This window comes from Cellvibrio sp. UBA7671 (assembly GCA_002483145.1).
GTDB classification, from domain to species: Bacteria; Pseudomonadota; Gammaproteobacteria; order Pseudomonadales; family Cellvibrionaceae; genus Cellvibrio; species Cellvibrio fibrivorans.
Genome location: DLHJ01000002.1, coordinates 1 through 57671 on the forward strand (window position 1 = coordinate 1; position 57671 = coordinate 57671).

General features: G+C 47.6%; 53 protein-coding genes and 1 pseudogene (1 of these 54 running past the window's edge). 33 read left to right on the forward strand and 21 right to left on the reverse strand.

Features of this window, described 5'->3' with window-relative positions:
- Window positions 1-330: class I SAM-dependent methyltransferase (locus B4E62_RS00545; protein WP_331350669.1), on the forward strand; the 330-nt coding region annotated here is incomplete at its 5' end.
- A gap of 278 nt (window positions 331-608) precedes the next feature.
- Window positions 609-797: an AbrB/MazE/SpoVT family DNA-binding domain-containing protein gene (locus B4E62_RS21350; protein WP_374725265.1), complete on the forward strand. Its 189-nt coding sequence runs from the start codon at window positions 609-611 to the stop codon at window positions 795-797.
- A gap of 232 nt (window positions 798-1029) precedes the next feature.
- On the opposite strand, the gene B4E62_RS00550 is transcribed toward B4E62_RS21350, so the two are convergent.
- Together B4E62_RS00550 and B4E62_RS21355 are read right to left on the reverse strand one after the other, a co-directional pair.
- Window positions 1030-1221, reverse strand: a complete 192-nt coding sequence (locus B4E62_RS00550) for a hypothetical protein (protein ID WP_310071548.1) — start codon at window positions 1219-1221, stop codon at window positions 1030-1032.
- Window positions 1222-1477: 256 nt separating this feature from the next.
- Window positions 1478-1666: a carbon storage regulator gene (locus B4E62_RS21355; RefSeq protein ID WP_374725266.1), complete on the reverse strand. Its 189-nt coding sequence runs from the start codon at window positions 1664-1666 to the stop codon at window positions 1478-1480.
- A gap of 917 nt (window positions 1667-2583) precedes the next feature.
- Between B4E62_RS21355 and B4E62_RS00555 the strand changes: the two genes are divergently transcribed.
- The 3 genes from B4E62_RS00555 (at window position 2584) to radA (ending at window position 7417) form a co-directional block, all read left to right on the forward strand.
- On the forward strand, window positions 2584-4950 hold the full coding sequence (locus B4E62_RS00555) for a hypothetical protein (protein ID WP_331350670.1): 2367 nt from the start codon (window positions 2584-2586) through the stop codon (window positions 4948-4950).
- Window positions 4951-5106: 156 nt separating this feature from the next.
- Window positions 5107-6027, forward strand: coding sequence for a hypothetical protein (locus tag B4E62_RS00560; protein WP_310071550.1), 921 nt, complete (start codon window positions 5107-5109; stop codon window positions 6025-6027).
- Window positions 6028-6046: 19 nt separating this feature from the next.
- Window positions 6047-7417, forward strand: coding sequence for a DNA repair protein RadA (gene radA / locus B4E62_RS00565; protein ID WP_310071552.1), 1371 nt, complete (start codon window positions 6047-6049; stop codon window positions 7415-7417).
- Window positions 7418-7424: 7 nt separating this feature from the next.
- Here radA and B4E62_RS00570 read toward each other — a convergent pair whose 3' ends face one another.
- The 3 genes from B4E62_RS00570 to B4E62_RS00580 all read right to left on the reverse strand — a co-directional run bounded on the left by B4E62_RS00570 (window position 7425) and on the right by B4E62_RS00580 (window position 9106).
- Entirely contained in the window at window positions 7425-8189 is a 765-nt protein-coding gene (locus tag B4E62_RS00570; protein WP_310071555.1) for a transporter substrate-binding domain-containing protein, read from the reverse strand.
- Window positions 8190-8279: 90 nt separating this feature from the next.
- The gene (locus tag B4E62_RS00575) at window positions 8280-8651 is read right to left on the reverse strand and encodes a PilZ domain-containing protein (RefSeq protein ID WP_331350671.1); all 372 of its coding nucleotides are present in this window, start codon (window positions 8649-8651) and stop codon (window positions 8280-8282) included.
- Window positions 8652-8719: 68 nt separating this feature from the next.
- The gene (locus B4E62_RS00580) at window positions 8720-9106 is read right to left on the reverse strand and encodes a PilZ domain-containing protein (protein ID WP_310071561.1); all 387 of its coding nucleotides are present in this window, start codon (window positions 9104-9106) and stop codon (window positions 8720-8722) included.
- 189 nt (window positions 9107-9295) lie between these two features.
- Between B4E62_RS00580 and B4E62_RS00585 the strand changes: the two genes are divergently transcribed.
- The 7 genes from B4E62_RS00585 (at window position 9296) to B4E62_RS00615 (ending at window position 15839) form a co-directional block, all read left to right on the forward strand.
- Window positions 9296-10204: an ROK family protein gene (locus tag B4E62_RS00585; protein WP_331350672.1), complete on the forward strand. Its 909-nt coding sequence runs from the start codon at window positions 9296-9298 to the stop codon at window positions 10202-10204.
- Between the two features lies 1 nt (window position 10205).
- On the forward strand, window positions 10206-11069 hold the full coding sequence (locus B4E62_RS00590; RefSeq protein WP_331350673.1) for an ABC transporter substrate-binding protein: 864 nt from the start codon (window positions 10206-10208) through the stop codon (window positions 11067-11069).
- Window positions 11070-11087: 18 nt separating this feature from the next.
- Window positions 11088-12089, forward strand: coding sequence for an iron ABC transporter permease (locus B4E62_RS00595; RefSeq protein WP_331350674.1), 1002 nt, complete (start codon window positions 11088-11090; stop codon window positions 12087-12089).
- Window positions 12086-12883 (forward strand): ABC transporter ATP-binding protein, encoded by a 798-nt coding sequence (locus B4E62_RS00600; RefSeq protein WP_331350675.1) that lies wholly within the window; start codon window positions 12086-12088, stop codon window positions 12881-12883. The genes B4E62_RS00595 and B4E62_RS00600 overlap by 4 nt, the downstream gene beginning before the upstream one ends.
- An 84-nt stretch (window positions 12884-12967) precedes the next feature.
- Window positions 12968-13426, forward strand: coding sequence for a DUF4442 domain-containing protein (locus B4E62_RS00605; protein WP_310071575.1), 459 nt, complete (start codon window positions 12968-12970; stop codon window positions 13424-13426).
- A gap of 38 nt (window positions 13427-13464) precedes the next feature.
- Complete coding sequence (locus B4E62_RS00610) at window positions 13465-14502, forward strand: Gfo/Idh/MocA family oxidoreductase (protein WP_310071579.1); 1038 nt, start codon at window positions 13465-13467, stop codon at window positions 14500-14502.
- 50 nt (window positions 14503-14552) lie between these two features.
- Entirely contained in the window at window positions 14553-15839 is a 1287-nt protein-coding gene (locus tag B4E62_RS00615; protein ID WP_310071581.1) for an MFS transporter, read from the forward strand.
- Window positions 15840-15876: 37 nt separating this feature from the next.
- Here B4E62_RS00615 and B4E62_RS00620 read toward each other — a convergent pair whose 3' ends face one another.
- A complete protein-coding gene (locus B4E62_RS00620; RefSeq protein WP_310071584.1) occupies window positions 15877-16422 on the reverse strand; it encodes a glycine zipper 2TM domain-containing protein in 546 nt (181 codons plus the stop codon).
- 123 nt (window positions 16423-16545) lie between these two features.
- Window positions 16546-17295, reverse strand: a complete 750-nt coding sequence (locus B4E62_RS00625) for a DUF1461 domain-containing protein (protein WP_310071587.1) — start codon at window positions 17293-17295, stop codon at window positions 16546-16548.
- 301 nt (window positions 17296-17596) lie between these two features.
- Between B4E62_RS00625 and B4E62_RS00630 the strand changes: the two genes are divergently transcribed.
- Both B4E62_RS00630 and B4E62_RS00635 read left to right on the forward strand, forming a co-directional pair.
- On the forward strand, window positions 17597-18187 hold the full coding sequence (locus tag B4E62_RS00630; protein WP_310071589.1) for a hypothetical protein: 591 nt from the start codon (window positions 17597-17599) through the stop codon (window positions 18185-18187).
- A gap of 185 nt (window positions 18188-18372) precedes the next feature.
- On the forward strand, window positions 18373-19011 hold the full coding sequence (locus B4E62_RS00635) for a class I SAM-dependent methyltransferase (protein WP_310071590.1): 639 nt from the start codon (window positions 18373-18375) through the stop codon (window positions 19009-19011).
- A gap of 412 nt (window positions 19012-19423) precedes the next feature.
- On the opposite strand, the gene B4E62_RS21360 is transcribed toward B4E62_RS00635, so the two are convergent.
- The 5 genes and pseudogenes from B4E62_RS21360 to B4E62_RS00655 all read right to left on the reverse strand — a co-directional run bounded on the left by B4E62_RS21360 (window position 19424) and on the right by B4E62_RS00655 (window position 23733).
- Window positions 19424-19483 (reverse strand): hypothetical protein, encoded by a 60-nt coding sequence (locus tag B4E62_RS21360; RefSeq protein ID WP_374725272.1) that lies wholly within the window; start codon window positions 19481-19483, stop codon window positions 19424-19426.
- 859 nt (window positions 19484-20342) lie between these two features.
- Window positions 20343-20852: pseudogene (locus B4E62_RS21365) on the reverse strand (FAD-binding oxidoreductase); the annotation flags it as partial.
- Window positions 20853-21301: 449 nt separating this feature from the next.
- Window positions 21302-22441, reverse strand: a complete 1140-nt coding sequence (gene dapE, locus B4E62_RS00645) for a succinyl-diaminopimelate desuccinylase (protein WP_331350677.1) — start codon at window positions 22439-22441, stop codon at window positions 21302-21304.
- Between the two features lie 148 nt (window positions 22442-22589).
- Window positions 22590-23159 carry an Hsp20/alpha crystallin family protein gene (locus B4E62_RS00650; RefSeq protein ID WP_331350678.1) on the reverse strand — a complete coding sequence of 190 codons (570 nt, stop codon included), beginning with the start codon at window positions 23157-23159 and terminating at the stop codon, window positions 22590-22592.
- Window positions 23160-23262: 103 nt separating this feature from the next.
- On the reverse strand, window positions 23263-23733 hold the full coding sequence (locus B4E62_RS00655) for an Hsp20 family protein (RefSeq protein ID WP_310071600.1): 471 nt from the start codon (window positions 23731-23733) through the stop codon (window positions 23263-23265).
- Between the two features lie 469 nt (window positions 23734-24202).
- Here B4E62_RS00655 and B4E62_RS00660 point away from each other — a divergent pair, with 469 nt between their 5' ends.
- Genes B4E62_RS00660 through B4E62_RS00670 form a run of 3 tightly spaced genes read left to right on the forward strand, consistent with a single transcriptional unit; the run spans window position 24203 to window position 29133 of the window.
- A complete protein-coding gene (locus B4E62_RS00660; protein WP_331350679.1) occupies window positions 24203-25186 on the forward strand; it encodes an ABC transporter ATP-binding protein in 984 nt (327 codons plus the stop codon).
- Window positions 25176-28052 (forward strand): Gldg family protein, encoded by a 2877-nt coding sequence (locus tag B4E62_RS00665; protein WP_331350680.1) that lies wholly within the window; start codon window positions 25176-25178, stop codon window positions 28050-28052. Before B4E62_RS00660 ends, B4E62_RS00665 begins: the two co-directional genes overlap by 11 nt.
- 34 nt (window positions 28053-28086) lie before the next feature.
- Window positions 28087-29133: a DUF4340 domain-containing protein gene (locus tag B4E62_RS00670; protein WP_331350681.1), complete on the forward strand. Its 1047-nt coding sequence runs from the start codon at window positions 28087-28089 to the stop codon at window positions 29131-29133.
- Window positions 29134-29221: 88 nt separating this feature from the next.
- Here B4E62_RS00670 and B4E62_RS00675 read toward each other — a convergent pair whose 3' ends face one another.
- From B4E62_RS00675 to uxuA, 8 genes are all read right to left on the reverse strand, one after another.
- The gene (locus tag B4E62_RS00675; RefSeq protein WP_331350682.1) at window positions 29222-29923 is read right to left on the reverse strand and encodes a YebC/PmpR family DNA-binding transcriptional regulator; all 702 of its coding nucleotides are present in this window, start codon (window positions 29921-29923) and stop codon (window positions 29222-29224) included.
- A gap of 130 nt (window positions 29924-30053) precedes the next feature.
- Window positions 30054-31085 (reverse strand): 2,3,4,5-tetrahydropyridine-2,6-dicarboxylate N-succinyltransferase, encoded by a 1032-nt coding sequence (dapD, locus tag B4E62_RS00680; RefSeq protein WP_331350683.1) that lies wholly within the window; start codon window positions 31083-31085, stop codon window positions 30054-30056.
- Window positions 31086-31112: 27 nt separating this feature from the next.
- A complete protein-coding gene (locus B4E62_RS00685) occupies window positions 31113-31457 on the reverse strand; it encodes an ArsC family reductase (RefSeq protein WP_310071615.1) in 345 nt (114 codons plus the stop codon).
- A gap of 4 nt (window positions 31458-31461) precedes the next feature.
- The gene (gene nth / locus B4E62_RS00690) at window positions 31462-32133 is read right to left on the reverse strand and encodes an endonuclease III (RefSeq protein ID WP_331350684.1); all 672 of its coding nucleotides are present in this window, start codon (window positions 32131-32133) and stop codon (window positions 31462-31464) included.
- Window positions 32130-33329: a succinyldiaminopimelate transaminase gene (gene dapC / locus B4E62_RS00695; protein WP_331350685.1), complete on the reverse strand. Its 1200-nt coding sequence runs from the start codon at window positions 33327-33329 to the stop codon at window positions 32130-32132. Before dapC ends, nth begins: the two co-directional genes overlap by 4 nt.
- 19 nt (window positions 33330-33348) lie before the next feature.
- The gene (locus tag B4E62_RS00700) at window positions 33349-36039 is read right to left on the reverse strand and encodes a [protein-PII] uridylyltransferase (protein WP_331350686.1); all 2691 of its coding nucleotides are present in this window, start codon (window positions 36037-36039) and stop codon (window positions 33349-33351) included.
- 99 nt (window positions 36040-36138) lie between these two features.
- Window positions 36139-36909, reverse strand: coding sequence for a type I methionyl aminopeptidase (map, locus tag B4E62_RS00705; protein ID WP_331350687.1), 771 nt, complete (start codon window positions 36907-36909; stop codon window positions 36139-36141).
- Between the two features lie 165 nt (window positions 36910-37074).
- Entirely contained in the window at window positions 37075-38268 is a 1194-nt protein-coding gene (uxuA, locus tag B4E62_RS00710; protein ID WP_331350688.1) for a mannonate dehydratase, read from the reverse strand.
- A gap of 330 nt (window positions 38269-38598) precedes the next feature.
- Here uxuA and rpsB point away from each other — a divergent pair, with 330 nt between their 5' ends.
- Together rpsB and tsf are read left to right on the forward strand one after the other, a co-directional pair.
- Entirely contained in the window at window positions 38599-39336 is a 738-nt protein-coding gene (gene rpsB / locus B4E62_RS00715; RefSeq protein ID WP_310071629.1) for a 30S ribosomal protein S2, read from the forward strand.
- 127 nt (window positions 39337-39463) lie between these two features.
- The gene (tsf, locus tag B4E62_RS00720; protein ID WP_310071632.1) at window positions 39464-40333 is read left to right on the forward strand and encodes a translation elongation factor Ts; all 870 of its coding nucleotides are present in this window, start codon (window positions 39464-39466) and stop codon (window positions 40331-40333) included.
- Between the two features lie 84 nt (window positions 40334-40417).
- On the opposite strand, the gene B4E62_RS00725 is transcribed toward tsf, so the two are convergent.
- Window positions 40418-41737 (reverse strand): GGDEF domain-containing protein, encoded by a 1320-nt coding sequence (locus B4E62_RS00725; RefSeq protein ID WP_331350689.1) that lies wholly within the window; start codon window positions 41735-41737, stop codon window positions 40418-40420.
- A gap of 227 nt (window positions 41738-41964) precedes the next feature.
- On the opposite strand from B4E62_RS00725, the gene pyrH reads away from it, so the two are divergent.
- The 14 genes from pyrH to dnaE form a co-directional block, all read left to right on the forward strand.
- Entirely contained in the window at window positions 41965-42699 is a 735-nt protein-coding gene (gene pyrH / locus B4E62_RS00730; protein ID WP_133683125.1) for a UMP kinase, read from the forward strand.
- Window positions 42696-43253: a ribosome recycling factor gene (gene frr / locus B4E62_RS00735; protein ID WP_310071639.1), complete on the forward strand. Its 558-nt coding sequence runs from the start codon at window positions 42696-42698 to the stop codon at window positions 43251-43253. The genes pyrH and frr overlap by 4 nt, the downstream gene beginning before the upstream one ends.
- A gap of 142 nt (window positions 43254-43395) precedes the next feature.
- Window positions 43396-44130, forward strand: a complete 735-nt coding sequence (gene uppS, locus B4E62_RS00740) for a polyprenyl diphosphate synthase (protein WP_310071643.1) — start codon at window positions 43396-43398, stop codon at window positions 44128-44130.
- The gene (locus tag B4E62_RS00745) at window positions 44123-44977 is read left to right on the forward strand and encodes a phosphatidate cytidylyltransferase (protein ID WP_331350690.1); all 855 of its coding nucleotides are present in this window, start codon (window positions 44123-44125) and stop codon (window positions 44975-44977) included. Before uppS ends, B4E62_RS00745 begins: the two co-directional genes overlap by 8 nt.
- The gene (gene ispC / locus B4E62_RS00750; RefSeq protein ID WP_310071648.1) at window positions 44978-46177 is read left to right on the forward strand and encodes a 1-deoxy-D-xylulose-5-phosphate reductoisomerase; all 1200 of its coding nucleotides are present in this window, start codon (window positions 44978-44980) and stop codon (window positions 46175-46177) included.
- 22 nt (window positions 46178-46199) lie between these two features.
- Window positions 46200-47552 carry a sigma E protease regulator RseP gene (gene rseP / locus B4E62_RS00755; RefSeq protein WP_310071650.1) on the forward strand — a complete coding sequence of 451 codons (1353 nt, stop codon included), beginning with the start codon at window positions 46200-46202 and terminating at the stop codon, window positions 47550-47552.
- Between the two features lie 72 nt (window positions 47553-47624).
- Window positions 47625-50285, forward strand: a complete 2661-nt coding sequence (gene bamA / locus B4E62_RS00760; RefSeq protein ID WP_414633246.1) for an outer membrane protein assembly factor BamA — start codon at window positions 47625-47627, stop codon at window positions 50283-50285.
- A gap of 37 nt (window positions 50286-50322) precedes the next feature.
- Complete coding sequence (locus B4E62_RS00765) at window positions 50323-50835, forward strand: OmpH family outer membrane protein (protein ID WP_310071654.1); 513 nt, start codon at window positions 50323-50325, stop codon at window positions 50833-50835.
- Between the two features lie 17 nt (window positions 50836-50852).
- On the forward strand, window positions 50853-51878 hold the full coding sequence (lpxD, locus tag B4E62_RS00770) for a UDP-3-O-(3-hydroxymyristoyl)glucosamine N-acyltransferase (protein ID WP_331350692.1): 1026 nt from the start codon (window positions 50853-50855) through the stop codon (window positions 51876-51878).
- 30 nt (window positions 51879-51908) lie between these two features.
- Window positions 51909-52346, forward strand: coding sequence for a 3-hydroxyacyl-ACP dehydratase FabZ (gene fabZ / locus B4E62_RS00775; RefSeq protein WP_310071660.1), 438 nt, complete (start codon window positions 51909-51911; stop codon window positions 52344-52346).
- 33 nt (window positions 52347-52379) lie between these two features.
- Window positions 52380-53150, forward strand: coding sequence for an acyl-ACP--UDP-N-acetylglucosamine O-acyltransferase (gene lpxA, locus B4E62_RS00780; RefSeq protein WP_310071663.1), 771 nt, complete (start codon window positions 52380-52382; stop codon window positions 53148-53150).
- 94 nt (window positions 53151-53244) lie between these two features.
- On the forward strand, window positions 53245-54390 hold the full coding sequence (lpxB, locus tag B4E62_RS00785) for a lipid-A-disaccharide synthase (RefSeq protein WP_310071666.1): 1146 nt from the start codon (window positions 53245-53247) through the stop codon (window positions 54388-54390).
- 17 nt (window positions 54391-54407) lie between these two features.
- Window positions 54408-55016, forward strand: a complete 609-nt coding sequence (gene rnhB, locus B4E62_RS00790) for a ribonuclease HII (RefSeq protein ID WP_310071668.1) — start codon at window positions 54408-54410, stop codon at window positions 55014-55016.
- Window positions 55017-55043: 27 nt separating this feature from the next.
- Window positions 55044-57671 carry the 5' portion of a DNA polymerase III subunit alpha gene (gene dnaE, locus B4E62_RS00795; protein WP_331350693.1) on the forward strand. 906 nt of this gene lie beyond the right edge of the window, so the window shows 2628 of its 3534 coding nt (coding positions 1-2628); its start codon is at window positions 55044-55046; the stop codon falls past the right edge of the window.

The following is a 57671-nucleotide window of genomic DNA, read 5'->3' on the forward strand; positions in this document are numbered from 1 at the left end:
TGCTTAAATCCACATGATGAAATGTTTGATTTTGTTTTAATTGAAGGGGTTTGGCATCATCTCAATGAGGAAGAACGAGCAGTTTCAATAGCGTGCCTTTCGTCAATTATTAAACCGGGAGGTCGATGCGCAATTTCATTAAGAAATGGTCCACCAGGAATGGGTACAAGAGTTTATCCTACCGACGTATCTTCTACCATTAACGCATTTGCAAGTTTTGGGTTTGAAGCTGCCTTTTATGTTGAAAACCAGCCAAGTATTTTTGATTTCAAAGAAAATGTAAAATGGGCACGCATTGTATTACAAAAACGTTTTGGAAAGCCGTCATAACAACATAATTTCTAACGTTAGTTGGCCTGACGATGAATCCAATGGCTATAACAGAGGCAAATTACGAAAGCGGAATTTCAGGCTGGGTTTTAAGAATGATTTGAAGGTTGACCGCTGGAGATATCAATGTCCGAAATTGGCCGAACTGCGATAAGAGGAGCGGATTCAGTTATCTGTTTTTTCCGTAAATAAAGTGTTACATATGTTTTACCTTATATCAAAAATCTTGCTCTTTAATTTCGGATTCGATGAGTGAGCCAGTATTTAAAGAGGTGCTTATGTCAAAAGTAAGTTCCAAAAGACAAGTCACATTGCCTATCGATTTGTGTCTCTTAGCTGGCATTGAGCCGGGGGATGAGGTATCAGTCTTCGTAGATCGGCCAGGAATTATTTCTGTTGTTAAAAAAACCGTTGGTTCCTCCAAAGGTTTTTTTAAGAGACGTACGGGCGACGAAGAACATGAGTGATGAAAATTCACTTGAGAGTGTTATAAATTCATCGCGCTAGCTACTGACACATCTCCTGGTTTAAGATGATTTTGTAGTTGAAATCTGTATGTCTATTCTTGGCCGACATGGGGCTTTGAATGTTTCTTAATGCTCACTGAAAAGGGTGGCAGTTTTTTATTGTCCGCCTTTTTTGCAGGGCTAGGGGAAAAATTACGTCAGTGACCTGCTCAAGAGGATACTCTGCTAAAGGTTACGATTTCTTACTGGGAGGGTTAGTCGGCTTGGGGTCGGGCTGAGCATCAAGCCTAACGAAATTGTCTGGTGAGTATGTAACAGATAAATCCAATGGATCGGCAGAGAAAAAAGCCTCGCCTGCTTTGCGGGTATTTGGAGAACGAATACGTGCTAGCAGAGCATCAAGTTGGTCTTTCATATCGGACACAGGTTTCACCTTAAGGATAGGGATATCAGAATGAACCGCATTCCAGACTTCAATAGCTGATTATCTCAACACTGACACGTTGAATAACAAATCCCTTTTTCCATGAAATGTAAACGCTCCATTCCTGAGAGAGCACCCAAGCATGGGCGGCTCTACAGATATGGATCATCCTCCCGAGCAACAGCCAAAGTCAAAGATCGAAATGTTGATTTCGATATCAACCAGCGAGAGCGCGATACGCGAGATCGAGCGTCCATTATAGCTTAATCTGAGACGGATCCAGAATGTCAATCTCGGCTCGAACAATATCAATAGAATCTGGGGCATTTATGCCCAAACGAACCAATCGCGATTGGGGGCTGACGCTGGTCACCTTAATTCTTACCAACCCCTCATTTGTGTGCAAATGAATCTCCTCCGCTTCGTATCGAGCCAAAATCAGCACAGTTTGAATCTCCTTTTCATTTGTTTAAAAACGTGACGTTAACACATTGAATTCAATCAACAAAGTCGACGGTTTCTTATCACCCTGTAGCAAAATGCTGATAATCGACTGCCGGCAATGTCCAATCAATTCAGGTTGTTTGAAAACTCTTTTGGATTACCCATAAGTCAACTAGCGTTTTAACACGAGTTAAATTTCACAATATTTGCACTGTACAATCAGATTGCATTTTCCTACATAGGATTATAGGGAATAAAGACCTGGTTATTCGGAAGGGACTTGATGGTAAATTTAGGAGCTCAGATATGCCTCATATCGTTTAATGAGTTGCCGGATTTAATTGATCAATTATGATCAATATAAATTGGCAATTAGTATTAAAACCACAAATCCATATGATGAACCTACAACTCATCCCTAGCAGGCGTCATTAAGTTGGCTCTTGTCTGGGACGTAAAAACCGCCTTCGGGCGGTTTTTTCATTTGTAGTCCACGGAAAAGATTATGAAAACAATATGTTACGTTGATGGATATAACTTGTACTTCGGGTGCTTAAAGCATAGCAGTGCCTATTTTCTCTTTTTTGCTGCGGCAGTTGAGATTTGGTGATTTAGAATCGCGGCATGGAATTTTTTATAAACTATTCCTATAAATTTGTAGCGAAGCAATTCCTATAAATCGTCCATAACCTAGATAGTTCCGCGCCGGGTTTATAAACTTATCCCATAATCCGCATCTAAAAGGCACTGTCTTTACTGTTCTGAAAAGGCAAACCAGAAGTGGTTTGCTTTTTTTGTTTGTGGGTTTGGATAAGATCCCGCCTGCAAGGATAATTCTGTACATTACAAACTCGCGCCTTGTAAAAATCTGGCTACACTTTCTACATAATTCCCATAACGTCTGCCCAGGAAGTCACCATGAAAAATAAGTCGAACCAGCTCCTATTATCGTCCCTCACGGTTTCATTATTGGCCTTGCACGGTTGTGGCGGCGGCAGCGATACCGAGAAAGCGCCGGTACCTTCCGGCCCTGATGCTTACGTAGCGGGGACTCATCCGCGTTTTGATCCGGTCATTTCCGATATCCCTTTCAACACTGACATAGTGTTTGCGACACCAACAGGTACACCGCTAGGTAGTATTGATGGAACTGCTGATGTTGGCGTAGCGACTGATCCTGTCCGTGCAACTTTGAATCAGCTCGATGGCTTCTCCACCTCTGCCTTTTTTGATGTGTTGTTGAATGCCAGCGTCAATCCCGCGTCGGTTATTGCATCCAAAACTGTTTTCCTCGTTGAGTTAAATACCGGTGGTAAAGACGCTCTCGATCCCAAAAATATCGTAGGTGTAACTGGGTTGGCCAATTTTGATGCCGTTGTGGTTTCACAAGATGGAGGCACTAATAATGTTATTAGGGTCCGTCCAACCAAACCGCTCAAACCCAAAACTAAGTATTTGGTAATTCTAACAACTGATCTCAAAGATGCGGCAGGCGCATCCTTGACTCGATCCTGGACTTATAATGCCCTGCGCGATCCCAGTTATGAAACTCTCAGTAAGCTGATTCCTGTGCGTAACGCGATTGTCGGCTGGGAAACTCTTGCCAGTGGATTTTTGTCTGCAGTGAGCGGTGGCCAACTAACAGCGGCGGCGGCAAAAGAAAAGTTGGTGCTGACCTATACATTCACCACAACCGACCCGGTCACCGGTTTGGTCGCTATGGCATCGCCGCGTGCGGCCGTTGCCAGCACCCAAATCACAGCGGGAGTTGCGCCAGCCACAGCAGTTGCCAATGCTATGGGTCTAGATTCGGCAGGGCTGCTATCCACCCCGAAAAAACGTGATCTGGGTGTATCAGGGCTTACCGGTATCGATTTCAATACCTTTAGCCCTGCGCTTGCTGCCAATGTTGGCAAGCTTTATACCGGTTATATCAAGCTTCCTTACTACCAAACCGCCGCTGCGGGCTTGCCGTTTGGCGAATATTTAAAACGCAGTTGGAAGCCGGACCTCACCCTTGCTGGTGCTCTGGGGGTAACCGTACCTACCGATGTAGATGGCAGCTATAACGTCACCTATCGTTATCCATTTGCCGCGAAAACCGGCGATGAATCTGTGCCCCTGCAAGTCACGCTGCCACAAGATAACTGGGTTCCCGGTTATGCAGGCGCCGCGAATTGCGGCCAGATCTACGCTGCAACCGGCTATCCCACAGTGATCTATGTGCACGGTATTACCAGTGACCGTGCGTCGGTATTGGCGCTTGGCCATACTCTCGCTAGTCGTTGTATCGCCACTGTTGCGATCGATTTGCCGGTTCATGGTGTTCCAGCCAACAGTGCACTAGTCAATGTATTGAATGTGGAAAAGAGTAAGTCGATTCCCTTTACTGCACTCTATGGTGCTAATGCTCCGCACGAACGCCATTTCAACGTCGCTGGCTCCGGCGGTGCACCAGCTCCTATGAACTTTGATACTCCCGGTACAACGGATGGCTCAGGTGCGCAGTTTATTAACCTTGGCTACCTGACCAATACCCGCGACAACAATCGTCAGGCGGTGATGGATTTACTCAATCTCAATGCCAGCCTCAGCGGTGTTAATACGGAGATGTTGAAGTCAGTCACTACCGGTCTGGATTTGAACCGTGTGTATGTGGTCGGTGTATCGCTTGGAGGCATTCTGGGCAGCGTGTTTACTACTGTGAACCAACTGGCTATCGCCAATGATGGCAAGGTAGGCTTGCCTTCAAACCTCAATCCCATCCGCGGGATCGTAACCAGTGCAGCAGGTACTCAAGTGGCTCAGGTTCTGGTGAATTCAGCCACCTTTACCCCGGTCATCAATGGCGGTTTGGCCGCTAGTGGCGTCAACGTGGGTACCAGCAACTACGAGCGTTTCCTCTACGCCGCGCAGAGTGCGATGGATGCGGGCGACCCAGTGAACTATATGCAAACCCTGGCTAGCTTAGGCGTGCCCGCGTTGGTGCAGCAAATTAACAATGATGCAGTGATACCCAATAGCGCTGCCAGCGCCCCTTTAACCGGTACCTCTGCGATGGCATCTCTTCTCAATGCCTCGCAATTAGGGTTGGGTAGCGCCCAGTTGGGACGCGGTTATGTGAAACACACGGCGGGCGGTCACTCTTCGCTGTTGCGCCCGGAGGGTGGTGCACCTCAGGTAACGGCGGAGTTGCAAACCCAGGTGGTCACATTTGTATTGAATAACGGTGGTGTTGCCGTGGGTGGCGGTGCACCGGGCAATATTGAACTGCCTGCAAACTGATTAATTAGTTTCCTGTTGTTCTGTTTACATAAACCCCGGCTTGCCGGGGTTTATTTTTTACACCAGAATTTACGCGGTGATGGCGCAATAACTGCTATTAGATTAGGGTAAACTGCTGCCCGTTTTGCAGCCCCGCTGTGTTGATGAGTGTGTAATATGACCCCACGCAATTATTTATACCTGCTTAAAAAATACGATGAGTACCAGGTCCAAATCGAACGGTTGCTGGAATCCATTGTGACTTCATTGTCACCCAATAAATTGGAAACCTCGCACGAGCAATTGAATGAAGTCGTTAAACGTTTGCATCTCTCTTATCCTTTTGTAGAGTTGCTCTATTGTCTCGACGAAAAAGGTATACAAACCACCGAGTCTGCCGCGTCGCCCACAGTACCCGACCCCAAACGCCGCGAGCCAGGTTTTGGCTCTGATCGCAGCAATCGTGTTTATTACACACTCGCGCGCGATAACACTGCGACTGCAACCGTAACCCAGCCTTATCTCTCCAGCGCCACTCACCAGTTGGCGATTTCCGCAGTGCAACGTTTTGTGGATGCCGATAATGCAACGCGTTATTTGGTGATCAATTTTAATTTGGAAAAACTGATCACCTTTTTGAATGGCGACAGTTTGCGCCGCGTGGTGCATCCATTGTTCCAGGTGATTTACGGTGTGATCGGTATCATGCTGGTGTTGGTATCCATGCTCTTGTTATTTTCGGCGGGGCAATCGCTTTATGAGATGATCCACGAACATACCAATACCGCTACCCAAGCGTTCCAATCGGTTATTTTAGTGACTTTGGGCTTGGCGATTTTTGATCTGGGTAAAACGATCCTCGAAGAAGAAGTGTTGCTGCACAAAGACATTCACCACACAGGTTCCACACGCCGCACCATTGCGCGGTTTATGTCGGCGATTGTAATTGCGGTATCGATTGAATCTTTGCTGCTGATGTTTAAATCCTTGCTCGGCGATGCCACCCATTTGAATTCTGCCGTATTTATGTTGTTTGCTGCAGTGGCACTGTTGGTAGGTTTGGGCGCGTATTTAAAATTAACCAGCGAAAAGAAATAATTCCACCTAGGGATAATTAATGAGTACAAAAACCAAAAGTGCATTTGTCTGTAACGACTGCGGAGCCGATTATAAAAAATGGCAAGGGCAGTGCACTGAATGTGGTGTGTGGAATAGTTTAAGCGAAGTGCGCTTGGGCCCAACGCCCGCTAACCGTTCAGCAAAGTTTGAAGGTTATGCCGGTGGTGCAGCAGGCAATAAAATCCAAACCCTCGCCGAAATTTCACTCAATGATGTACCGCGCTTTAGCAGCGGAGCAGGAGAGTTTGATCGTGTACTCGGCGGCGGTTTTGTGCCCGGCTCGGTGGTGTTGATTGGCGGAAATCCCGGCGCCGGAAAATCCACACTCTTATTGCAAACCCTGTGCAACCTTGCGCGCACTATGCCAGCGCTTTACATCACTGGTGAAGAGTCGCTCCAGCAGGTAGCGATGCGTGCGCAACGTTTGGGGTTACCCACGGATCAATTGCAAATGCTCAGTGAAACCAGTGTGGAAGGTATTTGCACGATTGCGCAACAGACTGCGCCCAAAGTTATGGTGATTGATTCCATCCAAGTCATGCACATGGAAGACATTTCTTCCGCTCCCGGTTCGGTATCACAAGTGCGCGAAAGTGCGGCGTATCTAACCCGGTTTGCAAAACAAACCGGCACCGTATTAATTCTGGTGGGGCATGTCACTAAAGACGGCTCGCTTGCTGGTCCTAAAGTACTGGAACATATGATCGACTGCTCCATTTTGTTAGAGGGAGATAACGATTCCCGCTTCCGCACCCTGCGCGGAAATAAAAATCGTTTTGGTGCGGTGAATGAATTGGGTGTATTTGCGATGACCGAGCAGGGCATGCGCGAGGTAAATAATCCCTCAGCGATTTTTTTGCAACGGGCGGAAGATGCATCATCTGGTTCAGTGGTGATGGTGATGTGGGAGGGCACACGTCCGCTGTTAATTGAAATACAAGCCTTGGTAGATGACAGCCACTTGGGCAATCCGCGGCGTGTGGCCGTAGGTATGGACCAAAATCGTCTCGCCATGTTGCTTGCCGTATTACATCGCCACGGCGGCATTATGGTGGGTGATCAGGATGTATTTGTGAATGTGGTTGGTGGTGTGAAGGTGATGGAAACCAGTGCGGACTTAGCCGTGTTGCTGGCAATTGTCTCCAGTTTTCGTGACCGCATTTTGCCGCAGGATTTAATTGTGTTTGGCGAGGTGGGTTTGTCGGGTGAAATCCGTCCGGTGCCCAGTGGCCATGAACGTTTGCGCGAAGCAGCCAAGCATGGATTTAAACGTGCGATAGTTCCTTTTGCCAATGCCCCGCGTGAAAAGAATCTGGGCATTGAAGTGGTTGCAGTAAAAAATTTGCAAGAAGCGCTGAACGCACTCTAGGTAAAAATCATTCAGGCGCTTTCAACTCAATCACTTTGCGATTGAGCTGCTGCAGCTGCTCCCAGGCCTGCTTGAAGTTGGGGATACTAAAAAATAGCGCATCGAGGCTGCCATCATCGCGGGCAATTTCCAATCCACGTTGAATGCGTTCTGCTAAATCGCGGTTGTCGTGATTCACAAAAAAGTAAATCGGTTGTGGGTAGTGAATTGCCAGGTTTTTTTCAATGGTCAGTCCCGATTTTCCGTAATGCTCCAATTCATAATTCACTTCCTGAATGCTGCGCGCCATGTAATCAAATCGTTTGACTTTTAACATACGAAACATAGGTTCGTAGGAGTAGGCGGTCACCAGAGGCAAACCATTAAAACGGTAAATGCCGGTATCGCTCCAGTGGGTTCCGCTGCCAATTTTAAATTTCTGTAGATCAGCTAAATTTTTCACTTGTTCAAAGCGCGGTTGATCATCTGCGCGAATTAGCAACAACCGATATTCATTGATGCCGCGGATTAAATTAAATTTAACGGGCATGAGTTCTGTCTCGCGCTTTTTATTGCTACTACTCCAGATAATATCCAGTGTGCCATTTTTCACTAACAGGCGTGCACGCTCGCGCCTTACGTCGTGCATGTGGTAATTAAATTGGATACGTTCAGACGCGTGGCGGGTTTTTTCCAGAGCCAAGCGCAATGCCTGTTCGTAAAAACGGCTGGTCGATTCTGGTTCAAGTGAGCCTGCTTTGGGCAGCGTGATCTGCAGCACGTCATTGGTCATGCCGCTCGCCGTGCTGTTATGGGCAAAAAGAAATAACAGGCACAAGCATGCATAAAAAAATACAGCGTGTTGCATATAAGGGCTTACTGTTTAGTGACCGTTTTCTATCTGGGTTAATAATTCATAAAGCAATGTTTTATCAACGGGCGTGTCGGGTTGGAATTCAAACCCTAAAAGATGCTCGCGTACATGGATTAGCCGGCCATGCAGGCTGAGTTGTTTTTTGGGCGATGTGAGCAGGTTGATATCTTCCAATTGGATATGCACGCGCAGCGGGTCGCCTTTTTGCAGTAGGTGTTCCCCCAAAATAGCCAAGCGTGCGCCGGACTCCGAGAGATCCAATACATGTGCTTCCCATTTTTTTGTGGAGTACTGTAAATCGGCATAAGCACGTAACGGAAAGCGCGGATGTCTGCGCTTGTCTTCATCGCTTAAATCGTCCGGCTTTTTTTCTTCGCTCATTATTTTTGTTGGCTCCGCTGGTCGGGATTCTCTGTGGAGCCATCCTGGCGTTGGCTCCAAAGGCTGATTTAGTAATCACTGATTAATTCAGACAGCTCCCTTTCTGCTGCCAATGCATCGCCTAAATTCAATTCAATCAAGCGGCGTAAATGGCTTACGCTATCAATATCAATGGAGGTACACATCAAACCGGTTTGGTTATGATGTTGGTGCGCCACCGTCACAGACATGGCGATGCTGGTGTTGTCGGACAGCAAGATTTTCACCAGGATCGGTTCGCTATGGACTACTTCCACCGGCAGTGTCTGTTGTAACAACAAACCTTTGAGTGAAATATCGAGCAGGCTGGCGCGCCAGTGAAATTCACCTTGCGCGAGTTCAACATGCGCATCAAACAGGATGCGGCTAAATTTGCGGCGCTCATGGGCGGCGGCTGTTTTTCTTGTATCGGTCATATTGTGTGCTTTTAGTCGCAAGTGGTCTTTCAGTAACTGATGGGCTTATCCAGGTTGCGGATAGGCCTGTTTTTGAGTGTAGTCCTTGGCGGCCGTTTCGCCATTATTGAATTTACCTGAGGTGCTTATTTGCCTCGGGCAAGGGGCGGCACCTATAATCCCGCCAGATTTGATAACAGGCTGATTCATATGACAGATTTTCGTATTGGTATCGATCTCGGCGGCACTAAAACCGAGGTGATCCTGCTCAATGGCCGTAGCCAGGAGCTGTTCCGCACGCGCATTCCCACAGTGCGCGACGACTATGATGCAACCCTGCGCGATATCGCCGGTTTGGTGGCGCAAGCTGAGGTGGCCGCAGGCGAGACCCTGTTGCCGGTCGGGATAGGTATTCCGGGCACAATTTCGCGTAAAACTGGTTGGGTGAAAAATGCCAATTCAACTTGGCTTAACGGCAAACCTTTCCAAAAAGACCTATCAGCGTTTTTAATGCGCGATGTCAAAGTCACTAACGATGCTAACTGCCTTGCCGTCTCCGAAGCCACTGATGGTGCTGGTCGTGGTTATGATCTGGTGTTCGCAGGTATTCTCGGTACTGGCTGCGGTGCGGGAGTTGCCTATCAGGGTAGGCCGATTGTCGGACCCAATGGTGTAGCGGGTGAGTGGGGGCACAATCCGTTGGCCTGGACAAGTGATGCCGAGTTAAATGCGCGCCCTTGTTACTGCGGCAAGGCGGGATGTCAGGAAACGTTTTTGTCCGGTACTGGTTTGTGTCTTTCTTATCAGTTAGCAACTGGTGAAAAAATCAAAGGGCATGAAATTGTGGAGCGCGCGCAAGCGGGTGAAGCGATTGCACAAAAAATCCTCGCCGATTATTTCGATCAACTCGCGCGTGGTTTAGCGTGCATCATTAATGTGATGGACCCGGATGTGATTGTACTGGGCGGTGGCGCTTCCAATATCGCGGCGATTTACACTGAAGTGCCCAAACTCTTACCCAAATATGTATTCGGGAGCGAGTGCGATACTCCAATTGTTCCTGCGGTGCATGGCGACTCCAGCGGCGTGCGCGGTGCGGCCTGGTTGAATCCGCTTTAAGATGAAAATAGTTACTGCGGTCAAAAAGCCCATCCTGCTTGCGATGGGCTTTTTGTTTTTTATTTTGTCGAGCTTTTGTTTTTCACAAACAGCGGTAACAACACAAACAGCTCCGCAGCGAATTGCGTCACTCAATATCTGTATCGATCAATTACTCTGGGAATTAGTACCGCACGAGCGGTTGGTGTCAATCAGTTACCTGACTGCAAACCCTATGTGGTCACCCATCGCTGCGCAAGTAAAAGGAATACCACTCAATCATGGCCTCGCAGAAGAAATTGTGCCTTTGAAACCCGATGTTATTTTTGCGGGTGAGTTTGATGCGCCCGACGCCATCGCATTACTCGAACGATTGGGGCACCCGGTTACGCGATTACCTTTACCGCGCAAGCTTGAGGATATCAACACCCAAATTTTGCAATTGGGTGAATTGGTAGGTGCTACTGCAAAAGCCTTGTCAATCACGCAAAAAAGCAGTGCGCAAGTCGCCGAGTTACAGGCAGCCAACAAAACTCAACAACCACTGACGGCGTTTTGGTATTCATCAAATGGTGTGGTGATTGGTGATGGAACTCTGGAGCATGAATTAATGCTGCTCGCCGGTTTGCGTAATCTAGCAGCGGAGCGTGGCATGTTTGGTTTTAATCAGTTGGATTTGGAATTGCTGCTCAGTTCCAAACCACAAGTATTAATTATCGAAGAGGGCAATGCAGAAGCTTTTTCATTAGCGCGTGAATATTTGGCGCATCCGGCGTTAGCAAATGCAGGATTCAAAATTGTCCGTTTACCGGCAGGCTTGTCGGGTTGCGCAGCATCAGTGTTGGGTGATGTTGCAATTGCATTAAAACAAGAACTAGCGAAATAAATTTATCCCGAGGTGAATTTGCAAATCAAAATTTCATTTCTGCAGGTAGTGATCGTTTTGGTCATCGCCATTTTTGCCACTGCTGCTCTGGCGCTGAACAGCGGTGCGGCCGATATCCCGGTTCTGCAATCTTTTGTGGATATGTGGAGTGGTGAGCAGAGTTTGGGTGCAACCATCCTCGGGCAAATTCGTATTCCGCGTTTGCTGCTGGCGATTATTGTCGGTGCAACGCTCGGCATGGCTGGCGCAGCTATGCAAGGTTTGTTACGCAATCCCCTTGCTGATCCCGGCGTTCTCGGTGTTACCAGTGGTGCCGCCTTTGGCGCTGTGTGCGTATTGTATTTTGGTGCTGCAGCTACGGCGTGGTATTGGTTGCCAAGCGCAGCGATTATCGGTGCGCTCTTATCATTGGTATTGGTTTATCTATTGGCGGGCATGCACAGCAGTATGCTTGCGCTAATTCTTGCGGGCGTGGCCATGAGTGCAATCACCGGTGCATTAATTGCTGTCGCATTAAATTTTGCACCGAGTTTATATGCGATGCAGGAAATTGTATTTTGGTTGATGGGTTCACTTGCCAATCGTCAATGGGATCACGTTAGTATCGCATTACCATTGGCGATAATTGGCTGGTTGTTAATGCTCAGTCGCAGCCGTTTTCTGGATGCATTGAGCTTGGGCGAAGAGAGTACGCGCTCGCTGGGTTTTGATAATCACCGTGAGCGAGGCATTTTGTTATTCGGTATTGCGATAGGTGTCGGCGCGTGCGTTGCGGTAAGTGGCAGTATCGGGTTCATCGGTTTAATTGTGCCGCATTTGTTACGTCCCTTTGTAGGATATAGACCCGGTCGCTTGATGTTTGCCAGTGCACTTGGCGGCGCTTTGTTATTAGTGCTTGCCGATATTCTGGTACGGCAGTTTGACAGTGCGCGCGAATTAAAGCTGGGCGTAGTGACTTCGTTATTGGGTGGCCCGTTCTTTTTGTTATTAATTTTAAAAACCCGTTCACGGTGGGCATGATGACAACAACATTGAGTGCCCAACAGGTTTCTTTTGCGCGCGATGGCAATGTCATTCTGGATAATGCAGATTTAACTTTATCGCAGGGAGAATTAGTCGGGTTGATCGGCCCCAACGGCGCTGGTAAAAGTTCACTCTTGCGGATGATGGCGGGATTACAGCAGCCCGATTCCGGACAGATTTATTTATCGAACGAAGTTCATCCGCAAAAATTGCTAAACGATTTTTCCGGGCGAGAGCGCGCGCAATTGTTGGCGTACTTGCCGCAACAGGAAACGCCCGCATGGCCCTTGCAAGTTGAGCATTTGGTTGGCTTGGGGCGTGCACCCTGGCATAAACCCATGAGTGGCAAATCGGAACGCGATAAGCGGGCCATTGAGCGCGCGCTTGAGATCACTGAGTTGCAATCGCTACGCCAGCGGATCGTGACTACGCTTTCCGGTGGTGAGTTGCAGCGCACCTTGCTGGCGCGCGTATTTGCTGGTGAGCCGCAAATTATTCTCGCTGACGAACCCATCGCTGCGCTCGATCCCTACCATCAGTTGCATATGATGGAATTGCTTGCTGAACACGCGCAGCAGGGCGGAGCTGTTTTGGCGGCACTGCATGATTTAAGTTTGGCCGCCCGTTTTTGTTCGCGGTTGGTGCTATTGCATCACGGAAAAATTGTTGCCGATGGTCAACCGATTGACGTATTAACTACGGAAAATTTGGAACAGGTTTACGGCATCAGTGCCTATGTTGATTGTCGTGATGATGGCGTAGTCATTATCCCGCGTAAGAGGGTGCTTTAAATATAGCCCAACACAAATGGGTTTTTTCACTAAATACTCATCAAGATCTTATCAAATCTATCTTTACGAGTGAGATTGGAAAAAATGAAAGCAGGTCTGTTTAAATTCATCGTCAATTTATGGCCACCATTATTTTTCTCCGCTATCAAGATCACCTATCTCGCCGCGGATTACCGCGAAGTACGCGTTACCTTAAAGTTACGCTGGTATAACCGCAATTATGTCGGTACGCAATATGGCGGCAGCTTGATGTCTATGACTGACCCCTGGTACATGTTGATGATCATGAACAATCTCGGGCGCGATTATTTTGTATGGGATAAACACGCCGAGATAGATTACATCGCTCCCGGTAAAACCCACGTGCATGCGCACTTTGTGATTAACGATGAAATCCTTAGTGATATACGCGCAAAAACAGCCAATGGCGATAAATATGTGCCGGAATTTTTGGTTGAAATTAAGGATGATCACGGACATTTAGTTGCGCGTGTAAAACGGCGCGTTTATATCAAATTAAAACCGCGTGCGCGTACAGAGTGAAAATTCACGCCTGAAATTCCTAATAGCCGGAAAATATTATGTTTAATGTCGCTCTCTGTTCTTATGGTATGTCAGGCAAAGTGTTTCATGCCCCGCTGATTACCGCTGAACCAGGTTTGAAACTTCACACTATATTGCAGCGCAGTGAGCCCACTGCATTAGTTGATTACCCGCAGGTCGCTATTGTAAAAACCTTTGAAGATATTCTGGCGAATCCGGATATCCATTTGGTGGTAGTCAATACGCCCAACGAACTTCACTACCCAATGACCAAAGCGGCACTGCAAGCCGGTAAACATGTCGTGGTAGAAAAACCTTTTACCTTAAATATCGACGAAGGCAATGAATTAATCGCACTGGCAAATAGCCAACAAAAAATCCTTTCTGTTTTTCAAAATAAACGTTTGGAAAGTGATCATTTGGATGCGCAAAAAGTTATCGAATCAGGTGCGTTGGGGCGCATCGTTGAAGTGGAGTGGCATTACGACCGCTATCGCACTAACGTCACTCACAAAAAATGGAAGGAAGATAATCTGCCCGGTTCCGGCACCTGGTTTGATTTGGGTATTCACATGGTGGATTCCATGCTGTGCCTATTCGGAAAACCGAACGCTGTCTACGCCGATATGCGCAGCCTGCGCCGCGCCGAAGGTTCGACTGATTATTTTAATGTGTGTTTTCACTACGCTGACATGCGTGTCATTCTCCGCTCCAGTACCTACGTTAGTGAAAAGGGAGCTACCGTTGCCATTCACGGCGATAAAGGTTCCTTTTTAAAATTCGGGCAAGATGTTCAAGAGAGTCAAATGATGCGTGGCGTTATTCCCGGCATGACAGGCTGGGCGCAACCCGGTGAAGATAACTACGGTATTTTGCATGTTCACAATAATGGCGAAGCGACACGCTCGATCATTCCTGGTCAACGCGGTTACTACGAGCATTATTATAAAAATATTGTGGATGCGATTAACAGCAAGGCCCCACTGGCATTTTTGCCGCAGCAGTCTTTGTTGGGCGTTGAGTTGTTGTTGGCGGCTGAGCAGAGTGCCAAGCAAGGCGTTTTAGTTAATCTGTAGGTAATGAAAGTTTCTGTCATCATTGTTGTATTCTCTGTAGGCCAACTGCCATGCCCCAAGACCTATCCCGCAACGCCAATCGCTTTGTCACTTTCACCGTTTTTTTTACCGCGCGTGCTTACTATCCGGTATTGGCAATTTTATTTATCGACTTGGGTTTAACGCTCGATCAGTTTGTGATGCTCAATCTGATTTGGGCGCTGACGATTTTTTTATTTGAAGTTCCTTCGGGTGCTTTGGCGGATACGATTGGGCGCAGAACATTATTGATGACGGCATCAGTATTGATGGTGATTGAAATGCTGTGCTTGCTGATCGCGCCGCGCGATGGGGGAATGCTGTTGCTTATAATGTGTGTAATCAACCGTATTTGCTCCGGGCTGTCAGAAGCCTGCGCGAGTGGGGCAGATGAGGCGCTCGCTTATGATTCACTACCGCCAGAAAATCGCGCCAGTGCCTGGGATCACTTGCTTGCCCATGCCATGCGTTGGCGCTCGGTAGGTTTTGTGCTGGCGATGATTATCGGCGGTGTGCTTTATGATGCGGATACAATTAATTCTATTCTTCCCGCGAGCTTTCACATCAGTAGTGAGACGGCTCATCGATTGCCGGTGTTATTGGTGCTGATGCAAGCGCTGGCTTGTTTATTTATTACCTGGCGGATGGTTGAGCCGGTTCACGCGGCAGCGGGTTCGACTTTATCCCATGCTTTTCATCTCACCCTTTCAACTGCACGTTGGGTGTTTACCAATCCCAAAACGTTGGTGGTTATTTTAATTGGCGTTGCGCTGGATTCCATCGTGCGCAATTTCGCAACCATCACCAGTAGTTACTATCGGCTGATTGATTTGCCGGAATGGACCTATGGTTTTTTTGGTGCAGCCATGGGTTTACTCGGTTGGTTTGTCCCTGGGATAGCTAAACAGTTAAATGCGCGTTTTGGCATGTTGGCGAATTTGGGCTTGGTTGCAGTAATGACACTGATTGGTTTGGTGGTATTGGTGCCCGCTTGGCCAATCTATGGTGTAGTGCCGACATTATTTTTAATGATGATGATGGGATTTCTCGGTTTTACCGTTAGCCGCGTGTTGCATGAAGAGGCAGATTCATCGCGGCGCGCAACCGTGCTGTCAGTTAAAGGATTAATTTTTAATTTGGGCTACGGTTTATTCAGCTTAGGTTTTTCCGGTTTGCTGGCCAGTTTTCCCGATACGCCAGAAGGCGCAGCACTGCGCAGTGCATTACTGTGGCAAGTACCATTTTTTGTAGCGGTTATTTTGGGATTGTTTAGTTGGGCGTTTTTTAAATTGCGTAGCTACAGGGTTTCAAAAGGATAAAAAAGCTCCCAAGCATTGCGCTTGGGAGCTTTACTCATTATTTAGTGGTTGAGGTAGGTTGGTTCAATACTAACTCACCATTTTGCAGCGGAATTTTTTGACCGGGATCGTAAGACATACGCACAACTTCTTCTTTGTCTTTTATGCGATAGGTAACATCATAACCGGTAATTTCTTCACGGGTTTCGTATACCGTTTTGCAGCTTTGCTCGACTGTAGTGTAAGTGTCACCTTTCTGCATGTTTTCTTGCACTTTATCGCCGGCGTAACCGCCTGCAACTGCGCCTGCAACTGTCGCTACCTTTTTACCGTTGCCGCCGCCTACCTGATTGCCTAGGGCTCCACCAACGACTGCGCCTAACACCTTACCGGCAATGCGGTTGGTATCTTTCACCGGTTTTTGACGTACCACTGTTTTCTCAACGCATTCTTCGTGCGGTATTTTTATCTCTTTGGTCACTGCAAGGGTTTTGAGCACTTTGGCGTGATCTGGCTCTTTTACGTATTGATAACCAGCAATGGCGCCACCCATGGTGGCTACACCCAAACCCAGTACAGTACCCATAATCATCGATTTGTTCATAAGATCATCCTCGCTAACGTAAACAGCTGTATTTACAGCAGGTGCGGCCAGTATGGGCGCTTTTTCGCTTAACGCTAGCTTAATAAATTAGATCTCATGGCAAAGTTGAGAACTGCTTAAACATTATCGCTTCCTGGCCTTGGTGTTAGATTGTTGTTGTGGGGTAAAGCGCAGTAAGCGATTCATGCCATATAGGCTCGCAGACCATAGTGCAATAAGTAATAAAAGTAAGAGTGTGGCAATAAAAGCAAAAATATCAGGCGCTTTCATCAAGGTGGTCATCAATGAATCCTGGTAATAAAAAAACCACTGATGCCCATCAGGAAATACCTGCACATGAAACCAATAAAATACTTCGGTAGGACCAATGATCAGGACAATTGTAGTGATGGCTGCAAAGCCTGCTAAAAATCCGAGTAGAACTTTTTTTACGGGCGGGAGTTTTAATTTTTGGTGGTGTGCGAAAAAAATCAGTCCGATCCATACCAATAAACACATTGTGCCCGTTACATAAAACACGTCGATGAGGTTTGCCACATCTTGCAAATGAATAATTTCTGCCTCATGCATTAACGCTGTGGTTTCGCCGTTTTTTAAATGGTAGCTAATCTCGCGTAAGCCTTTACCACTGGCTTGCACTGCATCGCTGATCTCACCAAACAGACGCCAGTGCTCCGCAGGTGTCGTCCATTCAAAATCATCTTTGTATCGATTCTGCGGTGCAAAGTCTGCGATGTGTTTATCCAGATGCAACAGCTTATAGCCAACGGGATAAGCAAAATGGTATTGCGCGAGTAAATGCCAACTCACTAATGCGAGTGCTATCAGTTGGCAGGTAAAAAATAAGGGCCAGAAAATAACGCGTTTCATCATGGTGTGTGACTCGAAATAGCAGCGCGGCAAAAATAGCACGGCGATCAAAACCCGGCTACAGAGATGCATCGCCTACATGGTCTTGTGGGTGACCTATTAATGCAGTCAGTTTATTGACGTTTTTTAGGTGCCAATTTGTCGATAAAATGAACACATTTGATGTTTTAGGTGCCATATTGTCGATATGGGTGCCTAATAGAAACAATGACTTGAGCGTATTTTTAAGCTAGTGGCACCTAAATTGCCTATAGGTATGTGATGCTTTTCTCACATTAATGGGTCTTTGAAGGAGAAGTGCCAGTTGAAACTTCTGTGGAAATTTGTGGCATTAACTATGGTAACTGGCTGGTCCGCCTTATCTGCTTTTGGCGGTGAAATTACATGCCTGCCGGACAATCAGCGAGTTGCCATATTAAGTGATGCGATTGAATGCAAGACACTTAACTCGGTAAACCTTAATTCACCTGCCCAAATAGATGCGCTTTACGACGATCTCGGCGATCCTTGGGTCAAAGAAGGTGAGCTTACCGGATCGGGTGCAAATGATTTGTTCACTGTCGTTGCAGATAGCTGGGGCGTTGATGTCGAAGGACAGTGGTATATCGCGGATTCTTTTTGGGATAACTACAGTCGTGCGGTGATCACCATGCATGTTGGTCACGGTGGTGGTAATCCTGATGCATTTGCCTGGTTGATTACACCGGGTGAAATCTCGGGTTACTTTTCTTATGAAAGAATTTCGGGTACGGGTGGTGGTTTGTCTAATTTATTCTTGTTCGGATCTGGTGAGCCATTACTGAGAGTCTCTGAATCCAATATCGCACTCTTGCTGCTAATGGGTTTATGCTCTTTACTCATCTCCCGGCGATGTGCGTCTGTGCGTGTGAAGTAAAATGTAATGAGTAATGAAAGCCGCAGAATCTTCTGCGGCTTTTTTGTTAGTGCTTTTGCATCATTAAAAATAAACTCTCCGTGATGTTTTGTGGCCAGCGGTCACATAAGTGTCTTAATTTTGTCATAGAATTCCGACGTTATTGAGCGAACTCTCCCCAAGCCCTTTACGAGTGAGATGACACAGTGCCAGAACTATTAGCCCCACCTGCCAAGAACACCTATCACACTTACGGAATTTGGTTGTACACCGAAAAAAGCCGGGAAATTAAAAGCCTCAAAAAAGAGCGCAGCCCAAGTGTACATGGCGATAAACATTGGGATTCAAGCTACCTGTTGATGGATTACTTTACCCATAACCCGCTCAAGAAAAAAAGCCGGATATTGGATGTGGGTTGCGGCTGGGGTCCCACCTCCATTTACCTGGCTAACAGCGGCCACGGCGTTACCGGTTTGGACGTGGACGATGAAGTGTTTGCTTTTTTGGATGTACAAGCCGAACTCAATGGTGTTGCTGTAAAAACCCGCCAGGGAGCAATGGCCTCTATGAAAAAAGCCGACTTGAGCAAATACGATGTAATTGTCGGTGGCGATATTTGTTTCTGGGATGAATTGACCGATGAATGGTTTGCAATGCTTAAGCGTGCCGCGAGCGCGGGTGTAAAAAAATTGGTATTAGCCGATCCGGGGCGCAGCCCGTTTTTAAAATTAGTGGATAAGTGCTACGAGCGTTGGGATTGTGATATGCATACCTGGTACTGTCTGGAGCCCAAGCGGTTTACCGGTAGCTTGTTGATTGTCAATCTGGATAAAAAAGCAGATTAGCGGCAAGGTTGGCAAGAGCATCATCCCTGATGCGCTGGGCAATTATTCTGTTCATGAGAAATTCCTTCTCGTGTCGTTATTGTCAGGTCTTAGTTATTTAGTACTTACACTTCGGTAGATTCGGTTTCAATCAAGCGGGAACCGAATACCTTGGTGTAGTCGAGCTGTGGTTCGGTAGTCTTGTGTTCCGCCTCTGCAATTTTTTCCATTTCCTTGACGGGGGCTGCAGGAACAAAAGGTGCAACTGGTTTAACGTGCTCATAACGGCCAGATGCGATCACTTCATTTTCATCCAGTGCCTTTTTCAATATGTGTTGCACTTGTGCGCTGGGTGAATCGGCAGGGCAGGCGATCATATCCATATAATCAATACCCAGGCGATAGGGTGGCCAACCATTTTCCAAGCCGGTTTTTACCAATTGGCGATAGCAGTTTTTCGCGCGCGCGACATCTTCAGGGTTTTTACGATCAAACAACACTGGAATCGTGCCTGACAGTGTACGCGATGAGCGTGAAGTTACGGCGAGCAGCGGATCAAATCCATTATCGGTTAAACATTTGCTCATTACTGTGCGATAGCGCTCTACTTCATCGGATGTAAAAGGCACCAGCGGTGCATACCATAAAATACCAGCGCCATCTTTAGCGGGATGCGAATGCACATCGAGTTTTTTTGCGGTGGGGTCGAGTGCGTAAGCAATTTTTAAAAACGCAACGATCGGATAACCTTCAACAGTGCCGAGAGTATTCACCAGTGCACCAAAGTGACGGCGCAAGGATGAGAGACCCCATTGTGGTAAATAATTCTGGATCTTTTGCAGCTGTTTAATTTGGTTCGGGCTAAAACTCCATACGCGACAATTTTTTAACCGGCGGCGAATATCTTTTACAGAACCAGCAACTGCCGCACGTGAACCGTATAAGGTTCCCAATCCTGTCCAGGCAGAAATTTTTCGTTCTTTCGCAAGTCGTTTTAAATAATTTGCACGCGCCTCACCCATTAGGAGCGATGCTAAAGGCGTATCGACTTGAGTGGAGAGAATGCGGCAATCATTCATCATAATAATACCGCCGATACCGGGGATATCTTCTGCAAGTTTGTTTAGCTCGGATTGGCTATTGATAAAAGCGTCATTGGTTTTCCATTCGAAGACTAAAATTCGGGTAGCTTCCGGTGAACGAGCCAATTGCACGCGCGCTTTGGTGACTATTCCGAAATTACCTTGCCGTAATAATCCCGCCCATGAATAACCGGTGCCCGCATTCCAGCGCTTGGCCATCTCGGGACAATTTAAATCCTGATAGGTGTGGCGAAACTCGGTGCCGTTGCCCCAGTAACCTTCCAATTCACTGATGGCATCAAAGTGATCGGTAATGGGTGTTAAGCCATAACCGCCGTCGAGTGCATTGCCGAGAATATTGCCGTTGGGGCCAACGCCGGTGGTGGGAACTAATAAATCCGCACCGCTTTTTTTAATCGCCGCATGTAAATCCGCTTGGGTAACTCCCGGTTCAATTAATGCGGTAGAGGATTGCACATCGATATATACGCGGCGCAGTTGCGATAAATCCACAATAAAACTGCGGCTGTCTACGGGTAGCGAAGTACCGTAACCAAAATTGCGTCCGCCACTAATTGGCCAGAGCGGTATTTTAAATTCATTGGCGAGTGCTAATACTTCCTGAATTGCATCCACTTCTTTAATGACAATGGCACCGGCGGGCAAACGTTGGCTTGCGCCGGTATCTGCTCCGTAATGAAAAGCCGCTTCTTCACGACTCAAGACTTTGGCACCGGGAATACGCAATACTTCGCTGAAAAAAGAGGTAGTCATGTTCATCTTCCTTTCAAATGCTGAATGACAAAAATTGCTTGAAGAGCAAAGGTGGGCTTGTTACTGCTCGCTTAAATATGTTCAAAAATTCGACATTTTTGCGGCAGTCACACAAGCATCAGCAAGAACTATGACAAATCTAAATTTCTTAACGTTTTCAACGGGTTTAATTATTATTTTGTAGTTGATGCCATCAAATTGACGCTTCAATCCTGTAGTGCGTTTTTAGTTATGGTGATTTAAGCGACAAGGGGGCAGATTAAAAGCGGGATTGTAATTATAAAAAAGTGTGCATTATTAATTTTGCAGAAGAAGGTAAGTGTGGATAAGTTGCGTGGAGTTTTAATGGATTAATAATCAAAAATTATGTGAAGCATTCGGATGGAATAAAGCGAGCATCGCTCGCCTTATTATGCTGGATTATTTGCTGTGTGTTTATCAGCAGATCCGTTTGTTTACACTAGCAATTTCTCCAGTGTGCGCTCATAAATTCTAGTCAGCTTATTCAAATCCTCGGCACTAATACATTCATTAACTTTATGGATAGTCGCATTGATGGGACCAAGCTCAACCACTTGTGCACCTGTGGGGGCAATAAAACGCCCATCGGAAGTACCGCCGGAAGTTGATAATTCGGTATCCAGTCCGGTTTCTACTTTAATCGCATCCACCACGGCATTCACCAAATCACCGCGCGGTGTTAAAAACGGTTGGCCGCTTAAAATCCACTGCAGGTCGTAGTTAACCTTGTGCTTGTTCAAAATCGCTTCGGTGCGCTCACGTAAGATTTGTTCAGTCAATTCTGTAGAAAAACGGAAATTAAATACCACTTCTACTTCACCGGGAATCACGTTAGTAGCGCCGGTTCCGCCATTGATATTGGATACCTGGAAACTGGTTGCCGGGAAAAATTCATTGCCATTATCCCAATGCTCCGCGGCAAGTTCGGCGAGGGCAGGGGCGAGCTTATGGATAGGGTTATCGGCCAGGTGTGGATAGGCAACGTGACCTTGGATGCCTTTCACTTTCAAAATCGCGCCGAGCGAACCACGGCGACCATTTTTAATCACATCGCCGACTACTTTAGTACTGGAAGGCTCACCCACAATACACCAAGTCATTTTGGTGTTTTGCGCTTCCAGCCATTCCACCACTTTCACGGTGCCATTAATTGATGGGCCCTCTTCATCACTGGTGATCAAAAATGCAATACGGCCTTTATGGTTAGGGTGTTGCGCAATAAAGTTTTCGCAGGCTATCACCATACATGCGAGCGAGCCTTTCATATCGGCCGCACCGCGGCCATGCAACATGCCATCAATAATTTGCGGCTCAAAGGGAGGGTTTTTCCAGTTGGCCTCGGGGCCTGTCGGTACTACATCAGTGTGGCCCGCAAAAGCGAGAAGAGGGCCGCTATCACCACGAATGGCCCAGAAGTTATCCACTTCGCCAAAGCGTAAACGCGAGGTTTTAAAGCCAATCGCTTCAAGGCGTTTAATCATCATTTCCTGGCAGCCGTCGTCTTCAGGGGTTACCGAGCGGCAGCGGATCAGGTCGGTGGCGAGTTGCAAAGTGGGGGTTAACGCAGCAGTCATGGTGTCATCCAGCAGTTGGGCATCAATTCGGGAAAAGTTCGCGGTGAATTTTACGCGATTTTGCGTCAGATTCGATGAGTCCTGCGGATAAAAAAGCCCCTGCCGCAATTGAGCCAAGGCTGCGGCAGAGGAGGTGCATTAAAACGCGTTAGTTGATGGGGATACGTTTGGTCTCACTGGCTGGCAACGCCTTGCGCGCGACACTAATGTCCAGCACACCATTTTTCATGCTCGCGTTGATACTGCTCTGGTCACAGTCATCGGGCAGCGCCAGCACGCGTTGGAAGCTGCCGTAACTGCGCTCAACGCGATAGTAATGGCGATCTTTCGTTTCAGATTCTTCTTTCTTCTCGCCACGAATGGTGAGCACGCCTTTATTGAGCTCAAGGGTAATATCTTTTTCGGTCAGACCGGGCGCTTCCAGGCTGATGTGATATGCCTTCTCATCACTTGCTACATTCAGTTTGGCTTGGAAGCCAGCTGCACTGAAAATGCCGTCGTCTGGCCAGCGGGCGTTGAATGCCGGCAGCGAAAAACCGCGAAATGCATCATCAAACAATCGATCTATTTCACGATGCAATTGCAGCATCGGGTGCGCTGTGTTTGGAGCGGTTTTCTCCTCGTTTTTTTCCAGATTACGTTTTACGGGAATAGTGGATGTTTTATTGGTTTCTTCATGGGTAAACCAATTCCAGGGGTTAAGTTGTTGCAGGTTCATAAATGCCTCCTATCGCAAAGCAAATATCGCAAAGAAGATGTCATCACTGCTCAATCAATTGAGTAAATCAGCGGGAGCAAAACAATTGCCCCCGCTGTATACCTTAAGCGGCTTTGCTGGTATCCGCATTGTGTTGGATCAAGTTTCCGGTGTTGTTAATGGCGATGTTTCTGGGTTTCATCGCCTCCGGAATTTCTTTTACCAAACTGATACTTAACAAGCCGTTATTGAGTTGGGCACCGGTCACTTCTACGTGGTCGGCCAAGCTGAACTTGCGCTCGAAACTGCGTGTGGCTATGCCCTGATGCAGATACTTGCGCTCCTCTTTACTGTCTTCGGCTTTTTTACCGCGCACAGTCAGTACGCCGCGCTCGGTTTGGATATCCAACTCGTGTTGCTCAAAGCCCGCCACCGCCAGGGTGATGCCGTAGCGGTTTTCGCCGGTAACTTCGATGTTGTAAGGTGGATAGCCAGCCGCGCTTTGATCGGCGCGTAGAGCTGTATCTAACAATGCACCTAAACGGTCGAAACCTATGGTGCTGCGATAGAGGGGAGAGAGATCAATTGCGTTCATAAAATATCCTCCGTAGGAAGCGATAGAAAATAAAAACAATTAATAGGTGATGGCTCGCACGCGACACCGATCACGTTTCTTATCTAGGGTTACCTCGGCAGGATTCAAGTTATTGTTTTAATAATAAATATTTATTCCGTGCTAACTGTTTATAAAAATTTTTACTAATATTTTTGTGTAGTGGGATCTTGAACTTTTTATTGGCGTCCCTATCTAAGCCCGCGTCTTCGTCCACTACGATTGTTTTCTGGGAATTATCCCGTTACTGAGGAAAAAACAATGTATAACGCGATCACTCAGCTGCGTTCCCGGCGTGCCTTGTATTGGCGTCCGCCGCCAAATTAATTCCCCGTTTTCCCAACCGTTTTGTGCTACTTCCTCGCATGAAGGAAATTGTTACGCCCATTATTTGTGCTGTTTTTCATTCGTCCATCTAGTTACTTCATTCGTCTATCCAAGGGAGGCTTTTATGCTGACAGTGTCAAAACTCAAGCGCGCCTACGGTGATTTTGTCGCGGCAGATGCCGTGGATTTTTCCATCGCCAAAGGAGAAATTGTCGGTTTGCTTGGCCATAACGGTGCGGGTAAAACCACCGTGATGAAAATGCTCAGTGGCTATCTTGAACCTAGCGCAGGCCAGATATTTTTCGAGGGAAAACTACTCGCGGATCACTTGAAAGCCCTGCAGCAAAAAATTGGTTATCTGCCCGAGAGTTTGCCGGTGTACCCGGAATTATCGGTTGGCGAGTATTTGGATTATGCCGCTGAACTAAAAGGATTGCGTGGCCTTGAAAAACAACATGAGGTAAAACGTGTTGTTAATGCAACGGATATTGCTGCGAAATTACTCGCGCCCATTGCAACTTTATCGCGCGGTTATAAACAGCGTGTGGGTGTTGCGCAGGCTTTGCTGGGCAAGCCACGGCTGCTCATTCTGGATGAGCCTACCAACGGCCTTGACCCGCAACAAACATTGCAGATGCGCGAGTTAATTCGTGCAATCGCTAAAGATGCCACCGTTATTTTATCTACTCATATCATGCAGGAAGTAGATGCACTCTGTGACCGTGTATTGATGATGCGTGCAGGCCGGTTGGTGTTGGATGAAAAGTTGGCTGAACTGCGTATTAGCCGTTCACTGCTACTGACGTCCAATCTGGCGGCGGCAGAATTACAAAAATTACTCAGCGCGATTACGGGTGTGAAAGCGATTGATTTGCTCACAAGCCAGAATAATGAAACCCATGTTCGCGTGCATATGGGTGAGGCTGGCGATGTAAAAGCAATCAGCGCTGGAATTGGCAAAGCGATTATCGCCAGCGGTGCAGAGCTTTATCAATTGCAACCGGAAACCCGTGACCTGGAAAGTCTGTTCCGTGAAGTGAACAACAATCTGCCCTTAACCAATGTCTCGTCCAATAATAAAAAGGAGGTGTTAGATCATGCAGCCTAAAAATACGATTGCGCGCATCGCCAATAAAGAAATCTCTCTATTTTTTTCCTCGCCAATCGCCTATTTATTTTTGGCGGCTTTTGCGGGCGTAACCCTGTTTACGTTTTTCTGGGGCGAAGCGTTTTTTGCGCGCAATATTGCCGATGTTCGCCCGCTGTTCGAATGGATGCCACTCTTGCTGATATTCCTCGCCAGCACGCTCACCATGCGTATGTGGAGTGAAGAGCGTCGCAGCGGCACTTTGGAATATGTACTGACTCAGCCAGTGCCCTTGTGGCATTTTGTGTTGGGGAAATTTCTAGGTTGTGTTGCACTGTTAGTGGTTGCGTTGGTGATCACGCTACCATTACCCATTACGGTTGCTGTTCTGGGTGATTTGGATTGGGGACCGGTGATTGCAGGCTATCTTGCAACATTGCTGTTGGGAGCTGCTTATTTAAGTATTGGTTTATTTGTCTCTTCGCGCAGCGATAACCAGATTGTGAGTTTGATTACCGCAGTGGCCTTGTGCGGTGTGTTTTATTTGTTGGGCAGCAAAGCCATTACCGATTTCTTTGGAACCGCTGCTAGCGAGTGGCTGCGTTTACTCGGCACAGGTTCGCGCTTTGAATCAATTACGCGCGGTGTGATTGATGTGCGCGATCTTTATTACTACCTCAGCCTGATTTTGATCTTCCTTGCGCTGAATACCTTTGCGCTTGAACGCGAGCGCTGGGCAGCAACTGGTAATAAACAACATCACCAAGGCTGGCGCGTGCTTACTGGTTTGCTGTTGGTTAATGCCTTGGGTGCAAATCTTTGGTTGGGCCAAATCAACAGCCTGCGGGTTGATGCTACACAAGGCAATCAATATTCCATTTCTTCGGCGACTGAACATTATCTGAATCAACTGCAAGAACCACTGTTGATTCGCGGTTATTTCAGTAGCAAAACCCATCCTTTACTATCGCCTTTGGTGCCGCAAATTCGCGACTTGATCAAAGAATATGAAATTGAAAGTTACGGAAAAGTGCGTGTGGAATTTATCGATCCGGCAACGAACCCTGAGCTGGAGCAAGAGGCCAATCAGAAGTACGCGATACAACCTGTGCCTTTCCAAATTTCTGATCGCTACCAAGCATCGGTCGTTAATTCCTATTTCAATGTGCTGGTGCAATATGGCGATGAGTATCAAGTGCTCGGCTTTCGCGATTTAATCGAAGTCAAAACCGGTGGTGAAGCCGATCTGGATGTCAAATTGCGCAACCCCGAACACGACCTGACGCGTGCAATCAAAAAAGTGTTGCACAGCTATCAAGCCGGAGGGAATTTATTTGATACCGTCAAAGGTGAGCTGGTCTTCAATGCCTATGTATCAACTGATTCCGCTCTGCCGCAGCCACTACAAGAATTTAAACGCGCGCTTGAAACTGAAATGAAAAAGCAGCAAGAAAAATCGGCTAATCGTTTGAAAGTCAATTTCATCGACCCTGCTGCAGATGGTGGAAAAGTGGGTGAGCAAATCGCGCAGGACTACGGTTTTAATCCCATGGCAACCAGTCTGTTGAGCAATGAGCGTTTTTATTTTTATCTGACCCTCGCACAGGGTGATCAGGTGGTGCAAATTCCACTCGATGATATGAGTGCTACTAGTTTTGAGCGTAACTTTGCCTCGGCATTAAAACGCTTTGCCAGCGGCTTTACCAAAACAGTTGCATTCGTTGCACCTGAAGCAGCCATGGCAAGTCACTACCAAGCGCAAGGTACACAATTTGGTCAGTTGGAACAATTTCTCGGTGCTGAATTGAATGTGGTGCGCGAAGATCTGGGCGATGGCTCGGTCAGCGGTGAAGCGGACGTGCTTTTCCTTGCTGCGCCTAAAGCGCTGAATGAAAAACAATTATTTGCTGTGGACCAATTCCTGATGCAGGGCGGCACTGTTATCGCAGCCACTTCGCCTTATGCCGCATCCTTAAGCCAGCGCAGCCTGAGTTTGCAAAAGCAGGAAAGTGGCTTGAGTGCATGGTTAAAACATCACGGCCTAAGCATTGATGAAAAATTAGTGATGGATAAACAAAGTGTGCCTTTCCCGCTACCAGTTAACCGCAACATCGGCGGCTTTAGTGTGCAGGAAATGCGCATGTTGGATTATCCCTATTTTATTGATGTGCGTGCGGATGGATTAAATGCTGAGAGTGCAATCACCAATAGTTTGCCACAAGCGACAATGGCTTGGGCTTCGCCGATTTTGTTGGATGCCGATAAACAAAAATCGCGCAAAGTAACTGAGTTGTTGCGCAGCTCGGATCAATCCTGGGTTAGTGGCGATATGAATATCGCACCGCAAATTACCAGTGAGGGTATAACGCGCTATCTGCCTAGCGGCGAACAAAAATCGCAATTGTTAGGTGTAGTTTCCCAAGGGCGTTTTGATTCATTCTTTGCTGGAAAAGAATCACCATTATTGAAAAAAGAGAATGCCGATTCTACCAATGAGCAAAACACTCAACCTGATGCAAGTAAAAATATCGGCAGTGTTATCCAACACTCACCCGATTCTGCACGCATCATTTTGTTTAGTTCAAATGACTTCCTGAGCGATCCTGTGGTGTCTATGGCGGGTATGGCAAATGGCGGCCAATACTTGAATAGCTTGCAGTTAATGGCCAACACCTTTGATTGGGCGCTGGAAGATGAAGGGCTGATGAGCATTCGCTCGCGCAGCAATTTCAACCGCACCTTGCCGACAATGGAGCAAAGTACACAAGCGTTCTGGGAATACTTGAATTATGCCTTGGCGTTGCTGGCGCTGGCTGTCGTCGGGTTTGTTCAGTACCGCGTCAAACGCGCACGCGAACAACAATATCGCCAATGGTTGGCCAGTTAATCGCAACTAAAATTTGCCCTGATTAGAGGAAATTATGATGAATCAATCAGTCACTATTGATGTACGCAACGCGCAGGAGCAGTTATCCGCATCTGCGTCACCGCTAAAATTATGGCAGCGACGCTTGACGATTTTATTAATAGCGCAAGTGTTGTTGATACTGGGCGTATTCGCGTACCAAGAAAATTCGCGCGTACAGTTCGATGCACAATTCTTGCTTGCCATTAAATCTGCCGACATAGACCGAATGGTCATTCAGGATGCCAGCAACAAAGTCACCTTGCAAAAAAACGGCAGCCAATGGCAGTTGCCGGAGTTGCACCAACTTCCTGTTGATAAGCAAAAGTTGGATGAGATATTGCAAAAACTCGATGGCACAAAACTGACTTGGCCGGTGACAACTACAGCAAGCAGCCATGAACGATTTGAAGTTTCCGGAACCAAATTCCAACGGCGAATCGAACTGTTTCAGGGCGATGCCAAAAAAGCAGATCTTTGGTTGGGGTCCACACCCGGCTTCAAAAAAATTCATCTACGGCGCGAGGGTGAGAATCAGGTTTACGCTGTCGAGCTAACAGCATTTGAATTTGCGACTGCATCAAATGATTGGCTCAAATCCGATTTGTTGGCAGTCAAGGATGTAACCTCAATCAAAGCTTCTGACTATGAGCTGCAAAAGAATGGTGAAGCCTGGACGTTCGTTGCCACCACTCACGATGCAAATACACAAAAGGTAAATGCAACTAAAGTAACGGAGTTGATGAATGCGATTGGTAACTTGCAAGTTCAGGAGGTGGTAGCACAAGTACCCCAAGGCGAAACCACAAAATTATCAGCCAAATCTGCTGCCGGTGAATTTAACTTTGAATTTACTAAAGCGGGGGGCGGCAATTTTGTGAAGCGCAGCGATCGTGATTTGTATTTCAAGTTATCGCAGACTGAGTTTGAGCGTATTGCGAATGTGAATAAGGGTGCGCTACTTGCTAGTGAATCTACTTCAAGTAATACAGCAGCTGATCCTGTTTCTAATTTGGTAAATCAGTCAATGCAGGGGATATTAAATGGCGAGAAATCCAACTAACCGCTATATTTATCTCTGTTAAAAAAAAGCCCGACAGGAAACTGCCGGGCTTTTTTGCAAACAATGGCACGATAACTTTATGTGGGACTTACCCCGCCAACCCCACGTAAACCTCATGCACATCATCATCATTATCGATAGCAGCAAGGAATGCTTCGACTTCTTCTAGCGCTTCCCCAGACAAGCTCACAGGGTTTTTAGGTTTGTAGCCGAGTTTGGCTGACACAACAGTAAAACCTTGGTCTGGCAATGCTTTTTGCACCATATCCAAATCAGTTGGATCTGTATAAAAGGTTGCGGTGCCATCATCGTCTAATTCGAAATCTTGTGCGCCTGCTTCAATCGCTGCGGTTTCGATATCGGCATCTTTATTCGCCGCATTCGCTTCGATAATTCCCAAGTGATCAAAATCCCAAGAGACTGAACCGGAAGTACCGAGTTGGCCTTTGCGGAATAAACCGCGAATATTGGAGATGGTTCGGTTTACGTTGTCGGTGAGGCATTCAACGATCACGGGTACCTGATGCGGTGCATAACCTTCGTATACGACTTTTTCGTAGCTGGCTGCACCGTCGAGTTGGCCTGAGCCTTTTTTAATGGCGCGCTCCAAAGTCTCACGTGTCATTGATGCTTTTTTTGCTTGAACGATAGCGAGGCGCAGGCGCGGGTTCATGTCCGGGTCTGCACCGGCGCGTGCAGCGATCATGATTTCTTTGGTGAGTTTGGTAAAAATTTTACCCTTAGCACTCGCCGCTTCTTCTTTATGTTTTGCTTTCCATTGTGCGCCCATAATTATCGCCTCGTTGTTTGCACAAACCAATTGTGCCTGGTTTATTGGTAGGGGCGCTGCTTGCTGCGCCCGCCTTGATTGTCGAAAAATAATGCGTTGAAAGCAGGGCGCTGCAAGCGGCGCCCTGCTATTAATTTTTGTGCAATGCAGTATTTAATTGCAGTGCGCTTTTATTCGTTACTACTTCTACGCGACCGGTAATGGAGTTGCGACGAAATACCAAATCAGAAACGCCTGCCAGCTCGCGCGCTTTCACCGTTTTTACTTCGCTACCTGCATCATCAAGGACAACTACTTTTGTACCTGCCGTGATGTAAAGGCCGGATTCTACTTTGCAGCGGTCGCCCAAGGGAATACCGATGCCAGCGTTGGCACCTATCAGGGATTCCTTGCCAACAGAGATCACAATATTACCACCGCCTGAGAGGGTACCCATAGTGGAGCTACCGCCGCCCAGATCGGAACCGGCGCCAACAAAAACGCCGGCAGAGATGCGTCCTTCAATCATCGCGGGGCCTTCGGTACCAGCGTTAAAGTTAACAAAACCTTCGTGCATGATGGTGGTGCCTTCGCCTAAATAGGCACCCAAGCGCACGCGCGCGGTGTGTGCAACACGTACACCTTTAGGTACAACGTAGTTGGTCATTTTAGGGAATTTATCGACGCAGGAAACTTCCAGTTCTTCGCCATTCAAACGCGCTTGCAGTTGGCGCGCAGGCAGTTCGTTGACATCGATAGCGCCCTGGTTAGTCCATGCAACATTCGGCAGTACACCGAAAATACCGGCGAGCACAGTGTTGTGCGGTTTAACCAAGCGGTGCGATAACAAATGCAATTTCAAATAACCTTCCGGCACTGACGCGGGAATGGTATCTGTTGCGAGTAAGGTGGCGACCAGCGGGCGTTTGCTATTGACCAATGCTTTAGCGATTTCAGCTTGCGCGCTATCGCCCGCAATCGTAAGTGCTTGAGCAATTTCGCTTGCTTGGTTATTGGTTAAGGCGATGGCTTGGTTGCCTTCGGTGTAACCCACAATGTTGGCAATGGCGCGTGCGCTGGCTTCGGTTGGATTTAATACGGGGTGTGCATAAAACACCTCCAGCCATTCACCTTTTGCGTTCTGTGTGCCTATACCTAAACCGAGTGCGTAGAGTTGAGTCATTTTTTTTCCTGACGATAGTTCAAATAATTAATTAAAAATGGTGGTGTATTCGGCGTCTTTAAAGCCGACGTATTTTTGTTTGCCAGTGTCGAGCAGTGGGCGTTTTATCAGCGTCGGGTTTTCACTGATAACAGTCGCCGCAGTGGTTTCGTTAAAATGGGTCTTGGTGGCTTCGTCCAATTCTTTCCAGGTGGTGCTGCGTTTGTTGACGAGTGTTTCCAAACCGATTTCTGTTATCCAGTTCTTTACTTGCGCTAGGGTTAAGCCATCGGCACGGAAGTCGTGAAAGCGATAATCCACATTATGCTGTTCAAGCCAGGAGCGGGCTTTTTTCACTGTGTCGCAGTTTTTTATGCCGTATAAAGTAATCATAGGTTTAAGGTTTCAATACAATTTTTGGTTTTTTTCGTGTCGGATAACAGGTCCTGCATATTTCACACACTGTGCCATCGCAACTCCGTGCCGAGCAGAACTCACGGCCGTAATAAATAATTTGTAAATGCAATGCATTCCAGGTGTCTTGTGGAAAAAGACGTTTTAAATCTTTTTCGGTTTGCACCACATTTTTTCCGTTCGTTAAACCCCAGCGTTGTGCAAGGCGGTGGATATGGGTATCTACCGCAAACGCCGGGAGCCCAAACGCCTGGCTCATGACCACGCTTGCCGTTTTATGGCCTACCCCGGGTAGGCGTTCCAGTGCTTCCCAATCGGCGGGAACCTGGCCTTGGTGTTCATCAACCAGGATTTGCGATAACACCGAAATCGCTTTGGATTTTTGTGGTGACAAACCACAGGGGCGAATAATTTCCTGAATTTTTTCGACAGGTACTTTTGCCATATCGAATGGATTGTCTGCCAGTGCAAAAAGCGCCGGTGTTACCGTGTTGACGCGTTCATCCGTACATTGCGCCGAAAGCAGTACGGCGATTAATAATGTATAGGCATCTTTGTGTTGCAATGGAATCGGCGGGTTGGGGTAGAGGCTTTGCAGTTTGTGCAATATAAATTCTACTCGTGCCGCTTTGGTTAGGCTCTTGCTTCCACTCATAGCGATTGCACAAACGCTTTGATTCGTTCTGCAGCCTGAATACATTCAGCCAAGGGTGCAACCAGTGCGAGGCGCACATAATATTCACCGGGATTAAAACCATTCGCTTCACGCGCCAAATAACTACCGGGCAAGACTGTAACTTTTTGCTGCGCAAATAATTGTTGCGCAAAGTCTTCGCCTTTAATTGGCGTTTTAGGCCAGAGATAAAAGCTGGCATCGGGCTTTGCTACATCCAGCACGCCGTCCAGTATTGCCAGTACAGCGTCGAACTTTTGGCGATAGGCTTCGCGGTTGTCTATTACGTGGCTTTCATCTTGCCATGCCGCAACGCTCGCTAATTGCGTTGGTACTGGCATAGCACAGCCGTGATAGGTGCGATATAGCAGAAATTTTTCCAGGATTTTTGCATCACCGCCGACAAAGCCGGAACGCAATCCAGGTAAATTGGAGCGTTTGGATAGGCTGTGAAAAACCACGCAGCGGGCAAAATCATCGCGACCTAATTCAGCGCAAGCTTGCAGTAAACCGACGGGGGGATTTTGTTCATCAAAATACAATTCTGAATAGCATTCATCCGACGCGATAACAAAATCATATTGATCGGCGAGCGCAATTAATTGTTTTAGTTGTGCGCTGCTCATGACTGCGCCGGTTGGGTTGCCAGGCGAGCAAATAAATAATAGCTGGCAGTGTTCCCAGACGGCGGTGGGCACTGCGGCGAAATCGGGGATAAAATTATTTTCCGGCGTGCAGTTTAAAAAGTAAGGTTCAGCACCGGATAAAATCGCAGCACCTTCATAAATTTGGTAAAAAGGATTAGGCGATACAATTAACGGGTTTGGTTTGCTGCGATCAACAATCGCTTGTGCAAACGCAAAGAGCGCTTCGCGGGTGCCGTTTACGGGCAGAACATGTTTATCCGCGGTAAAAGTTCCGCTATTTAAATGGAAGCGTTTGCTTGCCCAAGTAGCGATAGCCTCGCGTAATTCCGGCAAGCCTTTAGTGGTGGGGTAGTTTGATAACTTCCCCAGATTTTTCACCAGAGTTTCCAGAACAAATGCCGGCGGCTCATGTTTGGGTTCACCGATGGACAACATAATATCTGTGAGCTGCGCAGGTGCAGAAACTGCCGCTTTAAGGGCGGCGAGTTTTTCAAACGGGTAGGGGTGTAACTGGCTTAAATCCGGGTTCATAGTGTGTTGTCAAAATAAATTAAAGTTTATCGACGCGTTTATCTAATTGCTCGCAAATTTGTTGTTGTAGTTTTTCGCAGAGCTCGGGGTCGCTCAAAGGTTTTCCTTCGCTAGTGGCGATAAAAAACATATCCTCTACGCGCTCACCCAAGGTGGCGATGCGTGCATTCAATAATTGAATATCAAAATCCATAAAAATACGGCCAATACAGGCAAGCAGGCCGGGGCGATCCGGACTGATGACTTCCAGCACGCTGCAATTCCGAATCGTATCGGTATTGAGTGTGGTGCGCGTGGGCGATGCAAAATATTTCAGGCGACGCGGTGTGCGGCGGCCAATGACTTCGCGGTAATTATCATTCACCAAACTCAGCTCATCGATCAATGCCTGTTGGATTTTTTTAAGCAGTGCGGGGTTATTGCCTAATGGCTCTCCGTTTTCATTGAGCACAAAAAAGGTATCAATGGTGTAACCGGATTTCGAGCTGTAAATCTTTGCATCTTGAATGCTGAGGTTGGAGTTGCTGAGTGCCGTTGCAGCAGCGACAAATACGTTTTTTTGGTTTTTGCTGTACACAAAAATTTGTGTTGCACCGGCCAATTCTTTGCTAGTGGTTTTTTTGATCAGCACCAACGGTTTGTCATCGGTACGGGCAGCAATTGCCTCTGTGTGCCATGCAATATCTACAAAGTTTTCGCGCAGGAAGTAGTCGTCACCCATATCGCCCCAGAGTGCGAGTACTTGCTCTTTGCTCAAACCTTTGCGCGCAAGTTTGCGAATCGCTGCTTGTTGCGTCTCGTCAATTAAATCCTGCTTATCGACGTTGTTTTCCAAGCCGCGACGCAGTGCGCGGCGGGTATCCAAATACAAATTGCGCAGCAAGCTCGCGCGCCAGGTGTTCCACAATTCTTTGTTGGTGCCATTGATGTCGGCAACGGTGAGGCAATATAAATAATCCAAATGTAACTGGTCGCCCACAGTCAGCGCGAAATTATGGATGACCTCTGGATCGGAAATGTCCTGCTTTTGCGATACCTGCGACATCAACAAATGTTTTTCAACCAGCCAGCAAATCAAACGCGTTTCGCGCGGCGATATGCCGTGGCGCGCGCAAAATTCTTCGGCATCGACTGCGCCGAGCGTGGAGTGATCGCCACCGCGACCTTTGCCGATATCGTGATACAAACCGGCGATGTATAGCAGCTCCAGTTTGGGCAGGCGGTTCATAATGGTGGCGGCGACAGGGAAATCTTCTTTTGCTGATGGCAACAGGAAGTTACACATGTTCTGCACAACTTTGAGTGTGTGTGCATCGACAGTGTAGATATGAAATAAATCGTGTTGCATTTGGCCGGTAACCTGGCCGAATTCCGGCAGGTACAAACCGAGGATACCGTAGCGCGACATGCGCTTTAATTGTTCAACCAAACCGGCGGGCTGCTGCAGTAATTTAATAAACAGCTGGGTGTTTTTCGGATTGGAGCGGAAGCTGTCATCAATTAAATGGCGGCTCTCGCGAATCCACCGAATAGTAGATGCACGCACGCCTTCAATCTGTGGGTTCTGCGCCATCAGCACAAACATTTCCAGCAGCGCGGACGGGTTTTCTTCAAACACATAAGTGTGAGTTGCTTCAATATAGTTGTCACGCAACTGAAAGCGTTCGTTGATCGATACCACGCTTTTGGTTTTGCCTTTTTGCAAAATGGCTTCGGACAAAAATTGCAGTACTACATCGTTGAGTTCGCGCAATGCGAGCACGGTGCGATAGTACTTATGCATGAATTGCTCTACCGCCAAACCTTCCTTGCCATCGACGTAGCCAAAAAATTTGGCGATCTCGCGCTGATAATCAAACAGCAAGCGCTCTTCCGGGCGTTTGGCCGTCATGTGCAGTGCATAGCGTACGCGCCATAAGTATTCTTCGCCGGAATTGAGCAGGGAAAATTCTTCGTCGGTAAAAAATCCTTTACCTTCCAGCTGTTTAATCGTGCGTACACCAAAGTAACGCTTGGTAACCCAATTGATGGTTTGGATGTCGCGCAAGCCGCCGGGGGCGTTTTTGATATTGGGTTCGAGGTTGTATTCGGTATCGTTGTACTTTTTGTGGCGATCCAATTGTTCCTGATATTTTGCGCGGAAAAATTCTTCGATCGGCCAAATTTTATCGGGGTTTGATTCTTGTAGCAGTTCATAGCGTAGCGATTGGTCGCCGACCAAAGTGCGCGATTCCATAATATTGGTGGCGACGGTGATATCGGTGCGTGCAATTTCAATAGTTTGTTTGACGGTGCGCACGCTGCTGCCGATTTCCAAACCTATGTCCCACAAGAGCGTGAGAAATTTTTCGATATTGTCTTTGCAGCGCTCCAATATTTCAGGGCGATGCAAAATTAACAAATCGATATCGGAACCTGGATGCAACTCGCCGCGTCCATAGCCGCCAACGGCTTCAAGACTTATGCTGTCCGGCCATTCAAATTGATACCAGGCGTAGTGCAATACACAGTCGATAAACAACGCGCGTTCATACACCAGTGCGCGTATGTCTTCACCTTCAATAAAGCGGCGATTGGCTTGGGTGCCAGCAGCGTTGATAGCATCTTTAAAAACGGTGATGATGGGTTTTTCGGCCAGCGCGCGGCGAAAGCGGCTTTGGTCAAAGAAAAACAATGGCCGCTCGAAATAGGGCACCGCATTAATCGACATGGGGTTACTGGATTCCTGAGGAATTGACGGCTGGGCTGGTGGGGTAGCTGAGGCGGGTTTGTTAAAAACCCGCTTTAAAAAATCCGGCAAGCTCATCGTTTAAAAAACTTCGCCGGTGCGTGCGGTTAATACTTCCACGCCGTCTTTAGTCACCACCATGGTGTGCTCCCACTGCGCGGAAAGGCGGCCGTCTTTTGTTTCTACTGTCCAGCCGTCATTTTTCAATTTGGTTTGCGGTTTGCCAGCGTTGATCATAGGCTCGATGGTAAAGGCCATGCCTTCTTTTAATTCCATGCCGGTGCCAGGGCGACCGTAGTGCAGGATTTGTGGATCTTCATGGAATACTTTGCCGATCCCATGCCCGCAATATTCACGTACAACCGAGTAGTAGGCGCCTTCAGCATGTTGCTGGATGACATGGCCGATATCGCCCAAGCGACATCCTGGTTTCACCAGTTTGATGGCTTTGTACATGCATTCCTGGGTGATATTAACCAAGCGCTCGGCGTGCGGGGCGGGAGGGCCGACAAAATACATAGCGCTAGTGTCGCCATGGTAGCCCTCATAAATCACAGTTACATCAATGTTGATGATGTCACCGGTTTTAAGGACTTTTTTATCGGAGGGGATTCCGTGGCACACCACTTGATTGACAGAGGTGCAAATCGATTTGGGAAAGCCGCGATAACCAAGACAGGCTGGAATGGCTTTTTGCACATTCACTATATGGTCGTGGCAGAGCTGATCCAACTCGGCAGTAGTAACGCCCGGCTGGACATGCGGGCCAATCATTTCCAACACTTCGGCAGCCATACGGCCGGCGATGCGCATTTTCTCTATTTCTTCCGGAGTTTTGATAGTAACTGACATGAATTCAGGCGATCTCAGCGGGTGAATGAAAAGATGCCGCATTCTAAACGATTCTATGCCGGTTTGACCAAGATCAATCCTTTATTGGTGCAATAGCCACTGCTCGTAGCCAGCTATGAAGCCTGGCGGAGTAGGGGACCGCGCCCGTTTCCGCCATAACGCATATTACTGTGCTGCCCGAGCGCGCAAACTGGTCAGGGTATGAATTACTCCACGCAATTCAGCCAGGCCTTTCATCCGGCCAGCATAGGAATAGCCTGGGTTGATACCTGGCTTGCCGATCTCATCCCCCATTAAATGACCATGGTCCGGGCGCATGGAGATTGCAGGAAGGTTGATGTGGTTGCGTTTGCGGCGCTCTTCTTCATCCAGCAGCGCATCTATCAAGCCGACCATATCGTTGTCGCCATCGAGGTGATCCGACTCGAAGAAGGAGCCGTCCTCTTCGCGTTTGATATTGCGCAGGTGCACAAAGTAAATCCGCTCGCCAAATTCCCGTGCCATGGCAACCAGATCGTTGTCGCAGCGCGCGCCGTAAGAGCCCGCACACAGTGTCAGGCCATTGGCGGGGCTGGGGACTGCGTTGAGTAGCGCGCGGGCGTCATCAGCAGTTGATACTACCCGCGGCAAACCGAATAGCGAAAATGGCGGGTCATCGGGATGGATGCACATGCGCACTCCGGCTTCTTCGGCAACGGGGATAATCTCGCGCAGGAATGCAAACAGGTTCGCGCGCATGCCTTCATCACCCATTTGGATAAACAGGTCGATAGCCGCACGGATACCATCGCGATCATAGGAGCCTTCACCGCCCGGCAATCCGGCGATGATGTTTTTCTCCAGTAGGACTTTTTCTTCCTCGCTCATGACATCCAGGCGCGCTTTGGCTTTGGCGAGCACATCGGGGCGATAGGATTGTTCAGCACCGGGGCGCTTCAATATATAGGCATCGTAAGCGGCAAAATCGCTCATCTCAAAACGCAGGGCGCGGGCATTGTTGGGCAAGGTGTAGTTGAGATTGGTGCGGGTCCAATCCACAACCGGCATAAAGTTGTAGCAGACATCGTAAACACCGGCGGCACCGACATTGCGGATCGACTCTTTATAGTTGTCGATATACTGCTGGAAGTTGCCGGTGCGGGTTTTGATATCGTTGTGCAGTGGGATGCTTTCGATAACTGCCCACTCAAGGCCAGCGGCCTCAATCAATCGTTTGCGTTCGAGGATATCCCCCATCGGCCAAACGGCTCCAGTCGGGATGTGGTGTAGGGAAGTGACTATGCCGGTGGCTCCGGCTTGGGCGATATTTTCAAGACTGACTGTATCTTTAGGGCCAAACCAACGCCAGGTTTCTTTCATTGTGATATCTCTGATGAAATTTTTCGGGAGCTTATATGACTAGTGTACAAGTTGAAAGGATGTTGGCCTAGAGTCTAAGCAGTTCCTTACACTGGCAAAATCATGCTCGGACCGTGTTTTTGGTTTCTCTGGCAGCTTTTTTGTGGTATAAAGCGCGCCTCTTTTTGGGCTGAGTGCTGCTCGACCCATCCGAGAACCTTGATTTTCACTTAATTTACCAACGTCACATATATACCGACACGCAAAACCTGGGTGCCCAATGCTCGCTTCGGAGGACATGATGGTTGGTTAGCGGGGTATATAGAGGCCTAACCCAGTAGGAATACTAAAATGCCACAAGTAAGCATGCGCGACATGTTGTCTGCCGGTGTCCACTTCGGTCACCAAACCCGTTACTGGAACCCAAAGATGGGTAAATACATCTTCGGTGCACGTAACAAGATCCATATTATTAACCTTGAGCACACCGTTCCTGCATTCAACGAAGCTTTGGCTTTGGTGCAACAAATGGCGTCGCAAAAGAAAAAAATTCTGTTTGTTGGTACCAAGCGCGCTGCGCAAAAAATTATCAAAGAGCAGGCTGAACGTGCTGGCCAGCCTTTCGTAAGCCACCGTTGGTTAGGTGGTATGTTGACCAACTACAAAACCATCCGTGCGTCTATCCGTCGTCTGTCAGAACTGACTACACAAAGCCAGGACGGTACCTTCACCAAGCTGACCAAAAAAGAAGCTTTGATGCGTACTCGCGATATGGAAAAGCTGGAGCGTTCTATCGGCGGTATCAAAAATATTGCCGGTCTACCTGATGCAATGTTTGTAATCGACGTTGATCACGAGCGTATTGCCATTCAAGAAGCTAACAAGTTGGGAATCCCTGTTATTGGTATCGTTGATACTAACAGCAACCCTGAAGGCGTTGACTATGTAATTCCAGGTAACGACGACGCCATCCGTGCGATCAAGTTGTATGTTGCTGCTATTGCTGACGCTTGTCTGGAAGGTGGTAAATCAGCATCTTCAGTTCCAAACAAAGATGAATACGTAGCTGCCGAAGGCGCTGCTGAGTAATCGTAAGCAGTAATCAAACGACCATAAAACTCCAGTAGCCTGCATGCAGGCACAGAGTTGTCGGAAGAGGGGGCTTAGCCCCCTTTTTTCAAAATTGAATTCGAACATTTCTATAGAGGAAACAACCATGACAGCTGTTACTCCTGCATTGGTAAAAGAACTGCGCGACCGTACTGGTTTGGGCATGATGGAATGTAAAAAAGCGTTGGGCGAAGCCAATGGTGACGTTGATTTGGCGATCGAAAACCTGCGTAAAGTATCTGGCTTGAAAGCAGCTAAAAAAGAAGGCCGTACTGCAGCTGATGGTGTTGTTGCGGTTAAAGTTGCACCGGATAACAGCTACGGCGTAATCGTAGAAGTTAACTCTGAAACTGACTTCGTTGCGCGCGATGCTGGCTTCCTCGCTTTCGTAAACACTGTGTTGGATAAAGCTTTCACTACCAAGCAATCCGACGTTGCTGCTGTTATGGCGGGCGAGTTGGAAGCGGCGCGTGAAGCACTGGTACAGAAAATCGGTGAAAAGATCAGCGTTCGTCGCATCAGCTTGGTTGAAGGCGGCGTAGTTGGTGGTTACTTGCATTTGAACAACCGCATCGCGGTATTGGTTCAATTGGAAGGTGGCAACGAAGAAACTGCTAAAGACGTTGCTATGCACGTGGCTGCGGTTAACCCACAAGTGGTTAGCTCTGACCAGATGCCAGCTGACGTAGTAGAGAAAGAAAAAGAAATCATCCGTGCTCAACCAGACATGGCTGGTAAACCAGCTGAGATCGTCGAGAAGATGATTGTTGGCCGTATCAGCAAATTCCTGAAAGAAGCTAGCTTGGTTGATCAAGCTTTCGTTAAGAACCCGGAGCAAACTGTTGCCCAATTCGCTAAAGCAGCGGGTGCAACTGTGAAGAATTTTGTGCGTCTGGAAGTGGGCGAAGGTATCGAAGTTGCAGTAGTTGACTTCGCTGCTGAAGTTGCTGCACAAGTTGCTGCTTCAAAGGCGTAATTAGCTTTCACTAATTTGCCATGTAAAAACCCGCACGGGTAACCTGTGCGGGTTTTTTATGCTCCAGTGTTTTGTTTGCTTGAGCTACATGGGTTCGTCTGCATAAATGCAGCAATTTCGACCCTGCTCTTTTGCTTTGTATAGTGCGTTATCAGTGCGCTTGAAGCAGCTCGCAAAATCCTCCCCGGGCAATTGTTGCCCCACACCAAAACTGGCGGTTACAGACAGTGGTTTATCTGTTTCGCACTGTGAGTTGAATATGGCGGCGCGGATAATCTCTGCGAGTCCCATTGCCGTGGTTTTGCTGGCGCCAGGCAATAGCACGATAAACTCTTCGCCACCCCAGCGCCCAACATAATCCCCGGCGCGCACGTGTTGCTGGATAATTTGGGTGACGTGTTGTAAAACGCGGTCGCCCGTATCGTGCCCGCGCAGGTCGTTTACGCGTTTGAAGTGATCTATATCGATGATCATCAGTGCATAGTCGGGTTGATCGGGTGCTTTGATGTGGCCGCGTCCGGCGAGGCTTGCCACTATTTGGTCGATGCCAAACCGGTTGTAGATCTGCGTTAGTGGGTCAACCGTGGATAGGCGGCGAAATTTATTGGTTTCTTCTTGTAGTTGTTCGTTGCTGCTGCTGAGTTTGTTGATGATCTGGGTGTCGTGTTTGGTTTGCTTGCTTAGCTGGATCAGGCGTGTAATCGCGTAAACGAGTATTCCAAGCATCCAGAGGCAAAGAATAGCCAGATACCAGTACTCAATATTGATCCATTCACCATGTAACTCGAGTTTATCAATAGAGAAAGAGTGAGTGCCGGGTTTGATGGGTTCCCCGAAATCCACCGTGATTACCATGGCATTGTCCATTTCCGGTGAGGAGCCTGACAGCGGGATATTATATTGGCTTAGCCACCAGTCTGCTGCCACAAATGCTGGTAGTGCGATGCGATTTTCCTTGTTGAGTTCGCTGGTGTGGATTTGAATCGCATTAAATTTTGTGCTGTTGTTATCGCTGGGTTTGGAGTAAGCGGGGTTGTAGTTGCGAATTGCAATGCGCACTTTATTTGCGCTTCCGCTGTAGTTCAAGTGCAGCACTAGATGTTCGTAGATGGATAGGTCCATGCCTGTGTCGGCTGATTTGGAGAGGTCTATCGTGAGTGCACAGGGAAGGTAATCTGTTTTGTAGTTTTCCGGGTAGTTGCATTTCCACGCAGTATGGGTCTCGTTTGTCCACTCGGATGAGGGGGTGCCATCGGGCAGGGGAAGGGTCAGTAAGTAAAGTCTCGCACTACTGTCTGGTAGTAATACCACTTTTTTGTTGGGGATAAAGTGCACCCCTATAACCAAAAAAGCGGTAATCAGGATTGCAGCGAGTAAAATCGAGTTAACGTTTTTATCATTCATTATTGGTCTGGAGCCTAGTTAGCTTGATTCAAGTATTGACTAGAAGGGGATATTTTCAATGTCGATTTTGCAAATGGTCTGGAAGATGCTGATCCATGCCCCATTCCCAGTAAAAGTGAGCAACTCTAGCCACCTGCGGGACTGATTTCTGTTACACTGCACCGATTTTTTCGGCCCCTCAGTATGGGTGGGTATTAGCGGCTAACTCATTGTTTTGGAGAGCATTTATGTCCGGCCCAAGAGATAAAAAGTACAAGCGTATTTTATTGAAACTCAGCGGCGAAGAGCTGATGGGTACCGAGGGTTTCGGGATTGACCCCAAGGTGCTCGACAAAATGGCCTTGGAAATTGGCCAGTTAGTGGGCATAGGTGTGCAGGTGGGATTGGTAATCGGTGGTGGCAATTTATTCCGTGGCGCGGCGCTCAGTGCGGCTGGCTTGGATCGTGTTACCGGCGACCATATGGGCATGTTGGCCACAGTGATGAATGCCTTGGCGATGCGCGATGCGCTTGAGCGTTCAAATATATCGTCCCGTGTTATGTCAGCTATCCCCATGAGTGGTGTGGTTGAGCATTATGACCGCCGCCGCGCGGTGCGTTTTTTGAACTCCGGTGAAGTGGTTATATTTTCTGCCGGTACCGGCAACCCTTTTTTTACTACTGACTCTGCCGCCTGTTTGCGCGGTATTGAAGTCGATGCCGATATCGTATTGAAGGCAACCAAGGTGGATGGTGTTTACTCTGCTGATCCGAAAAAGGATCCAACCGCAACTAAATACGATCGTCTTTCTTACGACGAAGTCTTGGATAAAAAATTAGGTGTGATGGATTTGACGGCTATTTGTTTGTGCCGCGAGCACGACATGCCGGTGCGGGTATTCCGTATGAATAAAACCGGCGCACTGCTAAATATCGTTGTAGGTAGCAACGAAGGTACTTTGATTGAAGAGGACAAATCATGATTAATGACATCAAAAAAGACGCCGAAGCGCGTATGAAAAAGGCCGTTGAAGTGCTCAGTCTGAATTTCAATAAAATTCGCACTGGCCGTGCGCATCCAAGCTTGTTGGATGGCATTCTTGTTGATTACTACGGTACTCCAACACCCTTGGCGCAAGTGGGCAATATTAATATCGAAGATGCACGCACCCTGTCTATCAGCCCTTGGGAGCGCAATTTGGTTCCGGCGATTGAAAAAGCGATTATGAAATCCGATTTGGGTTTAAATCCGTCCACTAACAATGGCCTGATTCGTATTCCGCTGCCGATGTTGACTGAAGAAACGCGCAAGAATTTTATCAAGCAGGCGCGTGCTGAAGCAGAGAATGGCCGTGTTGCTGTGCGCAATGTGCGCCGCGATGTATTGGGTGATGTAAAAGCGCTGCTGAAAGATAAGGCAATTGGCGAAGATGATGATCGCCGCGCACAGGACGAAATCCAAAAAATTACCGACAAATATATCGCCGAAGTTGATAAGGCTCTCGCTGCGAAAGAAGTGGATTTGATGGCTGTTTAATCCGCATCACCCGGTTGGGGATGGCGCTGTCTACGGTCACCCCAATCTCGCCCACTACACAACACCTATAAATAGCAGATTACAAAAAAGCAAAAACGGGTCATCGATCTATTCGATAAAGCCTGCTGCCGGGAGAGTATGCGTGACTGACAATAGTCTTCGCCATGTGGCGATCATTATGGATGGCAATAATCGCTGGGCTAAACAGCGCGGTATGGCGGGAGTTTCTGGCCATAAAGTCGGTGTTGAGCGTATCCGCGATGTGATGGCGGCGTGTCAGGAAGTGGGTGTGGAAGTGCTCACGGTGTTTGCATTCAGCAGTGAAAATTGGCGTCGTCCACCAGTGGAGGTGGAGGCACTTATGTCGCTGTTTCTGCTGTATCTCAAAAATGAAGCCAAAGCGCTCAAGAAAAAAGATGTAGCGCTGCGTGTGATTGGCAATCGCGAGCGCTTTAGTCCTTCCATCCAAAAAGCCATAGCTGCCGCAGAAGAGTTGACACGCGGTGGTAAAACCACCTTGGTCATCGCTGCCGATTACGGTGGCCGCTGGGATATTGCTGAGGCGGCAAAAAAGCTCGCACTCCAGGTTGCGGCAGGTGAATTGGATCCTGCGACGATTACTGAATATTCCTTGCACGAGCACACTTGTCTCGCTGACTTGCCACCGCTGGATTTGTTGATCCGCACCGGTGGTGAAGTGCGCATCAGTAATTTTTTATTATGGCAGTGCGCTTATGCCGAGTTATTTTTCAGCGAAAAACTCTGGCCGGATTTTGATGGTAACGAGCTGAAAAAAGCCGCTGCCAGTTTCCATGAGCGCCAACGCCGTTTTGGTATGACTGGTGACCAAATTGATGCGGGGGCACTCCATGCTTAAACAGCGTGTTATTACCGCCCTGGTGCTTGCCGTTATTTTCCTCGCGGCCTTATTTGGTTTGCCTGCGGGTTATTTTTCATTTTTTATTGGTGCTGTTTTATTAATTGGCGCTTGGGAATGGGCTAGTTTGTCTGGATTTTCCGCCCTGTGGCAGCGCCTTGTTTATTCTTTTGCGCTACTGATCCTGCTGGTTGTTGCTTCACGCTATTTGGGTTTTGAAGGCGAGGCCAGCCCCCGGCTCAACAACGAGGCTATCCGTGATCTATTAGTCGTGGGTTGTGGTTGGTGGGCATTGGCGTTGTTGCTCGTGCAGGGTTATCCCAGTAGTAGTGTGCTCTGGGGACACAAAGCCCTGCGGTTAGCGATGGGGGTGATGGTACTCATCCCTACGTGGGTAGCCTTGGTTTATGTTCGCCAGCAAAACAATGGCGCTTGGTTGGTGCTCTTGCTGATGCTCGTTGTCGCTGCAGCAGATAGTGGTGGCTATTTTGCCGGGCGCCGTTTTGGTAAGCACAAGTTGGCACCGGCAGTGAGTCCGGGCAAAACTTGGGAGGGATTTGCTGGCGGTTTTCTAGCGAATTGTCTGCTGGCTCTTATTGTCAGCCAGGTTTTCAATCAGAGCCTTTTATTGATGCTTGTGTTGATTGTTCCTACCAGTTTGATCTCGGTGTTGGGTGATTTGTTGGAAAGTATGGTCAAGCGTCATGCAGGTGCAAAGGACAGTGGCAGCATTTTACCCGGCCACGGGGGTGTTCTTGATCGTGTAGACGGTATTACTGCCGGTGCGCCGGTATTTGCGTTGGCGCTGCTGGCAAGCGGCGCATTTAGCTCTGGTGTGGGTGTTTAAATGCAGGCTATACCTCAGCAAATTACTATCCTTGGCGCGACTGGTTCAATCGGCGTCAGTACGTTGGATGTTATTGCTCGCCATCCGGAGCGCTATCAGGTATTTGCGCTAAGTGCCGATCGTCGCTGGCAGCTATTGGCAACACAGTGCTTAATTCATAAGCCTCGTTATGCGGTGTTAAATGATCCCATTGCTGCTCTTGAGTTGGAGCGCGAATTGCGCCGCCAGGATTGTGCAACCGAAGTGTTGCAAGGTGCCGATGCTTTAGCAGCGGTTGTAGCGCATGAGCAAGTCGATACGGTTATGGCCGCAATTGTGGGTGCGGTTGGATTGCTACCAACATTGGCAGCGGTTAAGGCGGGCAAAAAAGTGTTGCTTGCCAATAAAGAAGCCCTGGTGATGGCGGGGGGCTTGTTTACCCGCGCTGTCGCTGAGCATGGTGCAATCCTGTTGCCCATCGATAGTGAGCACAATGCCATCTTTCAATGCCTCCCCAATCATCGCACCGATTATCTGGCTGAAGGCCTTAAATCGAGTGGTGTGCGGAAAATCCTGTTGACGGCGTCTGGCGGCCCGTTCCGCAATACACCCATAGCCGATTTGGCCAAAGTGACACCTGAGCAAGCCTGCGCCCATCCCAACTGGAGTATGGGGCAAAAAATTTCGGTCGATTCAGCCACTATGCTTAACAAAGGCTTGGAGCTAATAGAAGCCTGCTGGCTATTCAATACCCGCCCGCAGAGCGTGCAAGTGGTAATCCATCCGCAGAGCGTTATTCACTCTATGGTCGAATATATCGACGGTTCGGTATTGGCGCAGTTGGGTAATCCCGATATGCGCACACCTATCGCCCATGCATTGGCTTGGCCGGAGCGTATTGAATCAGGTGTGTCCAGCCTTGATATTATCGCCACCGCCCGGCTTGACTTCAGTGCGCCGGATTATGAGCGTTTTCCCTGCTTACGCTTGGCACAGCAAGCTGCAGAAGTTTCCGGTACTGCACCGGCAATACTTAATGCTGCCAATGAAATCGCAGTGGCGGCATTTTTGAATCGATCAATTCGCTTTGACCAGATAGCCTTGGTGATCGACCATGTGCTTTCGCATCTTTCATCCTGTGATCCACTCAATCTAGCGCAGATCCAAAGTGCAGATGCAGAAGCTCGCGCTCTGGCGCAGCAGTTGATTGCGCGTTGGTGACTTTTATCCCGAGGCAGTATCCATGGAATTAATCCAGACGATTGTGTCTTTTCTGGTGGCTTTGCTAATTCTGGTTTCAATCCATGAATTCGGACATTTTTATGTCGCGCGACGCTGTGGCGTGAAGGTGCATCGTTTTTCCATTGGTTTTGGCAAAGTGCTTTGGTCATGGCGGGATAAACAAGGTACCGAGTATGCCTTGGCTGCATTGCCTTTGGGTGGCTATGTCAAAATGCTGGATGAGCGCGAGGGCGACGTCGCTCCCGAAGAGCGTCATTTGGCCTTTAACAATAAAACGGTATGGCAGCGTATTGCGATAGTAGCGGCTGGCCCGCTAGCTAATTTTTTATTGGCGATACTGCTGTTTTGGTTTTTATTGCTTCAAGGGCAGCGCGATTTAATTCCTGTGATTGATAAGGTCGAGCCGGGTTCTGTAGCAGCCCAAGCGGGGTTGGAGTCTGGACAGGAAATTATCGCTGTCGATGGAGAGCCAACGCCAACCTGGCAAGCGCTCAATAAAGCGCTACTCAATCGTCTGGGCGAAACAGGGAAGATTAGCTTTAAGGTCGCCTATCCTGACTCGCAATTTAATTATGAATCTGAAGCACATTTGGTTGAATGGTTACGTGACGCAGCTGACCCCAATCCGATAGAGGGTTTAGGCATTACCTTATACCTCCCCAAAATCCCTCCTATTGTTGGCGAAGTTCTTACCGCCAGCCCCGCTGAGAAAGCCGGTCTTAAAGAGGGAGATAAGATTCTCAAGGTCGATGACTTGGTTATCGACGACTGGCAAACCTGGGTTGAATACGTGCGCAAGCATCCAGGTAATGCATTGCAAGTCAATTTCGAGCGAGATGCGCAGATATTGCAAGTAACCCTTATTCCAGAGTCGGTGGAGGAGGATGGGCAGCGTCTTGGGCGTATAGGTGTTGGGGTAAAAGCTTATACCATACCTGAAGATATGATCCGTTCTTATGACTATTCTATTTCCGGTGCCTTTGTGGCCGGCGTCAACAAAACCTGGGAAACCTCGGGATTTGTTCTTTTATCAGTCAAAAAATTGATTCTTGGCGAAATTTCCACGAAAAACTTGAGTGGACCGATAACCATTGCTAAGGTGGCGGGCTCTTCGGCCGAGAGCGGCCTGAGGAGCTTTATTGGTTTTGTCGCCCTGCTCAGTGTATTCCTGGCAGTCTTTAACCTTTTACCTATCCCGGTACTGGATGGCGGGCACTTATTTTATTACTTAATTGAAGTAATTAAGCGGAAACCGGTGTCCGACAGAGTGCAGATGCTGGGGTATCAGGTTGGGCTCTTTCTGGTGATCAGTCTAAGTATTCTGGCGCTGTATAACGACATAATGCGGCTTTGATCTGGCAGTTCTGTGCCGGGCTGCGACCAACATTCATTTATGATTAGAACAGATTCTATGAAGCGAGTTTTGATGCGAGTTATTGGCTGTTTTCTAGCGCTATTCCTGTCTTTTGCGGTGCAGGCGCAAACCTTTCGTGTAAGCGATATTCGTGTAGAGGGTTTACAACGCGTGTCCGCAGGTACTGTCTTTAGTGCCATGCCTATCCGTGTTGGCGACGTCCTTACCCAGGCTGATATTCAAAATGCGACCCGCGAATTATTCAAGATCGGCTACTTCTCCGATGTTGCTATCAAGCGTGATGGCGATGTACTTGTATTGGTGATCAAAGAGCGCCCGGCGATTAACAAGATCGAGTTGAAAGGCAACAAGGCCATTAAAACTGAAAACCTGATGGACAGTTTGAAAGATAATAATTTGTCTGAAGGGCAAATTTTCCAGCGTGCAACATTGGAAGGCATCACTCAGGCATTGCAGCGTGAATATGTGAACCAAGGCCGCTATGGCGCAAGCGTGAATATCGAAATTGAAGATATGCCGCGCAACCAGGTCAAAGTATTGGTAAAAATTGATGAAGGTAGCCCTTCGCGTATCAAACAAATCAACATTGTTGGCAACAGTAGTTACACCGAAGAAGAGTTGATTGACTTGTTTGAGTTGAAAACGACAGGTATGTGGTCGTGGATCTCCGGCAATGACAAATACAATAAAGAAAAAATGAAAGGGGATCTGGAACGCCTTGAGTCCTGGTATATGGATCGCGGTTATCTGAACTTCAAAATTGATTCATCACAAATATCGCTGAGTCCGGATAAGGCCAAAATTTTTATCACCGTGAATATCACTGAGGGTGACATTTACCGGGTGAGCGATATAGAACTTGCTGGTGATCCTGCGATTGACGAGCAAATTATTCGCAGCATGATTTTGATGCGCAAAGATCAAATTTTTTCGCAAATACTCATGACTACCTCGGAAGAATATGTCACCAAACGTCTGGGTAATGAAGGCTATACCTTTGCCAAGGTCGAAGGTATGCCCGAGCGCAATGATGCTGATAAAACGGTAAAAATTACCTTCTTTATCGAACCAGGTAAGCGTGCTTATGTAAATCGCATTAATTTCCGCGGCAATACCAAAACGGTTGATGAAGTCTTGCGCCGTGAAATGCGCCAGATGGAGGGTGGTTCAGCCAACTCCGCACAAATCGAAAATTCAAAAGTGCGCTTGGAGCGTTTGGGTTTCTTTAAGGAAGTTAAAGTAGAAAACAAAGAAGTTCCAGGCACATCTGATCAGATTGATGTCGAGTACACAGTGGAAGAGCAGCCATCCGGTAGCATGGGTTTGCAAGTTGGTTACGCGCAATATTCAGGTTTACTATTTTCTGCCAGTATTCAGCAAAACAATTGGTTTGGCACGGGTAAGCAAGTGGGTTTCAGTTTTAGTCATAACCGTTACCAAACTGCTTATAACTTCAATTACAACGATCCTTACTTCACGCCAGATGGTGTAAGCCGTGGTATGAGTTTGTATTACACCAAGAGCGACTACGGTTCGTACAACGTAACGCCATATAGCACTAATGTTTATGGTGGTAAGCTGAATTTTGGTTACCCGATTTCTGATATCGAGCGTATCGGCTTTGATATTGGTTTGCGTAGTCTGGAAGTAGAGCCAACTGGTTACTCTTCGCAGGAAATTATTCGTTCACCATTTTGGAATTCAACCACAGGCTACATCACGCAAGCACAATATTACGAGTTAGTTCAAAAATTGAATAATGGTATCGATTTTCCCAATGGCATTTTTACGCCACAGACATATAGCGAAGAAATGCTAAATGCACCTGGCTTTCTAGATATCTATGGTGACACTTTTAACGATGCACAAGTAAGTATGTATTGGTTGCGTTCAACACTGAACCGCGGTGTGTTGGCTAATCGTGGAGCATCACAACAACTTACATTCGAGTTGTCGTTGCCTGGTGGTGATTTGCAATATTATAAATTTGATTACACAGGGCAAATATTTACACCGCTTACAAGATCACTTACTTTGCGGTTACATACTCGTTTGGGATATGCCGGAGCATATGGTGATCTGGATGAATTGCCCTTCTTTGAACATTATTACGCTGGAGGGTTTGGTTCAGTACGTGGTTTTGAACGCAACACGCTCGGCCCGCGTAGTTCACCGCAACGTACTGCTGTCAGCACGCCGACGATTTGGGACGACCTAAATGGTGATGGTGATTATATTGGCGATACCGGTGAGGTCGGGGGGGGCGCTTACATTTTGTGTGAAGACCCTGATGAGCCTGGGGTTGGTTCCAGTGGTCAAAATGGCGTAGTGCGTATATGTAATCCCGGTGAATTGATCAGTGATGCGGTTCTGGGTAGTACTTATACCAGTCGAACCCGTGGTGCCTTTGGTGGAAATGTGCTAATTCAGGGGGGGGCAGAAATTTTATTCCCGCTACCTTTCATCAAGGATCAACGTTCTATTCAAACAACATTCTTTGTCGACGCTGGCAACGTGTTTGATACAGATTGCGGCGCAACACAGCTCAACTGTTATGGTGTTGATATAGACCGTATCAACGCATCTGTGGGCTTTGGTTTAACCTGGATTTCCGGCTTTGGTCCTATGACCTTCAGTATTGCCGAGCCATTCAAGGAAAACGAATATGATCGCACAGAAGTGTTCCAGTTCTCCTTGGGGCAAACTTTCTAACAATAATTTTTTAATATCAAATCAAGAGGAATAGATCGTGACTGTTACACAAAAAATGTTTGCTGTAGTTGCGTTGTCGCTGATGTCGGCTGTTTCATGGGCGCAAGGTAAAGTGGTTGTGCTCGATCCAACTGGTGCAGTGATGGGTACTGCCGCAGCAAAAGCTAAATTTGAAAAATTACAAAAGAGTGCAGAATTTGCTGCCGCTAAAGCAAAGTTAGAAGGCTTACAAGCAGACATCAAAGCATTGCAAACTGAGTATCAAAAAGATGGTTTGACTTGGAGTGCAGAAAAGCGTGCCGAGAGCGAAAAGAAATTGCAGAGTCTTGGTCAGGACTACCAATTCCAAGGCAAAAAATTGCAGACCGAGCAACAAGCTTTGATGCAACAAATCATGCAAGAGATCGGTCCGAAGATGGAGGCTGTTGTTAAGCAATTAGTCGAGTCAGAAAATATCAGCATGATTGTTGACGCTAAGGCCGTGATGATGTCAAAACCAGAAAATGATTTGACTCCCAAGGTAACTGCCCTGCTTGATAAAGCCAAATAAGATCGGGCTTTCTGCACATGAAGCGTTCTTATTTATTGGCTGAATTAGCGCAACTGCTGGGTGCAGAGTTGCGTGGTAACGCAGAGCACGAAATAAGCGCGCTTGCTACTTTGCAGTCTGCTGGCTCAGCAGACTTAAGTTTTATCGCTAATCCTGCCTACAAAAAGTACTTGTCTACAACGCAAGCTGGGGCATTGCTTATCAATGCGGAGCTTGCTGACGAGTTTGCGGGTAACAAGCTGGTGATTAAGAATCCTTATGTCGCTTACGCCAGATTGTCGGCAATATTTGAATTTCTCCGTGCCCCATACTCAGGCATTCATCCTACCGCCGTTATCGGTGAAGATTGTTTTTTGGGTGAAGACATTTCCATCGGCGCGAATGCAGTCATCGGCGATGGCGTAACCTTGGCTGATGGTGTGGTTGTCGGCCCCGGTAGCTATGTTGGTAATGATAGTGTTGTGGGCGCTAACACACGACTTGCGGCGAATGTCAGTGTTTATCATGGTGTTAGCATTGGTGCTGACTGCATGCTGCATAGCGGTTGCGTGATCGGTGCTGATGGTTTTGGTTTCGCACCTGATGCTAGTGGCTGGATCAAAATCCACCAATTAGGTGGAGTACAAATTGGCAACAAGGTTGAAATTGGTGCTTGTACTTGCATTGATCGCGGTGCGCTTGACGATACTTTTATCGGTGATGGTGCCATTATCGATAATCAGGTCCAGATTGGCCACAATGTGCGCATAGGCAAAAATACCGCCATAGCTGCTCATACCGCCATCGCCGGCAGCACTACAATTGGTGCAGGTTGCACTATTGCAGGTGCAGTTGCTATCGCCGGTCATTTAACACTTGCAGATAAAGTGCATATTACGGGTAGGAGTATGGTGTCTGCTTCAATTTCTGAACCGGGTTCTTATTCATCCGGCACACCCTTGGCTCCAACAAAAGACTGGCGTAAAAATGCAGCACGTTTTCGCCATTTAGATGCTTTGGCAACACGCTTAATAAAACTCGAACGCACTCATGGTGCGGAATAAATTTTTCATTGATCGCTTGGGGTTTGTACCATGATGGACGTTAACGAAATTCGCGAATACCTACCACACCGTTATCCCTTTTTGTTGGTGGATCGCGTGGTGGAATTGATTGAAGGTGAGTCAATTATCGCGTACAAAAATATTACTGTTAACGAAGAAGTCTTTAATGGTCACTTTCCGCAAAGCCCTGTATTTCCGGGTGTTATGATTATTGAAGCTATGGCGCAGGCATCAGGTATCCTTGGCTTTAAAACCATGAATAAAAAACCGCAGGATGGATCGATCTATTTGTTTGCAGGTGTGGATGATGTGCGTTTTAAGCGGCAGGTAATTCCTGGTGACCGCTTGCAACTGGAATCGCGGGTTATTTCGGAAAAGCGCGGTATCTGGAAATTTGAGTGTAAAGCCAGTGTTGACGGCGTATTGGCAGCATCTGCCACTATTCTTTGTGCAGATCGCAAAATTTAATTCGCGTTAGCCTGATATTAGCGAGAAGATATTTTGATAGATTCATCTGCAATTATTCATCCTAGTGCCAAACTGGCGGCTGATGTTCAGGTCGGTCCCTGGACGGTTATTGGCCCTGATGTTGAAATAGGTGAGGGCAGTGTGATTGCCTCTCATGTTGTGCTTAAAGGCCCGACCACTATCGGCAAGCACAACCGTATTTATCAATTTTCATCGGTCGGCGAAGATACTCCTGACCTGAAGTACAAAGGTGAGCCAACCCGTTTAGTTATTGGCGATAATAATGTGATTCGCGAAGGTGTAACTATTCACCGCGGTACCGTGCAGGACCGGGGGGAGACTACGATTGGAGATCACAATCTGTTAATGGCGTATGTCCATGTCGGGCACGACAGTGTGATAGGCAATCACTGCATTCTGGTGAATAACGCAGCGCTGGCTGGCCATGTGCACATTGGCGATTGGGCAATTCTGAGCGGATTTACCTTGGTTCACCAGTTTTGCAAAATCGGTGCGCACAGTTTCTCTGGTATGGGCAGTGCGATTGGCAAAGATGTACCCGCTTATGTGATGGTCAATGGCAGCCCTGCTGAAGCAAAAAATATTAATGTGGAAGGGTTGCGTCGGCGCGGCTTTACCAAAGACGATATCAATTTGCTAACCAAGGCTTATAAAACGATTTATCGACGTGGCTTGACGCTCGATGAAGCACTGACGGAATTGAATCCATTAGCTGCAGAATCCCCAGCATTACAGGTGTTGATTGATTCTTTAAACAGTTCAACGCGCGGTATTGTTCGTTAAATATTTTTTTGTTGTGTCGTCATCTAGAGAGTTGTCTAGAAAATTACCCGCACAGTTTTCTCCTCGAAAAACACGCTAAAAATCCGGAGGCTTAGTGTCTGATCACATACACATAGGTATTGTTGTCGGAGAGGCATCCGGAGATATTCTTGGCGCAGCACTGATGCAAGAGTTGCGTCGCCACTTTCCCACAGCAGAATTTTCCGGTATCGGTGGCCCGCGCATGTTAGCGCAGGGTTTTCACTCGTATTTCCCACAGGACCGTTTAGCGGTAATGGGGCTAGTTGAGCCCTTGAAGCGCCTGCCGGAATTGTTGCGTATCCGCAAATTTTTACGCGAGCATTTTATCGCTAATCCTCCCGCTGTATTTATCGGCGTGGATTCACCCGACTTTACCATTCCTCTTGAAGCATCACTTAAAGAAAAAGGTATTAAAACCGTTCATTATGTGAGCCCCTCAGTCTGGGCTTGGCGACAGAAACGCATTATTAAAATTGCGCGTGCAGTTGATTTAATGTTGACGCTCTTGCCTTTCGAAGCAAAGTTTTATCAGGAGCATCACGTGCCGGTGGAATTTGTTGGGCATCATCTTGCCGACGAAATTCCATTGCACGTCGATAAAATTGCCGCACGTAAATTGCTGGGCTTGCCTGAGGAGGGTCGCATAGTTGCACTGTTGCCTGGAAGCCGCGCGAGTGAAGTGGAACGGATGGGTGAAGTGTTTATGCGCACTGCCGTTTACTGTTTAGAACAAGATCCCAGTTTACAATTTATTATTCCTGCGGCCAGTCCGGATCGCTACCGCCAATTGCATATTGAATTGAATGAGTTTGTCGATTTTCCTATCGAATTAATTAATGGCCATTCCCATGAGGCTATGGCAGCAGCTGATGTGGTTTTATTGGCGTCAGGTACGGTCACGCTTGAAGCCTTGTTGTTGAAAAAACCCATGGTGGTTGCCTACAAGATGGCACCACTCACATTCAAGATTTTATCTTGGTTAGTAAAAACGCCTTGGGTGTCATTACCTAATTTACTGGCGCAAAAAATGTTGGTGCCGGAGTTGTTACAAAACAACGCCACTCCTGAAACACTCAGTACGGCAGTGATGAACTATTTTGAAAACCCTGAAGAAGCACAAACATTAAGTCAAACCTTTGCTCAAATGCATATCGAATTAAAACGTGACGCGAGTGCCCGAGCAGCGGATGCAGTGGCTCGTTTGATTAAACAACAGTAAATTACGCAGGTGTCTTTGTGCTTGAACCTTTTATCAGTGCGTATCAAGGTCTACTCGGTGCTGGTTGTGATGAAGTAGGTCGCGGACCGCTAGCGGGTGATGTAGTTGCAGCTGCTGTTATCCTTGATCCGGAAAATCCTATTGCAGGTTTGGATGATTCCAAAAAACTCACTGAAAAAAAGCGTGAGCAGCTATTTATTGAAATTCAACAAAAAGCCAAGAGCTGGTGTATTGCGCGCGCGTCTGTTGCTGAAATTGATAGCATTAATATTTTACAAGCTAGTTTGCTTGCTATGACTCGCGCGGTTCAAGGACTACATATTCAGCCTGAACATGTGCTGGTAGATGGCAATAAATTACCTAAATGGCATTACCCTGCTGAAGCAGTTGTGAAAGGTGATAGCCGAGTTGCCGCGATAAGCGCAGCTTCCATTCTGGCCAAGGTAACCCGTGACCGTGAAATGATTGCGTTGGATAAAACTTATCCGGGATATGGTTTTGCTGATCACAAAGGTTATCCCACCAAAGTGCATATGGATGCCTTGGATAGATTGGGCATTACACCCATTCATCGCACTTCCTATGCGCCAGTGCGTGCCAAAATTGAACAAATGAAATTGTTTTAATGCCCTAACGCCCTTCAGAAAATACTTATGCCTGCTGCTAATTTTGTCCACCTGCGTTTACATACTGAGTTCTCACTGAGCGATAGTTTGGTGCGGATTAAATCGCTCGTTAAGCGCACGGCAGAATTAAATATGCCAGCTTGTGCGATTACCGATCAGACCAATTTTTATGGCCTTATTAAGTTTTATAAGGCTGCACAAGGTGCTGGTGTCAAGCCCATTGCCGGTAGTGATTTTTGGATTGCGAGTAACGATAGTGAAGGTAAGCCAACACTCATTACCTTATTGGCGATGAATGATCGCGGGTATAAAAATATTATCGAATTAATTTCGCGCGCGTGGCGTCATGGCCAGCAACAAGGTGTTGCCTACTTGCAGCGCGAATGGATTAGTGAGTACAGCGAAGGCGTAATTGCACTGTCCGGCGGAAAGTTTGGCGATGTGGGTATGGCGTTACTCGGTGGCAGAACACCGCAAGCCGGTGAGTTGTTACAGGGGTGGATGCGTGATTTTCCCAATCGCTTTTATTTAGAGTTACAGCGTACCGGGCGCGAAAACGATGAAAATCACCTGCATGCAGCAGTTGCACTGGCAGCAGAAATGAATTGCCCCGTTGTTGCAACCAATGATGTACGCTTTTTAAAAGCCAGCGAATTTGAAGTACATGAAGCGCGTGTGTGTATTAGTGAGGGTCGTGCATTGGATGACCCCCGACGGGAGCGTCGCTACAGCGATCAGCAATACCTACGCTCTGCGGAAGAGATGACGGAATTATTTAGTGATATCCCCGAAGCCATCACCAATACCATCGAAATTGCCAAGCGCTGTACGGTTACAATTCAAATGGGTAAATACTTTTTACCTGCATATCCGGTGCCGGAAGGTCTTACTGAAGCAGAATTTTTCCGGAAAATTTCGCACGAAGGTTTGGAGCAGCGGCTTGAACGTATTCTTGACAAATCTTCCCCCGATTATGCGGAGCGCCGTAAAGTCTACGAAGACCGTTTGACCTTTGAGTTGGATATTATTAACCAGATGGGATTTCCTGGTTACTTCCTGATTGTAATGGACTTTATCCAATGGGCGAAAGATCACGACATTCCCGTTGGGCCGGGTCGTGGTTCGGGTGCTGGATCGCTCGTTGCCTATTCATTAAAAATTACCGATCTTGATCCGCTGCAATACGATTTGCTGTTCGAGCGCTTTCTAAACCCTGAGCGGGTCTCCATGCCGGACTTTGATATCGATTTTTGCATGGACAACCGCGACAAGGTTATTTCTTACGTTGCCGATAATTACGGCCGCGATGCTGTAAGTCAAATCATTACCTTCGGTACCATGGCTGCAAAAGCGGTAGTGCGCGATGTGGCGCGGGTGCAGGGAAAATCTTACGGTCTCGCCGATAAACTTTCCAAGATGATTCCCCCCACTCCGGGTATGACACTTGCGCAAGCGCTTGAAGAAGAGCCGCAACTTAAAGAATTTATCGAGCAGGATAGCGATGCCGGTGAAATTTGGGAGATGGCGGTGCAGCTTGAGGGGTTGACGCGTAACGTCGGTAAGCACGCCGGCGGTGTCGTTATTGCTCCCACCAAGCTTACGGATTTTTCGCCGCTTTATTGCGATGAAACTGGCGGAGGTTTGGTTACCCAATTTGATAAGGGTGATGTGGAAGAGGCGGGCTTGGTGAAGTTTGACTTCCTCGGTTTGCGCACGCTCACGATTATCGATTGGGCACGCATTATGATCGATAAGCAGCGCGTTAAAAAAGGCGAAGCTCCGCTTGATATAAGTGCAATTCCACTTGATGATCCCAAAACATTTGGCTTATTAAAACGCGCTGAAACCACCGCCGTATTCCAGTTGGAATCGCGTGGTATGAAAGACCTGATCAAGCGGTTACAGCCAGACAATATTGAAGATCTTATTGCATTGGTGGCGTTGTTTCGTCCCGGCCCATTGGAATCGGGCATGGTGGATGACTTTATCAACCGTAAACACGGGCGCGCGCAAGTCGCGTATCCCGATGCAAAATTTCAGCACCAAAGTTTAAAGCCGGTACTTGAGCCGACTTATGGCGTTATTGTTTATCAAGAACAAGTCATGCAGATTGCCCAGGTGCTTGCTGGTTATACACTCGGTGGTGCCGACATGTTGCGTCGTGCGATGGGTAAGAAAAAACCGGAAGAGATGGCCAAGCAGCGTGAGGTTTTTGAAAACGGCGCAAAAAGTCAGGGCGTTGATCCTGAGCTGGCGATTAAAATTTTTGACTTGGTAGAAAAATTTGCGGGCTATGGTTTTAACAAGTCCCACTCTGCAGCCTATGCGATTGTCTCTTACCAAACCGCGTGGTTGAAAGCGCATTACCCAGCGCATTTTATGGCGGCGACTATGTCGTCGGATATGGATAAGACCGATAAGGTGGTTACCTTTATCGAAGAATGCCGCACCATGAAATTGAAATTATTACCGCCGGATGTGAACTCTGGCGAGTTTCATTTTACAGTGGATGACGCGAGTAGAATTATTTATGGCTTGGGGGCCATTAAAGGGTTGGGTGAAGGCCCGGTTGAATCGATTATTGCGGCGCGCAATGAAGGTGGCCCTTTTAAAGATCTATTTGATTTCTGCGCGCGTGTTGATCCGCGCAAAGTA

Coding starts and splice junctions, on each gene's coding strand:
- tsf (WP_310071632.1), top strand. CDS start 39,464: ATGACAGCTGTTACTCCTGCATTGGTAAAAGAACTGCGCGACCGTACT.
- B4E62_RS00610 (WP_310071579.1), top strand. CDS start 13,465: ATGTTTAATGTCGCTCTCTGTTCTTATGGTATGTCAGGCAAAGTGTTT.
- bamA (WP_414633246.1), top strand. CDS start 47,625: ATGCGAGTTATTGGCTGTTTTCTAGCGCTATTCCTGTCTTTTGCGGTG.
- B4E62_RS00585 (WP_331350672.1), top strand. CDS start 9,296: ATGACAGATTTTCGTATTGGTATCGATCTCGGCGGCACTAAAACCGAG.
- B4E62_RS00655 (WP_310071600.1), bottom strand. CDS start 23,733: ATGAACGCAATTGATCTCTCTCCCCTCTATCGCAGCACCATAGGTTTC.
- B4E62_RS00555 (WP_331350670.1), top strand. CDS start 2,584: ATGAAAAATAAGTCGAACCAGCTCCTATTATCGTCCCTCACGGTTTCA.
- B4E62_RS00700 (WP_331350686.1), bottom strand. CDS start 36,039: ATGTCGATTAATGCGGTGCCCTATTTCGAGCGGCCATTGTTTTTCTTT.
- B4E62_RS21350 (WP_374725265.1), top strand. CDS start 609: ATGTCAAAAGTAAGTTCCAAAAGACAAGTCACATTGCCTATCGATTTG.
- lpxD (WP_331350692.1), top strand. CDS start 50,853: ATGAAGCGTTCTTATTTATTGGCTGAATTAGCGCAACTGCTGGGTGCA.
- B4E62_RS00590 (WP_331350673.1), top strand. CDS start 10,206: ATGAAAATAGTTACTGCGGTCAAAAAGCCCATCCTGCTTGCGATGGGC.
- B4E62_RS00560 (WP_310071550.1), top strand. CDS start 5,107: ATGACCCCACGCAATTATTTATACCTGCTTAAAAAATACGATGAGTAC.
- B4E62_RS00615 (WP_310071581.1), top strand. CDS start 14,553: ATGCCCCAAGACCTATCCCGCAACGCCAATCGCTTTGTCACTTTCACC.
- B4E62_RS00660 (WP_331350679.1), top strand. CDS start 24,203: ATGCTGACAGTGTCAAAACTCAAGCGCGCCTACGGTGATTTTGTCGCG.
- B4E62_RS00575 (WP_331350671.1), bottom strand. CDS start 8,651: ATGAGCGAAGAAAAAAAGCCGGACGATTTAAGCGATGAAGACAAGCGC.
- B4E62_RS00725 (WP_331350689.1), bottom strand. CDS start 41,737: ATGAATGATAAAAACGTTAACTCGATTTTACTCGCTGCAATCCTGATT.
- frr (WP_310071639.1), top strand. CDS start 42,696: ATGATTAATGACATCAAAAAAGACGCCGAAGCGCGTATGAAAAAGGCC.
- B4E62_RS00670 (WP_331350681.1), top strand. CDS start 28,087: ATGATGAATCAATCAGTCACTATTGATGTACGCAACGCGCAGGAGCAG.
- nth (WP_331350684.1), bottom strand. CDS start 32,133: ATGAGTGGAAGCAAGAGCCTAACCAAAGCGGCACGAGTAGAATTTATA.
- dapE (WP_331350677.1), bottom strand. CDS start 22,441: ATGACTGCTGCGTTAACCCCCACTTTGCAACTCGCCACCGACCTGATC.
- radA (WP_310071552.1), top strand. CDS start 6,047: ATGAGTACAAAAACCAAAAGTGCATTTGTCTGTAACGACTGCGGAGCC.
- B4E62_RS00620 (WP_310071584.1), bottom strand. CDS start 16,422: ATGAACAAATCGATGATTATGGGTACTGTACTGGGTTTGGGTGTAGCC.
- uxuA (WP_331350688.1), bottom strand. CDS start 38,268: ATGAAAGAAACCTGGCGTTGGTTTGGCCCTAAAGATACAGTCAGTCTT.
- dapC (WP_331350685.1), bottom strand. CDS start 33,329: ATGAACCCGGATTTAAGCCAGTTACACCCCTACCCGTTTGAAAAACTC.
- rpsB (WP_310071629.1), top strand. CDS start 38,599: ATGCCACAAGTAAGCATGCGCGACATGTTGTCTGCCGGTGTCCACTTC.
- B4E62_RS00580 (WP_310071561.1), bottom strand. CDS start 9,106: ATGACCGATACAAGAAAAACAGCCGCCGCCCATGAGCGCCGCAAATTT.
- B4E62_RS00605 (WP_310071575.1), top strand. CDS start 12,968: ATGAAAGCAGGTCTGTTTAAATTCATCGTCAATTTATGGCCACCATTA.
- B4E62_RS00600 (WP_331350675.1), top strand. CDS start 12,086: ATGATGACAACAACATTGAGTGCCCAACAGGTTTCTTTTGCGCGCGAT.
- B4E62_RS00665 (WP_331350680.1), top strand. CDS start 25,176: ATGCAGCCTAAAAATACGATTGCGCGCATCGCCAATAAAGAAATCTCT.
- B4E62_RS00625 (WP_310071587.1), bottom strand. CDS start 17,295: ATGATGAAACGCGTTATTTTCTGGCCCTTATTTTTTACCTGCCAACTG.
- pyrH (WP_133683125.1), top strand. CDS start 41,965: ATGTCCGGCCCAAGAGATAAAAAGTACAAGCGTATTTTATTGAAACTC.
- B4E62_RS00650 (WP_331350678.1), bottom strand. CDS start 23,159: ATGAACCTGCAACAACTTAACCCCTGGAATTGGTTTACCCATGAAGAA.
- B4E62_RS00570 (WP_310071555.1), bottom strand. CDS start 8,189: ATGACCAATGACGTGCTGCAGATCACGCTGCCCAAAGCAGGCTCACTT.
- map (WP_331350687.1), bottom strand. CDS start 36,909: ATGTCAGTTACTATCAAAACTCCGGAAGAAATAGAGAAAATGCGCATC.
- rseP (WP_310071650.1), top strand. CDS start 46,200: ATGGAATTAATCCAGACGATTGTGTCTTTTCTGGTGGCTTTGCTAATT.
- dapD (WP_331350683.1), bottom strand. CDS start 31,085: ATGACTCAACTCTACGCACTCGGTTTAGGTATAGGCACACAGAACGCA.
- B4E62_RS00685 (WP_310071615.1), bottom strand. CDS start 31,457: ATGATTACTTTATACGGCATAAAAAACTGCGACACAGTGAAAAAAGCC.
- B4E62_RS00745 (WP_331350690.1), top strand. CDS start 44,123: ATGCTTAAACAGCGTGTTATTACCGCCCTGGTGCTTGCCGTTATTTTC.
- fabZ (WP_310071660.1), top strand. CDS start 51,909: ATGATGGACGTTAACGAAATTCGCGAATACCTACCACACCGTTATCCC.
- ispC (WP_310071648.1), top strand. CDS start 44,978: ATGCAGGCTATACCTCAGCAAATTACTATCCTTGGCGCGACTGGTTCA.
- B4E62_RS00675 (WP_331350682.1), bottom strand. CDS start 29,923: ATGGGCGCACAATGGAAAGCAAAACATAAAGAAGAAGCGGCGAGTGCT.